Source organism: Nocardioides sp. TF02-7, assembly GCF_022437945.1.
Classification (GTDB): Bacteria; Actinomycetota; Actinomycetes; order Propionibacteriales; family Nocardioidaceae; genus Nocardioides.
The window spans coordinates 1,433,217-1,490,485 of record NZ_CP092535.1 but is presented as its reverse complement, the minus strand read 5'-3'; the positions used below and the strand labels follow the sequence as shown (position 1 = coordinate 1,490,485).

The 57,269-nt window shown below is 73.7% G+C and carries 45 protein-coding genes, 1 tRNA gene, 1 other RNA gene, 16 pseudogenes and 1 riboswitch (2 of these 64 cut by a window edge); of the genes and pseudogenes, 43 read left to right on the top strand and 20 right to left on the bottom strand.

Annotated elements, in window-relative coordinates; translation table 11 throughout:
* From ffs to MF408_RS07545, 7 genes and pseudogenes are all read left to right on the top strand, one after another.
* Positions 1-70, top strand: an RNA gene (ffs, locus tag MF408_RS07575) — signal recognition particle sRNA small type; it begins 22 nt to the left of the window's first position.
* A 445-nt stretch (positions 71-515) separates the two neighbouring features.
* Positions 516-2,283: pseudogene (locus MF408_RS07570) on the top strand (DNA polymerase III subunit gamma and tau); the annotation flags it as partial.
* A 355-nt stretch (positions 2,284-2,638) separates the two neighbouring features.
* The gene (locus MF408_RS07565; protein WP_240250874.1) at positions 2,639-3,043 is read left to right on the top strand and encodes a YbaB/EbfC family nucleoid-associated protein; all 405 of its coding nucleotides are present in this window, start codon (positions 2,639-2,641) and stop codon (positions 3,041-3,043) included.
* Positions 3,044-3,052: 9 nt separating this feature from the next.
* Positions 3,053-3,622 (top strand): annotated as a pseudogene (gene recR / locus MF408_RS07560) (recombination mediator RecR); the annotation flags it as partial.
* Positions 3,623-4,267 (top strand): DUF5063 domain-containing protein, encoded by a 645-nt coding sequence (locus tag MF408_RS07555; protein WP_240251730.1) that lies wholly within the window; start codon positions 3,623-3,625, stop codon positions 4,265-4,267. It abuts the pseudogene before it with no gap.
* Positions 4,268-4,332: 65 nt separating this feature from the next.
* Positions 4,333-5,617: pseudogene (locus tag MF408_RS07550) on the top strand (aspartate kinase).
* 48 nt (positions 5,618-5,665) lie between these two features.
* Positions 5,666-6,704, top strand: a pseudogene (locus MF408_RS07545) (aspartate-semialdehyde dehydrogenase).
* Positions 6,705-7,037: 333 nt separating this feature from the next.
* On the opposite strand, the gene MF408_RS07540 reads toward MF408_RS07545, so the two are convergent.
* From MF408_RS07540 to MF408_RS07530, 3 genes are all read right to left on the bottom strand, one after another.
* Positions 7,038-7,928, bottom strand: coding sequence for a hypothetical protein (locus tag MF408_RS07540; protein ID WP_240250873.1), 891 nt, complete (start codon positions 7,926-7,928; stop codon positions 7,038-7,040).
* 80 nt (positions 7,929-8,008) lie between these two features.
* Positions 8,009-8,082: transfer RNA gene (locus MF408_RS07535), tRNA-Pro, on the bottom strand.
* A gap of 109 nt (positions 8,083-8,191) precedes the next feature.
* Positions 8,192-9,154 carry a metallophosphoesterase gene (locus tag MF408_RS07530; RefSeq protein ID WP_240250872.1) on the bottom strand — a complete coding sequence of 321 codons (963 nt, stop codon included), beginning with the start codon at positions 9,152-9,154 and terminating at the stop codon, positions 8,192-8,194.
* 26 nt (positions 9,155-9,180) lie between these two features.
* Here MF408_RS07530 and MF408_RS07525 point away from each other — a divergent pair.
* Positions 9,181-9,525: pseudogene (locus MF408_RS07525) on the top strand (GatB/YqeY domain-containing protein); the annotation flags it as partial.
* Positions 9,526-9,702: 177 nt separating this feature from the next.
* Here MF408_RS07525 and MF408_RS07520 read toward each other — a convergent pair.
* From MF408_RS07520 to MF408_RS25130, 3 genes and pseudogenes are all read right to left on the bottom strand, one after another.
* Positions 9,703-9,924: a PASTA domain-containing protein gene (locus tag MF408_RS07520; protein ID WP_240251728.1), complete on the bottom strand. Its 222-nt coding sequence runs from the start codon at positions 9,922-9,924 to the stop codon at positions 9,703-9,705.
* Positions 9,925-10,219: 295 nt separating this feature from the next.
* Positions 10,220-11,695, bottom strand: a pseudogene (locus tag MF408_RS07515) (transglycosylase domain-containing protein); the annotation flags it as partial.
* Positions 11,649-11,981 (bottom strand): annotated as a pseudogene (locus MF408_RS25130) (transglycosylase domain-containing protein); the annotation flags it as partial. The pseudogenes MF408_RS25130 and MF408_RS07515, both read right to left, overlap by 47 nt.
* 284 nt (positions 11,982-12,265) lie before the next feature.
* On the opposite strand from MF408_RS25130, the gene MF408_RS07510 reads away from it, so the two are divergent.
* Positions 12,266-12,556 carry a WhiB family transcriptional regulator gene (locus MF408_RS07510; RefSeq protein WP_240250871.1) on the top strand — a complete coding sequence of 97 codons (291 nt, stop codon included), beginning with the start codon at positions 12,266-12,268 and terminating at the stop codon, positions 12,554-12,556.
* Positions 12,557-12,563: 7 nt separating this feature from the next.
* Here MF408_RS07510 and MF408_RS07505 read toward each other — a convergent pair.
* Positions 12,564-13,698, bottom strand: a pseudogene (locus MF408_RS07505) (ArsA-related P-loop ATPase).
* A 620-nt stretch (positions 13,699-14,318) separates the two neighbouring features.
* Positions 14,319-14,708: pseudogene (locus MF408_RS26720) on the bottom strand (ATPase); the annotation flags it as partial.
* A gap of 131 nt (positions 14,709-14,839) precedes the next feature.
* Here MF408_RS26720 and MF408_RS07495 point away from each other — a divergent pair.
* On the top strand, positions 14,840-15,217 hold the full coding sequence (locus MF408_RS07495; protein ID WP_240250870.1) for a hypothetical protein: 378 nt from the start codon (positions 14,840-14,842) through the stop codon (positions 15,215-15,217).
* Here MF408_RS07495 and MF408_RS07490 read toward each other — a convergent pair.
* From MF408_RS07490 to MF408_RS07470, 5 genes are all read right to left on the bottom strand, one after another.
* On the bottom strand, positions 15,214-17,655 hold the full coding sequence (locus MF408_RS07490; protein ID WP_240250869.1) for an ABC transporter permease: 2,442 nt from the start codon (positions 17,653-17,655) through the stop codon (positions 15,214-15,216). The two genes, MF408_RS07495 and MF408_RS07490, sit on opposite strands and share 4 nt — an antisense overlap.
* Positions 17,655-18,290: an ABC transporter ATP-binding protein gene (locus MF408_RS07485; RefSeq protein WP_345893869.1), complete on the bottom strand. Its 636-nt coding sequence runs from the start codon at positions 18,288-18,290 to the stop codon at positions 17,655-17,657. Before MF408_RS07485 ends, MF408_RS07490 begins: the two co-directional genes overlap by 1 nt.
* Before the next feature lie 392 nt (positions 18,291-18,682).
* Complete coding sequence (locus tag MF408_RS07480) at positions 18,683-19,351, bottom strand: response regulator transcription factor (RefSeq protein ID WP_240250868.1); 669 nt, start codon at positions 19,349-19,351, stop codon at positions 18,683-18,685.
* Positions 19,348-19,653 carry an ATP-binding protein gene (locus tag MF408_RS07475; protein WP_240250867.1) on the bottom strand — a complete coding sequence of 102 codons (306 nt, stop codon included), beginning with the start codon at positions 19,651-19,653 and terminating at the stop codon, positions 19,348-19,350. The genes MF408_RS07480 and MF408_RS07475 overlap by 4 nt, the downstream gene beginning before the upstream one ends.
* Complete coding sequence (locus MF408_RS07470; RefSeq protein WP_240250866.1) at positions 19,541-20,527, bottom strand: histidine kinase; 987 nt, start codon at positions 20,525-20,527, stop codon at positions 19,541-19,543. Before MF408_RS07470 ends, MF408_RS07475 begins: the two co-directional genes overlap by 113 nt.
* Positions 20,528-20,623: 96 nt before the next feature.
* Between MF408_RS07470 and MF408_RS07465 the strand changes: the two genes are divergently transcribed.
* The 4 genes and pseudogenes from MF408_RS07465 (at position 20,624) to MF408_RS07450 (ending at position 22,935) form a co-directional block, all read left to right on the top strand.
* Positions 20,624-20,779: a DUF4177 domain-containing protein gene (locus tag MF408_RS07465; RefSeq protein ID WP_240250865.1), complete on the top strand. Its 156-nt coding sequence runs from the start codon at positions 20,624-20,626 to the stop codon at positions 20,777-20,779.
* Between the two features lie 3 nt (positions 20,780-20,782).
* Positions 20,783-21,254 (top strand): annotated as a pseudogene (locus MF408_RS07460) (RidA family protein).
* Positions 21,251-22,117 (top strand): NUDIX hydrolase, encoded by an 867-nt coding sequence (locus tag MF408_RS07455; protein ID WP_240250864.1) that lies wholly within the window; start codon positions 21,251-21,253, stop codon positions 22,115-22,117. The pseudogene MF408_RS07460 and the gene MF408_RS07455 overlap by 4 nt, the downstream one beginning before the upstream one ends.
* Before the next feature lie 11 nt (positions 22,118-22,128).
* Entirely contained in the window at positions 22,129-22,935 is an 807-nt protein-coding gene (locus tag MF408_RS07450; protein WP_240250863.1) for an MBL fold metallo-hydrolase, read from the top strand.
* Between the two features lie 168 nt (positions 22,936-23,103).
* Here MF408_RS07450 and MF408_RS07445 read toward each other — a convergent pair whose 3' ends face one another.
* The gene (locus tag MF408_RS07445) at positions 23,104-23,445 is read right to left on the bottom strand and encodes a DUF1330 domain-containing protein (protein ID WP_240250862.1); all 342 of its coding nucleotides are present in this window, start codon (positions 23,443-23,445) and stop codon (positions 23,104-23,106) included.
* Between the two features lie 61 nt (positions 23,446-23,506).
* On the opposite strand from MF408_RS07445, the gene MF408_RS07440 reads away from it, so the two are divergent.
* Positions 23,507-24,244, top strand: coding sequence for a helix-turn-helix transcriptional regulator (locus MF408_RS07440; protein WP_240250861.1), 738 nt, complete (start codon positions 23,507-23,509; stop codon positions 24,242-24,244).
* 70 nt (positions 24,245-24,314) lie between these two features.
* Here MF408_RS07440 and MF408_RS07435 read toward each other — a convergent pair whose 3' ends face one another.
* The gene (locus MF408_RS07435; RefSeq protein WP_240250860.1) at positions 24,315-24,695 is read right to left on the bottom strand and encodes a hypothetical protein; all 381 of its coding nucleotides are present in this window, start codon (positions 24,693-24,695) and stop codon (positions 24,315-24,317) included.
* Positions 24,696-24,891: 196 nt separating this feature from the next.
* On the opposite strand from MF408_RS07435, the gene MF408_RS07430 reads away from it, so the two are divergent.
* Entirely contained in the window at positions 24,892-25,857 is a 966-nt protein-coding gene (locus MF408_RS07430; RefSeq protein WP_240250859.1) for a type IV toxin-antitoxin system AbiEi family antitoxin domain-containing protein, read from the top strand.
* Between the two features lie 148 nt (positions 25,858-26,005).
* Here MF408_RS07430 and MF408_RS07425 read toward each other — a convergent pair whose 3' ends face one another.
* From MF408_RS07425 to MF408_RS07415, 3 genes and pseudogenes are all read right to left on the bottom strand, one after another.
* Positions 26,006-26,830: a hypothetical protein gene (locus MF408_RS07425; protein ID WP_240250858.1), complete on the bottom strand. Its 825-nt coding sequence runs from the start codon at positions 26,828-26,830 to the stop codon at positions 26,006-26,008.
* Between the two features lie 420 nt (positions 26,831-27,250).
* The gene (locus MF408_RS07420) at positions 27,251-27,751 is read right to left on the bottom strand and encodes a SigE family RNA polymerase sigma factor (RefSeq protein WP_240250857.1); all 501 of its coding nucleotides are present in this window, start codon (positions 27,749-27,751) and stop codon (positions 27,251-27,253) included.
* A gap of 224 nt (positions 27,752-27,975) precedes the next feature.
* Positions 27,976-28,654: pseudogene (locus tag MF408_RS07415) on the bottom strand (Crp/Fnr family transcriptional regulator).
* Between the two features lie 162 nt (positions 28,655-28,816).
* Here MF408_RS07415 and nth point away from each other — a divergent pair.
* The 8 genes and pseudogenes from nth to MF408_RS07375 all read left to right on the top strand — a co-directional run bounded on the left by nth (position 28,817) and on the right by MF408_RS07375 (position 34,515).
* Positions 28,817-29,533 carry an endonuclease III gene (nth, locus tag MF408_RS07410; RefSeq protein WP_240250856.1) on the top strand — a complete coding sequence of 239 codons (717 nt, stop codon included), beginning with the start codon at positions 28,817-28,819 and terminating at the stop codon, positions 29,531-29,533.
* Positions 29,530-30,294, top strand: coding sequence for a TlpA disulfide reductase family protein (locus MF408_RS07405; RefSeq protein ID WP_240250855.1), 765 nt, complete (start codon positions 29,530-29,532; stop codon positions 30,292-30,294). Before nth ends, MF408_RS07405 begins: the two co-directional genes overlap by 4 nt.
* Positions 30,294-30,920 carry a CoA pyrophosphatase gene (locus tag MF408_RS07400; protein WP_240250854.1) on the top strand — a complete coding sequence of 209 codons (627 nt, stop codon included), beginning with the start codon at positions 30,294-30,296 and terminating at the stop codon, positions 30,918-30,920. Before MF408_RS07405 ends, MF408_RS07400 begins: the two co-directional genes overlap by 1 nt.
* Positions 30,920-31,294: pseudogene (locus tag MF408_RS07395) on the top strand (CvpA family protein); the annotation flags it as partial. The gene MF408_RS07400 and the pseudogene MF408_RS07395, both read left to right, overlap by 1 nt.
* 382 nt (positions 31,295-31,676) lie before the next feature.
* Entirely contained in the window at positions 31,677-31,964 is a 288-nt protein-coding gene (locus tag MF408_RS07390) for a trypsin-like peptidase domain-containing protein (RefSeq protein WP_345893923.1), read from the top strand.
* Between the two features lie 171 nt (positions 31,965-32,135).
* Positions 32,136-33,389 carry an acyl-CoA dehydrogenase family protein gene (locus tag MF408_RS07385; RefSeq protein WP_345893868.1) on the top strand — a complete coding sequence of 418 codons (1,254 nt, stop codon included), beginning with the start codon at positions 32,136-32,138 and terminating at the stop codon, positions 33,387-33,389.
* A gap of 16 nt (positions 33,390-33,405) precedes the next feature.
* The gene (locus MF408_RS07380; RefSeq protein WP_240250853.1) at positions 33,406-34,173 is read left to right on the top strand and encodes an enoyl-CoA hydratase-related protein; all 768 of its coding nucleotides are present in this window, start codon (positions 33,406-33,408) and stop codon (positions 34,171-34,173) included.
* Positions 34,174-34,347: 174 nt separating this feature from the next.
* A complete protein-coding gene (locus MF408_RS07375; protein ID WP_240250852.1) occupies positions 34,348-34,515 on the top strand; it encodes a hypothetical protein in 168 nt (55 codons plus the stop codon).
* A 324-nt stretch (positions 34,516-34,839) separates the two neighbouring features.
* On the opposite strand, the gene MF408_RS07370 is transcribed toward MF408_RS07375, so the two are convergent.
* Positions 34,840-36,045, bottom strand: coding sequence for an oxygenase MpaB family protein (locus tag MF408_RS07370; RefSeq protein ID WP_240250851.1), 1,206 nt, complete (start codon positions 36,043-36,045; stop codon positions 34,840-34,842).
* A gap of 59 nt (positions 36,046-36,104) precedes the next feature.
* On the opposite strand from MF408_RS07370, the gene MF408_RS07365 reads away from it, so the two are divergent.
* From MF408_RS07365 to MF408_RS07310, 13 genes and pseudogenes are all read left to right on the top strand, one after another.
* Positions 36,105-37,298 carry an NADH:flavin oxidoreductase gene (locus tag MF408_RS07365; protein ID WP_240250850.1) on the top strand — a complete coding sequence of 398 codons (1,194 nt, stop codon included), beginning with the start codon at positions 36,105-36,107 and terminating at the stop codon, positions 37,296-37,298.
* A 102-nt stretch (positions 37,299-37,400) separates the two neighbouring features.
* Positions 37,401-38,159: a hypothetical protein gene (locus tag MF408_RS07360; RefSeq protein WP_240250849.1), complete on the top strand. Its 759-nt coding sequence runs from the start codon at positions 37,401-37,403 to the stop codon at positions 38,157-38,159.
* A 26-nt stretch (positions 38,160-38,185) separates the two neighbouring features.
* Positions 38,186-38,500: a hypothetical protein gene (locus tag MF408_RS07355; protein ID WP_240250848.1), complete on the top strand. Its 315-nt coding sequence runs from the start codon at positions 38,186-38,188 to the stop codon at positions 38,498-38,500.
* A pseudogene (locus MF408_RS07350) lies at positions 38,497-39,231 on the top strand (SDR family oxidoreductase); the annotation flags it as partial. The gene MF408_RS07355 and the pseudogene MF408_RS07350, both read left to right, overlap by 4 nt.
* Before the next feature lie 238 nt (positions 39,232-39,469).
* A pseudogene (locus MF408_RS25125) lies at positions 39,470-39,658 on the top strand (MBL fold metallo-hydrolase); the annotation flags it as partial.
* 79 nt (positions 39,659-39,737) lie between these two features.
* Entirely contained in the window at positions 39,738-40,424 is a 687-nt protein-coding gene (locus MF408_RS07345; protein ID WP_275693372.1) for an MBL fold metallo-hydrolase, read from the top strand.
* 263 nt (positions 40,425-40,687) lie between these two features.
* Positions 40,688-40,800: riboswitch (TPP riboswitch) on the top strand.
* The gene (locus tag MF408_RS07340; RefSeq protein WP_240250847.1) at positions 40,791-41,849 is read left to right on the top strand and encodes a thiamine ABC transporter substrate-binding protein; all 1,059 of its coding nucleotides are present in this window, start codon (positions 40,791-40,793) and stop codon (positions 41,847-41,849) included. (Overlaps the previous riboswitch by 10 nt.)
* Positions 41,825-43,534 carry an ABC transporter permease subunit gene (locus MF408_RS07335; protein ID WP_240250846.1) on the top strand — a complete coding sequence of 570 codons (1,710 nt, stop codon included), beginning with the start codon at positions 41,825-41,827 and terminating at the stop codon, positions 43,532-43,534. Before MF408_RS07340 ends, MF408_RS07335 begins: the two co-directional genes overlap by 25 nt.
* Before the next feature lie 96 nt (positions 43,535-43,630).
* Positions 43,631-44,572, top strand: a complete 942-nt coding sequence (locus tag MF408_RS07330; RefSeq protein ID WP_240250845.1) for an ABC transporter ATP-binding protein — start codon at positions 43,631-43,633, stop codon at positions 44,570-44,572.
* 35 nt (positions 44,573-44,607) lie between these two features.
* Positions 44,608-44,994: a hypothetical protein gene (locus tag MF408_RS07325; protein WP_240250844.1), complete on the top strand. Its 387-nt coding sequence runs from the start codon at positions 44,608-44,610 to the stop codon at positions 44,992-44,994.
* On the top strand, positions 44,991-45,803 hold the full coding sequence (locus MF408_RS07320) for a phosphatase PAP2 family protein (RefSeq protein ID WP_240250843.1): 813 nt from the start codon (positions 44,991-44,993) through the stop codon (positions 45,801-45,803). Before MF408_RS07325 ends, MF408_RS07320 begins: the two co-directional genes overlap by 4 nt.
* A 1,414-nt stretch (positions 45,804-47,217) precedes the next feature.
* On the top strand, positions 47,218-47,448 hold the full coding sequence (locus MF408_RS07315) for an NlpC/P60 family protein (protein ID WP_275693449.1): 231 nt from the start codon (positions 47,218-47,220) through the stop codon (positions 47,446-47,448).
* 36 nt (positions 47,449-47,484) lie between these two features.
* A complete protein-coding gene (locus MF408_RS07310; RefSeq protein ID WP_240250842.1) occupies positions 47,485-49,527 on the top strand; it encodes an acyl-CoA dehydrogenase in 2,043 nt (680 codons plus the stop codon).
* A 337-nt stretch (positions 49,528-49,864) separates the two neighbouring features.
* On the opposite strand, the pseudogene MF408_RS07305 reads toward MF408_RS07310, so the two are convergent.
* Positions 49,865-50,354 (bottom strand): annotated as a pseudogene (locus MF408_RS07305) (inorganic diphosphatase).
* Between the two features lie 101 nt (positions 50,355-50,455).
* On the opposite strand from MF408_RS07305, the gene dacB reads away from it, so the two are divergent.
* From dacB to folE, 6 genes and pseudogenes are all read left to right on the top strand, one after another.
* Entirely contained in the window at positions 50,456-51,931 is a 1,476-nt protein-coding gene (dacB, locus tag MF408_RS07300) for a D-alanyl-D-alanine carboxypeptidase/D-alanyl-D-alanine-endopeptidase (protein WP_240250841.1), read from the top strand.
* Positions 51,932-52,149: 218 nt separating this feature from the next.
* Positions 52,150-53,199 carry a zinc-dependent metalloprotease gene (locus tag MF408_RS07295; protein WP_240250840.1) on the top strand — a complete coding sequence of 350 codons (1,050 nt, stop codon included), beginning with the start codon at positions 52,150-52,152 and terminating at the stop codon, positions 53,197-53,199.
* A gap of 5 nt (positions 53,200-53,204) precedes the next feature.
* Positions 53,205-54,182: a tRNA lysidine(34) synthetase TilS gene (gene tilS, locus MF408_RS07290; RefSeq protein WP_240250839.1), complete on the top strand. Its 978-nt coding sequence runs from the start codon at positions 53,205-53,207 to the stop codon at positions 54,180-54,182.
* Positions 54,183-54,193: 11 nt separating this feature from the next.
* Positions 54,194-54,746: pseudogene (gene hpt, locus MF408_RS07285) on the top strand (hypoxanthine phosphoribosyltransferase).
* Between the two features lie 145 nt (positions 54,747-54,891).
* Entirely contained in the window at positions 54,892-56,985 is a 2,094-nt protein-coding gene (ftsH, locus tag MF408_RS07280; protein ID WP_240250838.1) for an ATP-dependent zinc metalloprotease FtsH, read from the top strand.
* Positions 56,986-56,992: 7 nt separating this feature from the next.
* Positions 56,993-57,269, top strand: the start of a protein-coding gene (gene folE / locus MF408_RS07275; RefSeq protein ID WP_240250837.1) for a GTP cyclohydrolase I FolE. Its footprint extends 350 nt past the window's final position; only the first 277 of its 627 coding nucleotides appear in the window; it begins with the start codon at positions 56,993-56,995; its stop codon lies beyond the right edge, outside the window.

Here is a 57,269-nt window from a genome sequence, read left to right as displayed (position 1 = left end):
CGCCCAACTCCCCCCAGGGCCGGAAGGCAGCAAGGGTAAGTGAGCTCTGTCGGGTGCACGGGGGCCTGTGCTATTTGCGCTCGCTTCGCTCGCGCGTGCCGGCGCGCCTTCGACGCGCCGCCTTCCCTCCTTCCGCTCGGTCGCTCGTTCCTCGCTCCCTCGCTCCAGTCAGTCCAGGCGGCGCGGGCGCGCCGGCGGCGGTCGGGATGATGTCCTGCTCCGCTCCCGGGCGGCGCGACGCCCGGTGGTCGGGGACCGGCTTCGGCGATCGCTGCGGTTTGGGACCAAACCGTGTGCGGGAGACGCCGGGACCTGCGGATTGGTCACAAACCGCAGCTCCTGGGCGCGGGAAGGTGCGGTTTGGTCCCAAACCGCAGGTGTCGGGGGTCGGAATCTGCGGTTTGGTCCCAAACCGCAGCCCCCGGACCCCGGGGCCGGCGGCGGCGACCGCCGCCGGGTCCCGGCTCGGCTACCGGGCGTCGGAGCCGCTGGTTAGGGTTCACAGCGTGGACTCCCCGCTCGCCCTCTACCGCCGCTACCGGCCCGAGACCTTCGCCGAGGTGATCGGGCAGGAGCACGTCACGGAGCCCCTCCGTGCCGCCCTGGCGGGCAACCGGGTCAACCACGCCTACCTCTTCTCCGGCCCGCGCGGCTGCGGCAAGACGACCAGCGCCCGGATCCTCGCCCGGGCCCTCAACTGCGAGCGGGCACCGGTCGCCGACCCGTGCGGCGAGTGCGAGAGCTGCCGTGACCTGGCGCGCAACGGACCGGGCTCGATCGACGTCATCGAGATCGACGCCGCGTCCCATGGCGGTGTCGACGACGCCCGCGACCTGCGCGAGAAGGCGTTCTTCGCGCCGGTCAAGAGCCGCTACAAGGTCTACATCATCGACGAGGCCCACATGGTCACTACGCAGGGCTTCAACGCCCTGCTCAAGCTCGTCGAGGAGCCGCCCCCCGCACCTGCGGTTCATCTTCGCCACCACCGAGCCCGACAAGGTCATCCCGACCATCCGGTCGCGCACCCACCACTACCCGTTCCGGCTGATCCCGCCGCGGCTGCTCTCCTCCTACCTCTCCGACCTGTGCGAGCGCGAGGGCGTCACCATCGAGCCCGCCGCGCTGCCCCTCGTGGTCCGCGCCGGCGGGGGTCGGCCCGCGACACGCTGTCGGTCCTCGACCAGCTGCTCGGCGGCGCCGGCGCCGGCGGCGTCACCTACGAGCTCGCCGCCGGCCTGCTCGGCTACACCCCCGACACGCTCCTCGACGACGTCGTCGACGCGTTCGCCGCCGGCGACGGCGCGGCCGTCTTCCGGGTCGTCGACAAGGTGATCGAGACCGGCCAGGACCCCCGCCGGTTCACCGAGGACCTCCTCCGCCGGCTGCGCGACCTCGTGATCATCGCCGCCGTCCCCGACGCGCCCGCCACCGGGCTGATCGACGTCGCCGACGACCAGGGCGAGCGGCTGGTCGCCCAGGCCGCCCGGTTCGGCCGCGCCGAGCTCACCCGCGCCGCCGACCTGGTCGCCGCCGGGCTCACCGAGATGCGGGGCGCCACCGCCCCGCGGCTGCTGCTCGAGCTGATCTGCGCCCGGGTCCTCCTCCCGTCGGCCGACCACGGCACCGACGGCCTGCTCGCCCGCCTCGAGCGGCTCGAGCGCCGGATGTCCATCGCCGCCACGCCCGCCCCCCGCCCCGGCTGGCCCGGCCACACCTGCCCCCGCTGCCCCCGCACCCGCTGCACCGGCCGACCCGCCGCCAGCGGCCCCCGCACCCCCGGCCGCCCCCGCACCCCCGGTCGCGGAGCCGCCGGCCGAGCCGGCCCGGCCGGAGCGGATCTCCTCGACACCGCCCGGCCTCGACCGGCCCGAGCCGCAGCCCGCCCCGCCGACGCCCGAGCCGGCCGCCGAGCGACCCGAGCCCGAGCCGGCGCGACCGGAGCCGCCCGCGGCCCAACCCGCCGCTCCACCGCCGGCCCAGCCCGCGGCCCAGTCCGCGGCCCAGCCCGCGGAACAGCCGGCCCCCACCCCGACCCCGGCCCCGCCGGCGGTCAGCGGCGGCCTGACATTGGTCGACGTACGCCGCCTCTGGCCCGACGTGATCGCCGCCACCCAGCGCAAGCGGCGCGTGACCTGGATCCACCTCACCCAGAACTCCCAGGTCGTCGGGTTCGACGGCGCCACGCTGACGCTCGGGTTCAACAACGCCGGTGCCCGCGGCAGCTTCGACAGCGGCAGCGTCGACGTGGTCCGCGACGCGATCCGCGAGGTGGTCGGTGCCGACTGGCGGATCGAGACGATCCTCGACCCGGGGGCCGACGCCTCGGTGCCGCCGCCCGCGCGCCCCCAGGACGCCCCGCCCGCCGCACCGGCCTCCTCCGCGGCACCCGACTGGGCCGCGCGCGAGCCCACGACGCCCGACCCGCCCGAGCCGGAGCCGACGCCCCGCCGGCCCCGGGTGGCCGACGTCGCCCCGGATACCCGGCCCGCGCACGACCCGGACGCCGCGGTCGACCCCGACGACGCCGACGTCGACGCCGAGTCCGGCGCCGACCTCCTGGCGCGCGAGCTCGGCGCCCAGGTGATCGAGGAGATCCCGCACCAGTGACGCCCCACCCCGCCCGACGAAAGGCAACCCCATGAGCCAGAACCCGTTCGACGCCCTCGGCGGCGGTGGTCTCGACCTCAACGCGCTGATGGAGCAGGCCCAGCGCATGCAGGAGCAGCTCGCGGCCGCGCAGCAGCAGCTCGCCGACGCCACCGTCGAGGGATCGGTGGCCGGCGGCGCCGTGACGGTGACCGTCAACGGCACCGGCGAGCTCACCGGTGTGACCATCAAGCCGGAGGCCGTCGACACCGACGCCCTCGACGACACGCTCGCCGACCTCGGCGACCTGGTGGTCGCCGCCTATCGCGACGCCCGTGCCAAGGCCGACCAGATGGCGGGGGACGCGCTCGGTCCGCTCGCCGGCGGGATCCCCGGTCTGCCGGGCGCCGGCCCCGGCGCCGACCCGGGGTCCGCCCCGGGCAAGCTCGGCTTCTAGGCGCGCGCCGTGTACGAGGGCGTCGTCCAGGACCTCATCGACGAGCTCGGCCGGCTGCCGGGCGTCGGGCCGAAGAGCGCGCAGCGGATCGCCTTCCACCTGCTCCAGGCCGACCCGACCGACGTCAAGCGCCTCGCCGACGTGCTGGTCGAGGTCAAGGCCAAGGTGAAGTTCTGCAACACCTGCTTCAACGTCGCCGAGGACGACCAGTGCCGGATCTGCCGCGACCCGCGCCGCGACCCCACGGTGCTGTGCGTCGTCGAGGAGTACAAAGACGTCGTCGCGATCGAGCGCACCCGTGAGTTCCGCGGGCGCTACCACGTGCTCGGCGGCGCCATCTCGCCGATCGACGGCATCGGCCCCGAGCAGCTGCACATCAAGGAGCTGCTCACCCGGCTCGGCGACGGCGCGGTCACCGAGGTGATCCTGGCGACCGACCCCAACCTGGAGGGCGAGGCGACGGCGACGTACCTCACCCGGATGCTCGGGCCGCTGGGGTTGCGCGTGACGCGGTTGGCGAGTGGACTTCCGGTGGGCGGCGACCTCGAGTACGCCGACGAGGTCACTCTCGGGCGAGCTTTGCAGGAAGGCGGGCAGCGACATGAGCGATCCCCTCCCGGGCCAGGAGGCGCTGGGCTCCCTCCTCGCCGTCGAGAGCGAGACCGTGCGGTTCGCCGAGGAGGTCGCGACATCGGTGCGCAACTTCCTCGACTCGCTGCGGGTGATCGCCGAGCAGGCGACCCCGGCCAGGCGGTCACGCTGCTGCTGCTCCAGATCAGCGAGATCTCGCTCGTCGGCGCCCGGCTGGGCGTGCAGCGCGACTTCGCCCCCCGGGAGAAGTACCAGCCCGACGTCGGCCCCGACGCCGACCTCGACAGCCTGCGGCTGCGGCTGGCCGGCCTGCTCGGCAACGTCGACACGATGAGCTATGTCTTCGACCCGTACCAGCCGGAGGTGGTCGAGAGCCAGCTCTCCGACGACGTCGCCGGCATCGCCAGCGACCTCGAGCTCGGCCTGCGCCACTACCGCTCCGGCGACGTCGAGGAGGCGCTGTGGTGGTGGCAGTTCTCCTACGTCTCCTCCTGGGGGACGCTCGCGGGCGCCGCGATGAAGGCGCTGTTGTCCGTCGTGGCCCACGACCGGCTCGACGTCGAGATCGAGTCCGAGCACGACCAGATCGAGGCGGCGGCCGCGGCCTTGGACGGCGGCGGGGCGCCCGCCTGATCCTCGATAGAATCGACCGGAGTTCGTTCCTTCCCCCTCCCCGTCGATCCAGGAGTGAGTGCCCCGTGGGCATTGTCGTGCAGAAGTACGGCGGCTCGTCGTTGGCCGACGCCGACGCGATCAAGCGCGTCGCGCGCCGGATCGCCGAGGCCAAGAAGGCCGGCCACGACGTCGTCGTCGCCGTCTCCGCGATGGGGGACAGCACCGACGAGCTGCTCGACCTCGCCGCCGAGGTGAGCCCGCTGCCGCCGGCGCGCGAGCTCGACATGCTGCTGACGGCGGGCGAGCGGATCTCGATGGCGCTGGTCGCGATGGCGATCTCCGACCTCGGGCTCACCGCCCGGTCCTTCACCGGCTCCCAGGCCGGCGTGATCACCGACTCGGTGCACGGGAAGGCCAAGATCATCGACGTGACCCCGGGCCGGATCAGCGAGGCGATCGCCGACGGTCACATCGTGATCGTCGCCGGCTTCCAGGGCGTCAGCCAGGACACCAAGGAGATCACCACGCTCGGCCGCGGCGGCACCGACACGACCGCGGTGGCCCCTGGCGGCGGCGCTCGCCGCCGACGTGTGCGAGATCTACACCGACGTCGACGGCGTCTTCACCGCCGACCCGCGGATCGTGCCGAGCGCCCGCAAGCTCGACACGGTCACCTTCGAGGAGATGCTCGAGCTGGCCGCCTCGGGTGCGAAGGTGCTGCACCTCCGGTCGGTGGAGTACGCCCGCCGCCACAACATCCCGATCCACGTGCGGTCGTCCTTCAGCCAGCTGGAGGGCACGATCGTGACGGGGAGCATCAACGACGACGACAGGGACGACAGCAACATGGAAGCTCCGATCATCGCCGGCGTCGCCCACGACCGCAGCGAGGCCAAGATCACCGTGGTCGGCGTACCGGACAAGGTCGGCGAGGCCGCCCGGATCTTCGACGCGCTCGCGCAGACCCAGATCAACCTCGACATGATCGTCCAGAACGTCTCGGCCGCGGCCACCAACCTCACCGACATCTCGTTCACGCTGCCGCGCACCGACGGGCAGGCGGCCATGACGGCGCTCGACGACCTGCAGTCGGAGATCGGGTTCGAGTCGCTGCTCTACGACGACCAGGTCGGCAAGGTGTCGCTGATCGGCGCCGGGATGCGCTCCCACCCGGGCATCACCGCGAAGTTCTTCACCGCGCTCGCCCAGGCGGGCGTCAACATCGAGATGATCTCCACCTCCGAGATCCGGATCTCGGTGGTCGTCAGCGAGGACGACGTCGACGCCGCTGTCACCGCCGCCCACTCGGCGTTCGACCTCGACGCCGACGAGGTCGAGGCCGTCGTCTACGGCGGCTCCGGGCGCTAGACCGAAATCGTTCGCGCCCGCGAGGGGCGCTCCGGAAGGATCCACTTCATGAAGATCGGAATCGTCGGCGCGACCGGCCAGGTCGGCGTCGCCATGCGCCAGATCCTGCTCGAGCGGGCGTTCCCCGCCGAGGAGGTGCGGTTCTTCGCCTCCGCGCGCAGCGCCGGCACGGTGCTGCCGTTCGGCGACCGCGAGATCGTGGTCGAGGACGCCGCGACCGCCGACCCGTCGGGACTCGACGTCGCGCTGTTCTCCGCCGGTGCCACCACCTCCCGGGCGCTGGCGCCCGCGTTCGCCGACGCCGGCGTGATCGTGGTCGACAACTCCTCGGCGTTCCGCAAGGACCCCGCGATCCCGCTCGTCGTCTCCGAGGTCAACCCCGACGCGGCGCGGCCGGTCATCGAGGCGGGCCGGGGGATCATCGCCAATCCCAACTGCACCACGATGGCCGCGATGCCGGTGCTCAAGCCGCTGCACGACGAGGCCGGGCTGGTGCGCCTGATCGCGTCGACGTACCAGGCCGTCTCGGGCTCCGGTGTCGCCGGTGTGGAGGAGCTCGCCGGCCAGGTCGCGGCGGCCGGCGACAAGGCGCGTGAGCTTGCCTACGACGGTGAGGCGGTCAGCTTCCCGGAGCCGGTGAAGTACGCCCGCACCATCGCCTACAACGTGCTGCCGATGGCCGGCTCGATCGTCGACGACGGCCTCGAGGAGACCGACGAGGAGCAGAAGCTGCGCAACGAGTCGCGCAAGATCCTCGGCATCCCCGACCTGCGGGTGTCCGGGCTCTGCGTCCGGGTGCCGAGTTTTCACCGGTCACTCGCTGGCGATCAACGCCGAGTTCGAGCGGCCGATGCCGGTGCAGCGCGCTCGCGAGCTGCTCGGCGCGGCCCCCGGTGTCGAGCTCGCCGACATCCCGAACCCGCTGCAGGCGGCCGGCAAGGACCCGTCGTACGTCGGCCGGCTCCGCCAGGACCCCGGCGTCGACGACGACCGCGGCCTGGCACTGTTCGTGTCCAACGACAACCTCCGCAAGGGCGCCGCCCTCAACACCGTCCAGATCGCCGAGCTGGTCCTCGCCACCCGCTGACACCTACCCCTCTCCCCGCGGCCTCTGGTCGAATCGGGTGTCGTGGTGTGTTGAATCGGCCCTCGTGGTGCGTCGAATCGGCCCTCGTGGTGCGTCGAATCGTCCCTCGTGGTCGGTCGAGTCCGGCATCGTGGTGACGGGTGAAACCACGACGCCCGACTCGAGGCGCCACGACACCCGATTCGACCAGCCACGACACCCGATTCGACCAGCCACAAGGCCCGACTCGAGGCGCCACGAGGCCCGATTCGACCAGCCACGAGGCCCGATTCGGCCAACCACGAGGCCCGATTCGACGGACCACGAGGGCCGATTCGACCGGGTGGCGGAGGGTCAGGTGTCGGCGGGGTCGACGAAGGTCTTGGTGATCCAGACCGAGGCGAGGTAGGCCGCGACGGCGAGCAGGGGGACGACGAGCAGCATCGACCAGTGGTCGAGGACGTCGATCAGGAACAGCAGGGCCACGACCGCGACGAGGGCGACCGCCATGAAGCTGGTGCTGCCGGGGTCGGGGATCAGGAACGCCTTGAGGAGGCTGCTGCCCAGCAGCACGCAGACCACGAAGATCGCGATCAGCAGCGGGATGCCCGTCCCGCCACCACAGCTGGAGGTGTCGCGCACCGCCTCGCAGCCGCGCAGGGTCAACCAGGTGAGCACCACCGCGGCGATCCCGACGACGGCGCCGGTGACGGCCGCTGCCCGGTAGGTCGTCAGCAGCGGCTCCTCCGGCTCGGCGGCCGCAGCAGCGATCTCGGCGTCCTCGAGGTCTGCCGTCGTCACCGGCTCGGGCTCGATCTCCGGGACCGGCCGCACCGGCCGGGGCGCGCGGCCCGGCCTGGCCGGACCACGAACCGGCCGACGAACCGGCCGGCGCGGGCGGGAGGCCGCGGGAGCCGGCTCGTCCACCGGAGCCTCCGCCAAGGCTTCCTCCGCCACGGTGACCTCGGTCCCGCTGTCCGCCGCGTCCGTCCCCGGCGCCGCCTCGGCCTCGACGACCTCGGCGGCCTCGACCTCGACGGCCTCGACCTCCACGGCCTCGACCTCGGCCACCTCGACCTGATCGCCCTCGGCCTCCGCAGCGGCAGGAGCCGGCCGCGCCGCGGGGCGGCGCCGCGCCGGCGGCGTCGACTTCTTCGCCGCCGTGGGAGCGTCCGACTTCTTCTTCCGCCCGAACAGCTTGGGCGGCTCCAAGCTGACCTTCAGCTTGTCCTGCTCGTCAGACATGACGAGCAGTGTGTCACGGCAGGCGTCCACCAGCCCGAAAGCACGGCAGGCGGACCCTCTCGGATCCGCCTGCCGGTCGGTCGGGCTGACAGGATTTGAACCTGCGGCCTCCTCGTCCCGAACGAGGCGCGCTACCAAGCTGCGCCACAGCCCGCCGTGCTCGTCCTGCCCGGGAATTTCCTCGCCCCAGGCAGGGCCGCTCACCAGCAGGGGAGCATACCGGAGGCCACCGGACGGGCCCCAATCGGGCTCATCGGGAGGGCTCAGCGCGACGGGCCGGGCAGCAGCGTCAGCAGCGTCGCCTCGGGGCGGCAGGCGACGCGCACCCGCATGTAGGGACTCGTCCCGAGCCCGGCGGAGACCTCGAGCCACGCGGAGCCGGGGTCGCCGGGCCGGGAGCGCGCGGGGTGGCGGTGCAGTCCGCGCGCGCGGGCCGGGTCGAGGTCGCAGTTGGTGGTCAGCGCGAGGCTGGCGCGGCCCGGTCGGGGCACCCGCACCTGACCGCCGTGGGTGTGGCCGGCGATGATCGCGTCGTAGCCGTCGGCCGCGAACCGGTCGAGGACCCGCAGGTACGGCGCGTGGGTCACGGCGAGCCGCACGTCGGCGTCCGCGTCGGCGGGGCCGGCGACGGCGTCGAGGTCGTCGTAGCCGAGGTGCGGGTCGTCGACGCCGGCGAACGAGATCCGGGTCTCACCGACGACCAGCGAGTCGCGTCGGTTGGTGAGGTCGCGCCACCCGGCGCCGGTGAACGCGTCGGTGAGCTCGCCCCACGGCAGCTGCGGCACGTTGGTCCGTCGCTTGCCGCGGTCGGGGAGGAGGTAGGCGAACGGGTTGCGGAAGCCCGGCTCGTAGTAGTCGTTGGAGCCGTGGACGAACACCCCGGGCCGGTCGAGCAGCCCGCCGAGGCTGTCGACGACCACCGGCACCGCCTGCCGGTGGGCGAGGTTGTCGCCGGTGTCGATCACCAGGTCGGGCTCGAGCGCCGCGAGGTCGCGCAGCCAGTCCTGCTTGCGACCCTGGCCGGGCGTCATGTGGACGTCGGTGAGGTGCAGCACCCGCAGCGGCCGCATCCCGGCGGGCAGCAGCCGGAGGTCGTACTTCCGCAACGTGTACTGCCTCGCCTCCCAGACGCCGTACGCCGTCACCGCCGCGCCCGCTGCGGCCGCGCCGAGGGCGGGCCCGAGGAGGCGGCTCAGCAGACGTCGTGGAACGGGTGGGGGCGGCACGTGGCAAGGCTGCCACACTGGTCGGCATGAACTCGCTGAAGGACCGGCTGCGCACCGACCTCACCGCCGCCATGAAGGCCCGCGACGAGGTGCGGTCCTCGACCCTCCGGATGATCCTGACCGCGGTCACCAACGCCGAGGTGGCCGGCAAGGAGGCCAAGCAGCTCAGCGACGACGAGATGGTCGGCGTGCTCGCGACCGAGGCCAAGAAGCGCCGTGAGGCGGCGGTGGCGTTCGAGGAGGGCGGCCGTCCGCAGAGCGCGGCCAAGGAGCGGGCGGAGGCGGCGGTGATCGCGGAGTACCTGCCGCAGCAGCTCACCCCCGAGGAGATCGCCGCGGTCGTCTCGGAGGCCGTGGCCGAGGTCGGCGCGGCGGGTGCCGGGCCGAAGGCGATGGGCCGGGTGATGGGGGCTCGTGCAGCCGCGGGTCAAGGGACGGGCCGACGGCGCCGCCGTCGCCGCGGAGGTACGCCGCCAGCTGGGCTGACCGGTTCAGCCGACCGGCCGGACCCGCCCGCCCGGCCGACCTGCCCGGCCGGCCGCGCCGGGTCAGCCCCGGCCGCCGCGCCCGTTGTTGCCGTTGTTGCCCCGGTTGCCGCGACCGCCGCGGTTGCGGTCGGGGTCGCGGCCGGTGGAGACGTAGATGACGACCTCGTCGCCCGCGCCCCAGTTGGTGCCGCTGCCCGGCGAGCTGTAGGCGACCAGCCCGGAGTCGACCTCGGAGTCGACCGACCCGCCGTTGACCACCTCGAAGCCCTGGTCCTCGAGCATCCGGGTGGCGTTCTCGACGGAGTAGCCGGAGACGGACGGCACCGGGTTGAGCACTCCGGCGACGTCGGTCGTCGACGGCGGCACGAAGCTCTCGTCGGGCAGGGAGGGCGCGATCGCCTTGAATGCGTCGCCCCCAGATCGGCGCGGCGGTGCCGGAGCCGGACGTCGACTGGTAGTAGCCGCCGATCAGCTTGCCGTCGAGGGTGTCGGGCTGTCCGGCGTCGTTGACACCGGCGACGGTGGCGGCGCCGGCGAGGTTGGGCGTGTAGCCGGCGAACCACACCGCGGTGTTGTCGCTCGTCGTCCCGGTCTTGCCGGCGGCCTGCTGACCGGGGTACTGCGCGGAGGCGAAGCCGCCGTTGATGACGCCCTCGAGCACGTCGTTGACCGCGTCGGCGACCGCGCTCGGCAGCTCCTGGGTGCAGTCGGGCTCGTACTTCTTCAGGAGGTTGCCCTGGTTGTCCTCGATCTGCGTGACCGGCCGGGAGTCGCAGTGCTTGCCGCGGGCGGCGAAGCTGGCGTAGGCCTCCGCCATCTCCAGCGGGCTGGCGTCGGCGACACCGAGGGCGAAGGACGGCACCATGAACCGGTCGGGGTCGCCGATCCGCACGCCGAGCCGCTCCGCCAGCCGGTAGGGCTCGCAGAGACCGGTGCGCTTGGACAGCTCGATGAAGAAGGTGTTGATCGAGTTCTGGGTGCCGGAGTAGAGGTTCGCCGTGTGCGAGGTGTTGTCGAAGTTCTTGAAGTCCTCGATCTCCGCGCTCTGGTAGTTGCCGTCGCAGGTCCGGAACTCACCGAGGTCGAAGTTGCGGACCGCGGGCGCGTTGATCGTCGTCGTGAGCGGGATGCCCTGGTTGATCGCGGCGGCCAGCACGAAGGTCTTGAACGTCGACCCCGGCTGGAACCCGTTGGCGTTGCCGTACTCCTTGGGCACGGTGTAGTTGAGGAACGTCTGCCCGGGGCCCTTGCCCAGCGAGCGGGACTGCGCGAGCGCCTTGACCTCGCCGGTGCCCGGCTCGACCAGGGCAAGGGCGCCGATGACGCTCTCCTCGGGGAACACCCGGCTCTCGACGGCGTTCTCGGCCGCCTCCTGCATGTCCATGTCGATCGTGGTGGTGACCGTCAGGCCGCCGTTCTCGATCAGCTCCCACCGCTCGCGGGGGGTTGTTGCCGAGGGCGGGGTCCTGCTTGAGCCACCCACGACGTACTCGCAGAAGAACTGGGCGGTGGAGTTGACGCAGCCGCGCTTCTTCTGCTTGACGTCGAGGCCCAGCGGCTTCTTCTTGACCCGCTCGGCGCGCTGCTCGGGGATCACGCTCAGCTCGGCCATCCGGTCGAGCACGACGTTGCGCCGCTCCTTGGACCGCTCGGGGTTCTCGGTCGGGTCGAAGGCGCCCGGGCTCTGCACCATCCCGGCGAGCATCGCCGACTGCCGCAGGTCGAGGTCCTTGGCGTTGACGTCGAAGAAGTGCTGCGCCGCGGCCTGGATGCCGTAGGCGCCGTCGCCGAAGTAGGCGGTGTTGAGGTATCGCTCGAGGATCCAGTCCTTGGAGTGCTTCTTCTCCAGGGCGATCGCGTAGCGCAGCTCGCGCAGCTTGCGCGCATAGCTGTCGTCGGTCGCCTCCTTGATCAGCTCCTTGTCGCCCTTGGCCTGGGTGATCAGGGGTGAGCTTGACCAGCTGCTGGGTGATCGACGAGCCGCCCTGCACGACGTCGTCGGCGGCCTGGTTGGTGAACAGCGCCCGGAGCGTGCCCCGCACGTCGAGCGCACCGTGCTCGTAGAAGCGGTAGTCCTCGATCGCGACGATCGCCTTGACCATGATCCGCGAGATCTGGCGCAGCGGGACGATGACGCGGTTCTCGTCGTAGATCGTCGCGATCGTGTCGCCGTCGCGGTCCTTGATCTCGGTGCGCTGGGGAAGCAGCTCGGTCTCGAGCTCCTGCGGCAGGTCGTCGATCGACTCCGAGACGTTGCGCGCGGTGAGGCCGACGACGCCGGCGAACGGGATCGCCAGCCCGGAGACCACCACGCCGAGCACGACGGAGACGAGCAGCATCACGCCGAGGTGGGAGGCGACCTTCTTGGCGGGGAGGGCGTCGGTCCTGGAGCGGGCCATGGCGACCAGAGTACGGGAGCGCGCCGACGGCCTCCGATTCCACGGAGCGGGCGCGCGGCCGCCGTACGGCCGACCCGCGGCCCCCCGGTTAGTCAGAAGTGACTAGACAGGTTGCGCCCAAGGAGGGATGTACCGGACCAGACCAGTGCTTTACGTTTCTACTACGAGGTGGACGTGCAGCGCTGTGGGGGCGCTGCCCATCTCCGATCGATGGGGACAACGTCATGTGGGTTGAGGACTGGGCTCTTCGCGCGGCTTGCCGCGACGAGCAGCCGGACGAGCTGTTCGTCCGCGGCGCCGAGCAGAACAAGGCCAAGCTGGTGTGCTCGGGGTGCCCGGTGCGCACCGAGTGCCTGGCCGAGGCGCTCGACAACCAGATCGAGTGGGGCGTCTGGGGCGGGATGACCGAGCGCGAGCGCCGGGCGCTGCTGCGCCGGAAGCCGCACGCCTCGTGGCGCAAGGTGCTGGAGTCGGCGCGCGACCGCGAGCTGGCCAAGGTGGACGCCGAGGTCTGACCCGGCGTCAGCCGCCCGACCCGAGCAGGTCGCCGATCCGGCGCAGCCCGTCGAGGTCGTGCACGTCGCCGGCGAGCGCCGGCACCACGGCGGTCGGCACCTGGGGGTGCGCCGCCGCGAACCGCTCCCGGAGCGCGCGCTCGCGCTCCACCGTGCGGACCTGGTCGGCGTGCAGGCGCAGCAGCCCGGCCGTCACCGAGCCCGGGGACTCCCGGCGCAACCGGCCGGCACCGGCCAGGGCCTCCTCCGCCGGCAGCCCGCTCTCCGGCTCCGGGCTGGCGCGGTTGACGACCAGCCCCGCGAGCGGCATGTCGTCCTCGCTCAGCCGCTCGACGAAGTACGCCGCCTCCCCGCAGCGCGTCCGGCTCGGGCGCGGCCACCACGAGGAACGCGGTGCCGTCGGCCTGCAGCAGCGAGTAGGTCTGCTGGGCACGTTGGCGGAACCCGCCGAAGACGGTGTCGAGCGCGGCCACGAACGTCTGCAGGTCCGTGAGGAACTGCGCTCCCAGGATCTTGTTCAGCGCGCCGGTGATCAGCCCGAGCCCGGCGCTCATCAGCCGCGCCGGCCCGCGGGCCGGCGTCAGCAGCAGCCGCACGAACCGACCGTCGAGGAAGCTCGAGAGCCGCTCCGGCGCGTCGAGGAAGTCGAGCGCCGACCGGGACGGCGGGGTGTCGACGACGATCAGGTCGTAGTCGCCGGAGCGCCAGTCGCCGGTGGTCGATCGGTCGCGGTCGCCCACCACGTGCTCGCGGTGGAGCTGCCCCAGCTTCTCCATCGCCATGTACTCCTGCGTGCCGGCGAACGAGCTGGAGAGCGCGACGTAGAACGGGTTGGCCAGGATCTGCCGGGCCTTCTCCGGGCTGGCCTGCGACTCGACCACCTCGTCGAAGGTGCGCTTCATGTCGAGCATCATCGCCTCGAGCCGGCCCTCGCCGCGGACCCCGGCGACGGGCCGCGGGGTGTTGTCGAGCTCGGCGATCCCCATCGACTGCGCGAGGCGGCGCGCCGGGTCGATCGTGAGCACGACCACGCGTCGCCCCTGCTCGGCGGCCCGCAGGGCGAGCGCGGCCGCGGTGGTCGTCTTGCCGACACCGCCCGAGCCGCAGCACACGATGATCTCGGTGGCCCGGTCGGCCAGCAGCGCGTCGACGTCGAGCGGCCCGGCCCGCCGGGCGCTCGGGCTGGTCGGACCGACCCGCGTGGTGCTCCCCCGCCATCTACGCCATCCCCTGCTCCCGCAACAGCCCGGCGAGCTCGTAGAGCCCTCCGAGGTCGACGCCGCCGGCCAGCCGCGGCAGCTCGTACGTCGGCCGGCCGAGGTCGGCGACGACCCGGCGCTGCTCGTCCTCCAGCGCCCGTCGCTCGGCGTGGTCGCGCGCCTCCCGCAGCAGCGCGTCGACCAGCGCCGGCGACACCTCCAGCCCGGCCGTCCCGAGGTCGGCCTCGATCCGGCCCCGGTCGAGGGTTCCGGCCCGGGCGGCGGCGAGGTCGTCGGCCGACAGGTCGCGGGGCCGCACCTGGTTGACCACCACCCCGCCGACCGGGAGGCCCCTGCGCCTGCAGCTCAGCGATGCCGTCCTTGGTCTCCTGGACCGGCATCTCCTCCAGCAGCGTCACCAGGTGCACCGCGGTCCGCGGCGAGCGGAACAGCGTCATCATCGTGTCGGACTGGGTCTTGACCGGTCCGACCTTGGCCAGGCCACCGACCTCGCCGCCGACGTTGAGGAACTGCGCGATCCGGCCGGTCGGCGGCGCGTCGAGCACGACGGCGTCGTAGCGGATCGCGCCCTTGTTGCGGCTGTTGCGCTGCACGGCCTCGTAGACCTTGCCGCTGAGCAGCACGTCGCGGACACCGGGAGCGATCGTCGTCGCGAACTCGACCACCCCGAACCGGTCGAGCGCCTTGCCGGCGCGGCCGAGCCGGTAGTACATGGCGAGGTACTCCAGCAGCGCCGACTCCGCGTCGATGTGGAGGGCGTGCACCCGTCCGCGGCCGCCGTCGGCGTCGGGCAGGCCGGTGGTGAGCCGCCGCTCCTCGTAGGGCAGCGGGTCGACGTCGAACATCCGGGCGATGCCCTGGCGGCCCTCGACCTCGCACAGGAGGACGTCGCAGCCGCGGCGGGCGAGCGCCAGGGCGAGCGCCGAGGCCACGGTCGACTTGCCGGTGCCACCCTTGCCGGTGACCACGTGCAGCCGCACCTCGGACCAGTCCCTCACGCAGTGCAGCGTAGCGACGCGGAAGTCACGCGACGGGCGCCCGGGCGGGTGGCTACCCTGCCGCGATGACCTCGCCGCACCCGCAGCCCGACCCGCTCCGTGCCGCGCTGCGGGAGCGGCTGACCCGCGCCCGCCTCGACCGCGACCGCGCCGTCACGGCGGCGCTGCGGTCGGCGCTGGCCGCCCTCGAGAACGCCGAGGCGGTGCCGGTCGCCGACCGGCCGCTGGTCGCCGGCTCCGCTCACGTGGCGGGTGCGGTGGGCCCCGGCGCGGCGGAGGCCGACCGGCGGGAGCTCGACGCCGCCGAGGAGCAGGCCATCCTCCGTGACGAGGTCGTCGCCCTGCGGGCGGCGGCGGAGGAGTACGACGCGGTCGGGCGCGCCGACGACGCGGCGGAGGCCCGCCGCGCCGCCGACGCGCTGGAGAGCGCCGCGGGCCTCTAGTCGAGCGCCAGGCCCGCGGCCGGGGCGACCCGGGCGGCGCGGCGCGACGGCAGCACCGCCGCGAGCAGCCCGGCCACGGCCGAGGTGGCGACCACGAGCGCCAGCTGGCCCCACGGCAGCACCAGCCCGGCGCCAGCCACCGCGGGCTCGACGACCGCCTGCACGGCGGTCCACGCGAACGCGATGCCGAGGACGCTGCCGAGCACGGTCGCCACGACCGAGAGCAGCACCGCCTCGGCGGCCAGCATCCGCCGCAGCTGCCGCCGGGTCAGGCCGAGCGCCCGCAGCAGCGCGTGCTCGCGACCACGCTCGAGGACCGAGAGGCCGAGGGTGTTGGCGATCCCGACCAGGGCGATCAGGACGGCGATCCCGAGCAGGCCCACCACGCCGCCGGTGACGACGTCGAGCTGCAGGTCGACGTACGACCGCTGGGCGAGGCCGTTCTCCAGCTCCGCCTCCACCGGTCCGGCGATCGCCTCGAGGGAGCCGGCGAGGTCCTCGGGGTCCGCGCCGTCGGCGGCCCGCACCCACACCGCCTGCAGCCCGGCGTCGCGGTCGAGCCGGGCGAGGGTGGCGGGGCTGACCAGGGCGGCCGTGCCCCACCCCTCGCCGCCCGCCACCCGCAGCGTCAGCTCGCGGCCGCCGGCCGCGACCGTCACCCGGTCACCGACCGCGATCCGGTCGCCCAGCTCGTCCCAGGGCAGCAGCACCCGGCCGTCGCCGGGGGCGGGCAGCTCGTCGCCGTGGACCACCGCGCGCACGTCGGGGTCGGTCAGTGCCGGCGCCGCCAGGACCGGCGTCTCGCCAATCCCCGCCACCCGGGCGGTGGTGCCGCGCACCGGTGCCGTCGCGGCCACGCCGTCGACCGCGGCGACCCGCCGTACGAGGTCGGCCGGCACGGTGCCGGCGCCGGTGACCGCCATGTCCACCGGGTGCTGGCGGTCCATCGCCTCGGAGACCGCGGAGCGCGAGCTGGCCATGCCGGAGAGGACCGCGGTGGTGAGGGTGACGCCGATCAGCAGCGAGGCCGCAGTGGCGGCGGTACGCCGCGGGTTGCGCACCGCGTTGCCGCTCGCGAGGCGGCCTGCGGGCCCGAGCAGCCGACCCGTGACCGGCCCGGCCGCGCGCACCAGCGCCGGCACGAGCACCGGCCCGAGCACCAGGACGCCGAGGAACGTCGCGGCGCCACCCGCCATCAGCACCGGGTAGCCGCCCGTCGCGACCGCCGCGACGAGACCGGCGACCCCCGCGGCGACCGTGAGCAGCCCCAGCGCCACCCGCCGTCGGCCGGCCCCCGTGCGGGGGCTGGTGCTGTCGTCGGGGCGCAGAGCCGCGAGCGGGCTCACCCGGACGACGCGCCGGGTCGGCAGCCAGGCCGCGACCAGGGTGACGCCGATGCCGACGGCGGCGGCCGCGAGCAGCCAGCCGGCGCCCACGTCGGCGTGGCCCATCCGGGCCCCGGGCCACTGCGCGCGCACCAGGCCGACCAGGCCGTGCCCGAGACCGAGCCCGAGACCGGTGCCGAGCACCGCCGCGGTCGCGCCGAGGGCCAGCGACTCCCACCGCACCGAGCGGACGAGCTGACGGCGGCTGGCTCCGACGCAGCGGAGGAGCGCGAAGTCGCGGGTGCGCTGGGCGAAGAGGATCGCGAAGGTGTTGTTGATGACCAGGACGGCGACCAGCAGCGCGATGACGGTGAAGAGCAGCACGACGACGGCGATCACGTCGACCTCGTTGTTGACCTCCTTCTGGACGTGCTGCACGAACGCGTCGACCGTCATCAGCTCCGCGTCCGGGACGTGGTCGCGGACGGCGGCCGCCGCGGCGTCGTGGTCGCCGCCGCCCGCCCAGGCGACGCTGCTGACGTAGAGGCTGTCCCGCCAGCGGCTCAGGTCCTCCCACAGGACGTAGACCGAGGCGGACGAGAACGCCGACGGCGAGTCGGCCAGGCCGACCACCTCCACCTCGAGGGCGTCGGCGCCGCTGCCGATCCGCAGCTCGTCGCCGACGCGGATGCCCGCCGCCTTGGCGGCGTTGACGTCGGCCAGGGCCTCGCCGGGGGCGGACGGGAACCGGCCCTCCTCCAGGTCCTGCCACCGACGGTCGGCCGCGGCGGGCACCTGCCCGACGTCGGCGCTGGTGTCGACGACGTCGTCGCCGCGCACGACGGGCTGCATCGTCCAGCCGACCAGCCACGCGTCGGCGCCCTCCTCGCCGGCGGCGGCGAGCAGGGTGGCCGCCTCGTCGGCGGTCGGCTTCTCGACCACCGCGTCGGCCCCCGCGTAGGGCTCGTCGATGCCCGCCACCAGGCCGTCGCGCACCGCCGACGACAGTGCGGCGGTCACCACGATGAAGACCACGCCGACGACGACGGCGAGCAACGCGGCGCCGTACCTCCGGGTGTGCGTCCGCAGCGACGCCAGCAGCACCGTGCGCATCACGCGGCCCGGGCGCCGAGCGCGGTGACCAGCCGGTCGTGCGTCGGCTCGGTGAGGTGGTCGGTGACCCGGCCGTCGGCGAGGACGACGACGTCGTCGGCGTGGGCGGCCGCGTCGAGCTCGTGGGTCACCATCACCACGGTCTGGCCGAGCTCCCGCACCGAGCGGCGCAGGAAGGCCAGGACCTCGGCGGACGCGGCGCTGTCGAGGTTGCCGGTGGGCTCGTCGGCGAACACGATCGCCGGCCCGCCGACCAGCGCACGGGCGATCGCCACCCGCTGCTGCTGGCCGCCGGAGAGCTCGGCGGGCCGGTGCCGGAGCCGGTCGCGCAGGCCGAGGGTGTCGACGACCTGGTCGAACCGCGCCCGCAGGTCGGAGCGCTCGTCGGCCCGTCCGCCGCGGCGCCGGCCGGCCAGCTCGGTGGGCAGCCAGATGTTCTGCTCGGCGGTGAGCATCGGCAGCAGGTTGAACGCCTGGAACACGAAGCCGAGGTGGTCGCGGCGGAACCGGGTGAGCTCGTCGTCGGAGAGGCCCTCGAGCCGCCGGCCGGCGACCGTCACCGTGCCGCCGGTCGGCTGGTCGAGCCCGGCCAGGCAGTGCATCAGGGTCGACTTGCCCGACCCGGACGGCCCCATGATCGCGGTGAACCGGCCGGCCGGGAGGTCGAGATCGACGCCGCGGAGGGCGTGGACGAGGGTGTCGCCCCTTCCCGTAGGTGCGGGCCAGGCCGCGGGCGGAGGCCGCGGTCCGGGCGGTGGGGCCGGTCGGTCCGGTCGGTTCGGTGGGCCCGGTGGGTGGGTGCTGGTCGGTGATCGTCATGCCGACGAGCCTCGTCGCCGACGGCTCCCGGATCGTCGGGCCGCGGGCGGATCCCGGCGTACAACGGCGGGTGGAGGCGGTGGGGGTGGGGTGGGACCGGCGGTGGGGTGTAACTCAGTGTTCGGGTCGCTCCCCGGGTGGTGTGACCGGCCACAGCGCCCGGGTAGTGCACCGAACACTGAGTTACACCACCGGCCGGGCGCCCCCGCTAGCCCGCCCGGACGAGCCCGGCCTCGTACGCCAGCACCACCAGCTGCACCCGGTCGCGGGAGCCGGTCTTGGCGAGCAGCCGCCCGACGTGGGTCTTCACGGTCGCCTCCGACACGGTGAACGCCGCGGCGATCTCCTGGTTGGACAAGCCGCGGCCGACGAGCACCAGCGTCTCCCGCTCGCGCTCGGTGAGCTCGTCCAGCCGCCGGTCCGGCGTGCCGGCGGCGGGGTCGGGCAGGGCGGCGGCGAAGTGGTCGAGCAGCCGGCGGGTGGTGCTCGGCGCGACCACCGAGTCGCCCGCGTGCACGGTGCGGATCGCGCCGAGGAGCGAGTCCGGCGTCGCGTCCTTGAGCAGGAACGCCGCCGCACCGGCCTTGATCGCGGCGAACGCGTACTCGTCGAGGTCGAAGGTCGTCAGCACCACCACCCGCGGCGCGCCGGCGGCCGACGTCAGCCGGCGGGTCGCCTCCACGCCGTCCATCCGCGGCATCCGCACGTCCATCAGCACGACGTCGCAGCGGGTCACCGCCAGCTGCTCCAGCGCCGCGCCGCCGTCGCCGGCCTCCCCGACGACGGCGAGGTCGGGCTGGCTGTCGATGAGCATCCGGAAGCCGGCGCGCACCAGCTCCTGGTCGTCGACGAGGAAGACACGGACCGGGTCAGTCACAGCGGGATCCTCGCGCAGACCCCGAACCCGCCGCCCGGCCGGGGCCCGGCCTCGAGGGTGCCGTCGTGGGCGAGCACCCGCTCCCGCATGCCGGCCAGACCGAGGCCGCGGCCGTCGTACGACGCCGACGCGCCGCGGCCGTCGTCGGCGACCGTGACGACCAGCCCGCCGGACCCCTCGGCCATTCCATCAACCAGGTGCAGCCGCACCTCGGCGGTGGCGCCGGGGCCGGCGTGCTTGCGGACGTTGGTGAGCGCCTCCTGGACGACCCGGTACGCCGTCAGCCCTGGCCCGTCGGGCACCGCGGGCAGCGGGTCGGGCAGGTCGGCCACCACCCGGGTGCCGGCCCGGCGCGCCTCGGCCAGCAGGTCGGGGGAGGTCGGCGAGCCGTGGCTGCGGAGCGGTGACGGCGTCCTCGGCGCGCAGCAGGCCGAGCATCCGGCGCATCTCGGTCATCGCCTCCCGACCGGTGGCCGCGATCGTCTCGAACGCGGGCGCGGCCACCGCCGGGTCGTGCACGGCGGCGGCCCGGGCGCCGTCGGCCTGCACGACGATCGTGGTGAGCCCGTGGGCGACCACGTCGTGCATCTCCCGGGCGATCCGGTGACGCTCCTCGACCGCCGCGAGCGCGGCCTGCTGGGCGGCCTCCCGCTCGAGCCGCTGGCCGCGCTCGACGAGGGCGTCGACGTACGCCTGCCGGGTGCGGCCGAGCGTGCCCAGCGCCCACGCGGCGACGACCATCGCGGCGATGGGGAGGAAGTAGGCGGTGACGTTGCTCCAGGTCAGCGCGACCTCGTCGAAGCCCAGCAGCCAGTCGACCGCGGCGACCGCGGCGCCGGCCACCCCGGTGGCGAGCGCCCCGGCGGCCCAGGCGGGTCCGGCGAAGCGGGCGACGGAGTAGGTGGCGACGGGAAACGCGACCTGGCTCCACAGCGGCTCGTCGATGAGCAGCGCCTGGAGCGCGCTCGCGCCGGTGACCACGGCGAACACCGGGACCGGCCACCGGCGGCGGACCGCCAGCGGCGCGATCTGGGCGAGCATGAGCAGCCCCGCGCCCACGTCGACGAGCACGGCGAACGGCAGCACGGGCAGCAGCAGGAACGCGGTCAGTGCCAGGTCGAACCACCGCTCGCCGCGGGGGCCGAGCCGCCACGGCTGCCGGTCGTGTCGCGCCACGGCCTCACCGTAGACGGGCCCGCCGGGCGGTGCGTCCGACCGGAGGTGGATCACGGGGTGCGACCCGGGGCGGACGGGCTGAGTAGTCTGCGAACCATGACCAAGTGGGAGTACCAGGTCGCGCCCGTGCTGAACCACGCCGCGGCGCAGATCCTCAACAACTTCGGGCAGGACGGCTGGGAGCTGGTGACGCTGATCCCCAGCCCGCAGGGCAACGACATCGCGTACTTCAAGCGCCCGGTCGAGGGCTGAGGCATGACCACCACCCCCGACCAGCGGCTCGCCGACCTCGGGCTCGAGGTCCCGGAGGTCGTGCCGCCGGTGGCGGCGTACGTCCCGGCCGTGCGCACCGGTGACCTCGTCCACACCGCCGGTCAGCTGCCGATGAAGGACGGGGCGCTGCTGACCACCGGGAAGGTGGGCGACGCGGTCACCGCCGAGGAGGCAGCCGCCTGCGCCCAGCAGTGCGCGCTCAACGCGCTGGCCGCGGTGAAGGCGGGAGGTCGGCGACCTGGCGCAGGTGCGCCGGGTCGTGAAGGTCGTCGTGTTCGTCGCGTCGACGCCGGACTTCACCGGGCAGCCCGCCGTCGCCAACGGCGCGTCCGAGCTGCTCGGCACGGTGTTCGGCGACGCCGGCCTGCACGCCCGCTCCGCCGTCGGGGTGGCGGTGCTGCCGTTGGACGCGCCGGTCGAGGTCGAGCTCGTGGTGGAGGTCGCCTCCTCGTGAGGATCCCCCTGCCGCCGGTGCCGCTCTCCGAGGAGGTGGCGCGGGTGGCGCTGGAGTACGCCGACGGCAGCCGGGTCGCGGTCGACGCCTGGGACGCCGCGACCGTCGTGCTGCTGCGCGACGGCGCGGCCGGGCCCGAGGTCTACCTGCTGCAGCGCCAGGTCTCGATGGACTTCGCCGCCGGGATGTGCGTGTTCCCCGGCGGCGGGGTCGACCCGCGCGACTTCGACGCCTCGGTGGGCTGGGCGGGTGCCGCTCCGGCGGAGTGGGCCGCGCGGCTCGGCACCGACGAGGAGACCGCGCGAGCGTTGGTGTGCGCGGCGGTGCGGGAGACGTTCGAGGAGTCCGGCGTGCTGCTCGCCGGGGAGTCACCCGGCTCCGTCGTCGCCGACACGACCGGGGCGGACTGGGAGGCCGACCGGCACGCGCTGGAGTCGCGGGAGCTGGCGATGTCGGACTTCCTGGCCCGGCGCGGGCTGGTGCTCCGCACCGACCTGCTCGGCGCCTGGCACGGGTGGCTGACCCCGGCGTTCGAGCCGAAGCGCTACCGCACGTGGTTCTTCGTCGCCCGGCTCCCCGAGGGGCAGCGCACCCGCGACGTCTCCACCGAGTCGTCGTCGGTCGTCTGGCGGCCGGCCAGCGCTGCGGCCGACGACGCCGACGCCGGCCGGCTGGCCATGCTCCCGCCGACGTACCTCACCTGCCTCGAGATCGGTCAGTACCCCGCCGTCGCCGACGTCGTGGCGGACGCGGAGGGCCGCACCGTCGACATGTTCATGCCGGAGGTCGAGCCGCTCGACGACGGCTTCACCCTGACCATCCCCGACCAGGTGCGGCCGCTGGTCGCGGCCCGGCGCGGCTGAGGGGGGCGGACGTGGACGCGTGGCAGGGAGGGGCGTACGGCGACCGCGGCAGGTGCGTGCTCGCCCCCAACGCCGGCTTCATGACGCTCGACGGCACCAACACCTGGGTGCTGCGCGAGCCCGGTGCCCGCCGCTCGGTGGTGGTCGACCCGGGTCCGTCGCTGGTCGAGCACCTCGACGCGGTGGCGGAGGTGGCCGGTGAGGTCGGCGTCGTGCTGCTCACCCACCACCACCTCGACCACTCGGAGGCGGCCCGCGAGTTCGCCGAGCGGGTGGGCTGCGGCGTGCGGGCCCTCGACCCGGCCTACCGCCTCGGCGAGGAGGGTCTCGGCGACGGCGACGTCGTCGAGGTCGACGGCCTCGAGGTGCGGGTGGTCGGCACCCCCGGCCACACCGCCGACTCGCTCTCGTTCCTCCTGCCGGCCGACCGGGTCGTGCTGACCGGCGACACCGTGCTCGGCCGCGGCACGACGGTCGTCGCCCACCCCGACGGCCAGCTCGGCGCCTACCTCGACTCGCTCGACCGCCTCCACGCCCTCGCCGAGGTGCACGACGTCGCGGCGATCTGGCCCGGCCACGGCCCCGTGATCGACGACGCCCTCGCCGCCCTCGACCACTACCGCTCCCACCGCCGCGAGCGGCTCGCCCAGGTCGAGGCCGCCCTCGCCACGCTCGGCGTCACCGCCGCCGCGGCGTACGCCGGCCCCACCCTGCCCCGCCAGGTCGTCGAGGTGGTCTACGCCGACGTCGACCCCGTGCTCTGGGGTGCCGCCGAGCTCTCCGTCCGCGCCCAGCTCGCCTACCTCGCCGCCCGTTGAATCGGGCCTCGTGGTGGGTTGAATCGGGTGTCGTGGTTGGTCGAATCGGTTCTCGTGGTGGGTCGAATCGGGTGTCGTGGCGGGTTGAATCGGGCCTGGTGGTGGGTTGATTCGGCCCTCGTGGTTGGCCGAATCGCGTGTCGTGGCGCGTCGAGTCCGGCCTCGTGGTCAGCCGGCGCGGCCGAGGAGCTGGGCGAGCTTGTCCACGGCCCGGTAGCCCTCGGGCACGCCCTCGACCAGCGCGGTGACCGAACGTGAGTGCTCGGTGCGCAGCGGCAGGATGGCCTGGTAGCCGGGGGAGTCGTACCACGCCTGCGCGGTGGCGGTGTCGGGGAACTCGATGATCACGACGTCGCCGTCCCAGTCGCCCTCGATCGGGGTCAGCCGGCCGCCGTGGACGAGCCAGCGGGCGCCGTACGGCGCGAGCGTCTCGTCGATGCGGTCGATGTACTCGACGATCTCGTCGCCGAGGTCGACGTCGCGGAGGTAGCAGATCGCGTAGCAGGTCATGGGGTTGCTCCTTTGGTCGTTGTGGTGCACCCATCGGAACCCGCGCCGAGGTCGTCGGTCGATGACCTCCGAGGTCATGGGGGCGTGGGTCGGGCCGCCCGTAGGTTGGGCGCCATGGACGTCACCGTCGGCGAGCTGGTCAGGGGAGTGGCGGCAGCGTCGCCACCTGTCGCAGCTCGACCTCGCCAACCTCGCGGAGGTCTCGACCCGGCACCTGAGCTACGTCGAGAACGGCCGGTCCCGGCCGACCAGCGGCATGATCCTCCGGTTGTGCGAGCGGCTCGACGTACCGCTGCGCGACCAGAACCGGATGCTCCTCGCCGGCGGGTTCGCGCCCGCCCATCCGGAGCACCGGCTCACCGACCCGCCGATGGCGGAGGCGAACGCCGCGCTCGAGGCGATCCTGCAGGCGCACCTGCCCTACCCGGCGCTGGTCGTCGACCGCCACTGGGAGCTCGTGACAGCCAACGAGGCGGCGTTCTCGATCTTCGACGGCGTCGACGACGACCTGCTCGAGCCGCCGGTCAACGTCATCCGGCTGTCGGTGCATCCGCGCGGCCTGGCGCCGAGGATCGCCAACCTGGCGGAGTGGCGGGCGCACCTGGCCCACCGGCTCCGCCGCGAGCACGAGGCGACCGGCGACCCGAGCTGCGCGAGCTGCTCGAGGAGGTTGCCGATGGCGACGGCGGCGCACCCGGGGCGGCCGCGCTCGTCGTACCGCTGGAGCTGCGGGTCTCCGACGACACCGTGCTGTCGTTCATCTCGACCACCACGGTCTTCGGGACGCCCCGGGAGGTGACCTTGTCGGAGCTCGCGATCGAGGCGTTCTACCCCGCCGACGAGGCCACCCGGAAGATCCTCAACGGGGTCTAGGAGCCGCCCGCGGCCTGCCACCGGCCGTCGGCGCGGGCGGCCTCGACGGCCGCCCGGCCCGCGTCGGTCATGAGTCCCTCGGCCTCGAGGGTCGCGACGCGGGCGACGTTGGACGGCGACCACTTGCTCCGCGTTCCGCGCTGGGTGAACCGGAGGAAGGTGGTCTCGTCGTCACGGCCGCGCGCCTGGCCGTCGATCCAGCCGAAGCAGAGTGCCTCCAGCACCGCCTCCTCGTAGGTGAGCGTCGTGCGGGTGCCGCCCTTCTTCGTGAGCACCAGCCACGCGGCCGGCTCGGTCGCGTGGTGCTCCTCGAGCCACGCCCGCCACGCTGCCCGGTCGGGAAGGAGCAGCTCCTCGCCGCTGAGTCGGTGAGCCATGGGTCGACGATGCCACGGTCGGTGTCGAATCGGGCCTCGTGGTGGGTTGAATAGGGCGCCGTGGCGCGTCGAATCGGCCGCCGTGGCGGCGTACGACGGCCCATGAACCGTCCACAGCCCCCGCGCGCCGACAGGTCATCCACAGGCAGGCCGCTCTCGGGCTCGACGCACGGTCCGACCGGCGCAGGGTCGCGCCATGACGACCACACGCACACCGCCCACGGGCCCGTTCACCTACAGCTCGATCGCCGCGCTCGGCATCTCCCGTCACCAGCTCCGCCGCTGGGTGAAGGAAGGGAAGGTACGCCGCGTCCTCCGCAACGTCTACGTCGCCGCCGACGCCGACGTCGAGCACGACCTCGAGCTGCGATGCCGCGCCGTCGACCTCGTGACGCCGGCCGACCACGTCGTGCGCGACCGCACCGCGGCCTGGTTGCACGGCATCGACACCCTGACGTACGGCGAGCTCGAGGTCGCACCGGACGTCGAGACGTGCGCACTCCGCGGCCACGAGCCGAGTGCTCGCGAGGGTGTCGACGGCCGGACGCGCGACCTCGTCGCCTCCGACATCACGGTCCTCTTCGACGTCCGGGTGACGACGCCGCTGCGCACCGCCCTCGACCTGAGCTGCCTCCTGTTGCGTCGTGACGCGCTCGCCGCGCTCGACGCGTTCTGCCGGGTCCACGGCATCACCCGCCGCCAGCTCGAGGTCGGGCTGCGGCGCTACCGCCGCCGACGCGGCGTCGTCCAGGCCCGCGAGCTGGTCGCCCTCGTCGACCCGCGAGCCGAGTCGGCCCGGGAGTCCTGGACCCGCCTGCAGATCCACGACGCCGGACTGCCGCCGCCGGAATTGCAGTGGTGGACCCACATCGACGGTGTGCCGACCTACCGCCTCGACCTCGCCTACCCCAAGCACCGCATCGCCGTCGAGTACGACGGCTGGGACGCGCACGAGCGCAACCCCGAGCAGCGGGCGAACGACAAGTCGAGACGCGCCTGGCTGCGGGCCAACGGCTGGACGATCATCGTGATCCGCATGGGCGACTTCACCGGCGAGGCGCTCGACCGGTGGATCGGTGAGCTGCGGCGCGCGCTGCGGCCGTCGTACTCCAACGTGCGGAGGATGGAGCGCGGGTCGCGGGCTCTCGCCCTCACCCAGTGACGCCGCGCCACCCGACTCGACGCGCCACGAGGGCCGATTCGACCGACCACGACACCCGACTCGACGCGCCACGAGGGCGGATTCGACCGACCACGAGGCCGGACTCGACCGACCACGAGGCCGGACTCGACGCGCCACGAGGCCGGATTCAACCCGACCGGGGAAGACGCAGCGGCCGGCGGAGCCGGAGGAGGGCGAGAGCGGCGAACAGCGCGGCTGCGAGGGCGCCGGCCGCGAGGGCCAGGGTGCCGTGCTCCTGCCACCAGGTCGGCCACGGGTCGGGTCCGGTAGGGACGGTGGGCCGGTCGCCGGTCATCAGACCGGTGGCGACGCTGACCCGGGCGACCCAGGGGGAGTCGACCGCGGCGACCTCCCGGGATCCTGCCTCGTCGACCAGCTCGAGCAGGTAGCCGTCGAACGACTCCCGCTCGTCGTCGGCCCAGCGCGGCGCCAGCACCACCGCGGTCGGGCGGCGGCCCTCGTCCTGCACCCAGCCGAGCAGCGACTCGAACGAGTCCAACGCCTCGGGCAGCAACGACTGCGGCGCGCTGCACGCACCGTGCGCTGCGGTCACCTGCCGCCACGACCGGTACCGCACCTCCTCACCGTCGGAGACGAGGAACGTAGGCCACACGTAGCGGACCGCGCTGCCGTCGTCGCACGCACCGATCCCGTCCCAGCCGGCGGCCCGCCGACCCGTCACCGGCGTGCTCGACCCGCTGTCCACCCCGACCACGCCCGCGACGCTCCGCCCGAACGACGCGCCGTCGCGCGTCAACGACGTCACCACCTGCCCCGACCACGCGAGCGACCCGCCGTCGGGTGACCACTGGAGGGACCGGACGAGCGCGCCGGGCGCCGCGCGCAGCTCGACGTCGCGTATGTCCCCGGTGCCCAGGTCGACGACGGCGAGACCACGGGTGCCCGCGTCCTGCGTCGGGTACGCCAGCCTGGTCCCGTCGGGCGAGAGCACCGGCCCCAGCTCGTCGAGCAGCGGCGCGCGGCGGTCGGGGGAGCCGGAGCTGCCGGTAGCGCCCGTCGGGCAGCACCGCCACGACCGTCCCGTCCGGGTCGTCGAGGGTGTAGACGACGGCCGCACGGTCCACCTCGTCCAGTGCCACGACGGGCAGGTCGATGACCCCGTCCGGAGGCGTGTGCACGAGGTCGGGCACGCCGCCGCGTACCTCACCGCCGGCCACGGGCACGTCGTCCTCCGCCAGGAGCTGCCAGCCGAGCCCGACGACCAGCGCCAAGCACGCGGCAGCCGCGGCGGCCCCGAGCACCCGCACCCGGGCCGTCGCCCGGCGGCCGCGGTCGAACAGGTCGGGCGGTACGTCGACCGCGGGCGCGCGGTCGGCCAGTCGCGTCAGCTCGTCGCGGAGCTGCTCGCCGCTCACGACGCGTCCTCCAGCAGCTGCTCGAGGTCCGGCGCGAGGGTGCGCAACCGGGCGAGGGCCTGCCGCGCGATCGACTTGACCGTGCCCGCCCCGATGCCGAGCGCTGCGGCGGTCTGCACCTCGGTGAGGTCCTCGAAGAACCGCAGCACGAGGACGGTCCGCTGCCGCTCGGTCAGCCGCCGCAGCGCGTCCTCCAGGCTGAGCCGCAGGTCGGTGTCGGCGGCGACCGCCGTGTCGTCGTACGACGCCAGCGGCGTCTCCCTCCACCGTCGCCGGCGCCACCACGACACGTTCTGGGTGTAGAGGATGCGCCGCACGTACGGCTCGGGGTCGCCCTCGATCCTGTGCCAGGCGCGCGCTGCCTTGAAGAGTGCGGTCTGCACGAGGTCCTCCGCGAGGTGGGCATCCCCGGTGAGGAGGTACGCCGTCCGGGTCAGGGCCGTCGTACGAGCGCGCACGAACTCGTCGAACGCATCCCGGGATGAGCTGGTCGCCACGTCGGCCCCCTTTCACCCACTCCTACGCCGCGGTGGCGCGATCCGGGGGTCACCCGATCGGAGAAATCCGGGTCGCCGTGCCACGGGACCCGATTCGACGCGCCACGAGGCCCGATTCGACCGACCACGTGGCCCGATTCGACGCGCCACGACACCCGATTCGACGGGCCACGACACCCGATTCAACATCGGGGCGGAGGGGGGAGGGGGAGGGGCGCGGTGGGTCAGCGGGCGCGGCGGCCCATCCGCTCCATGTCCATGATCACGACCGAGCGGGGCTCGAGGCGCAGCCAGCCGCGGGAGGCGAAGTCGGCGAGGGCCTTGTTGACGGTCTCGCGGGAGGCGCCGACCAGCTGGGCGAGCTCCTCCTGGGTGAGGTCGTGGTGGACGTGGACGCCGTCGTCGGCGGTGCGGCCGAACCGGTCGGCGAGGTCGAGCAGCGCCTTGGCGACCCGGCCGGGGACGTCGGAGAACACCAGGTCGGCGACGACGTCGTTAGGCCTTGCGCAGGCGGGCGGCGAGCTGGGCGAGGAGGCCGCGGGCGACGCCGGGCCGGCCGTCGAGCCAGCGGAGCAGGTCCTCGTGGGACAGGGAGACGAAGGAGGCGTCGGTCACCGCCGTGACGGTCGCCGAGCGCGGTCCCGGGTCGAACAGCGAGAGCTCGCCGAACATCGAGCCGGGCCCGAGGATCGCCAGCAGGTTCTCGCGGCCGTCGGACGAGGTGCGCCCGAGCTTCACCTTCCCGTCGAGCACGATGTAGAGCTTGTCGCCCGAGTCGCCCTCGTGGAAGAGCACCTCGCCGCGCCGGATGCGGTTCTCCGACATCGACGAGCGCAGCGCGGACGCGGCCTCGTCGTCGAGCGCGCTGAACAGCGGGGCCTGACGGAGTACGTCGTTGTCCACGCTTCCTCCATTCGTCGGTCGGCCGGGCTCGCCCCCTGGCCGCCCTCCGCATCCTAGCCAGTGGTCGATCTCACAAGCACCAGCGAGGCCCTGCCGTCGCGGTCCGGGGCGCCCCGGCGGCCCGTCATGGGGTCTGTCGGCCGGAGCCTCTACTCTGGCCGGGTGCGGGCGAGCGGGACGAAGGACGAGACACCGACCCAGCTGGTCCGCCGGGCCCGCAAGATCAACCGGGTGCTCGCCGAGACCTATCCCGACGCCCGTTGCGAGCTCGACTTCGACAACCCCTTCGAGTTGCTCGTCGTCACGGTGCTCAGCGCCCAGACGACCGACAAGCGGGTCAACGCCGCCCGGCCGGCGATCTTCGCGGCCTACCCCGACGCCAAGGCGATGGCCGCCGCCGACCGCGCCCACCTCGAGCAGCTGGTGGGCCCGCTCGGGTTCTTCCGCGCCAAGACCGAGTCGCTGCTCAAGCTGAGCGCCGCCCTCGTCGAGCGGTACGACGGCCAGGTGCCGCCCCGGCTCGACGACCTGGTCACCCTCCCCGGCGTGGGCCGCAAGACCGCGAACGTCGTGCTCGGCAACGCGTTCGACGTGCCCGGCATCACCGTCGACACCCACTTCGGGCGGCTCGCCCGCCGGTTCGCGTGGACCGAGGAGACCGACCCGGTGAAGGTCGAGCACGCCGTCGGCGCGCTCTTCCCCAAGCGCGACTGGACCATGCTCAGCCACCACCTCATCTGGCACGGCCGCCGGGTCTGCCACGCCCGCAAGCCCGCGTGCGGGGCGTGCCCGGTCGCCCGCTGGTGCCCGGCCTTCGGCGAGGGGCCCACCGACCCCGCGGAGGCGGCCAAGCTGGTGCGCACCGAGGGCAGGGCATGAGCCGCTGGGCGGTGCCGGTGGTCGCGCTCGTCGGCCTCGCGGTGCTGCTCACGGCCTGCGACGAGGGCACCACGACCGCGGCGTGCAACGTCGACGTCGACACCGCCGAGCTCCGCGAGGAGAAGGCCGCCGCCGGCATCGAGGACTGCCCCGACCTCGCCGGCGAGGCCGACCTCCCCGACCTGGAGCTCAGCTGCCTGGCCGGAGGTACGCCGGGTTCGCTCGCCGACGTCGAGGGCCCGGCGATCGTCAACTTCTGGGCGTCCAACTGCGCGCCGTGCCGCACGGAGATGCCGGTGCTGCAGGAGTTCCACGAGCGTCACGGCGACCGCGTCGCCGTGATCGGAGTCGACTTCCTCGAGACCTATCCCGGGGCGGCGGTCGACCTGGCGCGGCGCACCGGCGCCACCTACCCGTCGTTCGCCGATGCCTGCGGCGACCTCCAGGAGGCCGGGTTGATCGTGCCCGGCCTGCCGTCGTTCGCGTTCGTCCGCGCCGACGGCTCGGTCGAGCGCGCCGACGGCGGCGTCGACTCGCTGGCGGAGATCGAGGAGCTCGCCGAGGACAAGCTGGGCATCGAGCTCGCCCGGGGGCCGCGTGAGCGACCGCCCCGCGGACGGCGTACCCGGAGAGGACCTGCCCGCCGACCTGCCGGACTGGCTCGCGCCGGTCGCGGCGGCGGCCCGGCGGATCCGGGGCAGCGAGCTGACCGCGTTCCTGCCGCCCGCGGACTCCCGGCGCCCGCCGGGGGGCGGTGCTGATGCTGTTCGGCGACGACGGCGCCGGGCCCGAGCTGCTGCTCACCGAGCGCGCCCACCACATGCGGTCCCACCCCGGCCAGGTGTCCTTCCCCGGCGGGTCGATCGACCCGGGCGAGACGCCGGTCGAGGCGGCGCTGCGCGAGGCGCAGGAGGAGATCGGGGTCGACCCGGCCGGCGTGGCCGTCTTCGGCACCCTCCCGGAGCTGTGGCTGCCGCCCTCCAACTTCGCCGTGACGCCGGTGCTCGGCTGGTGGCGCGAGCCGCACCCGGTCGAGGTGGCCTCGCCCGACGAGGTCCACGAGATCCACCGGGTGACCATCGCCGAGCTGCTCAGCCCGGAGCACCGGATCTCGGTCCGCCACCCCAGCGGCTGGGTCGGTCCCGGCTTCCTCATCGGCGACGCCAAGGACGTCATCGTCTGGGGGTTCACCGGCGGGATCATCACCCGGTTCTTCGACTTCCTCGGCTGGCTGCCGCCGGCCGCCGACCCGCCGGTGCACGACCTGCCCCGCCACATGCTCGCCGAGTACGAACGGCGGGTCGCCGACGCGTCGCCGGGACAAGAGCCCGACAGCCTCGACATCCTGGAGCCCGACGCGCCCGACGAGCCCGAGGGGACAGGCTGATGGACCTCAACCTGCTCGACTGGCTGCTGCTGCTCCTGCTGCTCGCCTACGCCCTCTCCGGCTACTGGCAGGGCTTCGTCACCGGTGCGTTCGCGACGCTCGGGCTGCTCCTGGGCGGCCTGTTCGGCATCTGGCTGGCGCCGGTGGTGCTCGGCGGGGCCGACCCGTCGCTCTGGGTGTCGCTGGGGGCGCTGTTCATCGTGATCCTTTCGGCGTCGCTGGGGCAGGCGCTCCTTCAGTACGCCGGCGCCAAGGTGCGTGAGCAGATCACCTGGCAGCCGGCGCGCGCGGTCGACGCCGTCGGCGGCGCGGTGCTCTCCGTGTGCGCGGTGCTGCTCGTGGCCTGGGCGCTGGGCGTCGCGATCTCCGGCACCCGGATCGGCCCGGTCACCGAGCAGGTCCGCAGCTCGTGGATGCTGGCGCGGGTCGACACCGTGCTGCCCGACTCCGCGCCCGGGGTGCTGCGGGCGTTCAACAACGTCGTCGGCACCGGCTTCTTCCCGCGCTACCTCGAGCCGTTCGCCCCCGAGCGGATCGTCGAGGTCGGGCCCGGACCCGAGCGGTTGCTCGACGACCCCGACGTGCTCGCCACGCAGAGCCGGGTGCTGAAGATCCGCGGCGCCAACGACTGCGGCCGCGGGGTGGAGGGCACCGGTTTCGTCTTCGCCCCCGACCGGGTGATGACCAACGCCCACGTCGTCGCCGGCGTCGACGACCCGGAGGTGGAGGTCGACGGGGGGCACCGAGCTGGCCCGGGTGGTCCACTACGACCCCGACCTCGACGTCGCGGTGCTGGCCGTCGACACCGCCGACCTCGAGCCGCTCGAGCTCGACGAGACCGTCGACGCCGAGGACCCGGTCGCGATCGTCGGCTACCCGCAGGACGGGCCGTTCGACGTCCGGACCGGCCGGGTCCGCGCCCGGCACGACCTCCGCTCGCCCGACATCTACGGCACCGGCACCGTCGTACGCGAGGTCTACTCCGTCCGCGGCCTGGTGCGCCCCGGCAACTCCGGCGGCCCCGATCGTCACCCCCCAGGGTGACGTGGCCGGCGTCGTGTTCGCCGCGTCCGTGACCGACACCGACACCGGCTACGCACTCACCGCCACCCAGGTGGCCGACAGCGCGGCCGCCGGCCGCGCCTCCGACGGCGAGGTCGACACCGGCGACTGCGCGGCCTGAGGACCGGCCGCCGAGCAACCACGAGGAGAACGATGACCATGTACCCGGCCTACCCGGCACCCAGCGACGAGGCGCGCCGCCTCCACGACGAGATGGTCTCCTTCCTGCAGGAGGAGGTCTTCCCGGCCGAGGCCGCCTACGAGCGCTACCGCGAGGAGGCCGGGGAGCACGACCACACGGTGCCGCCGGTCGTCGAGGAGCTGAAGGCGAAGGCACGCGAGCGAGGGCTGTGGAACCTCTTCCTCCCGTCCGAGTCCGGGCTGACCCAGCTCGAGTACGCCCCCATCGCGGAGCTGTCGGGCTGGAGCCCCGAGATCGCGCCGGAGGCCATCAACTGCGCCGCGCCCGACACGGGCAACATGGAGCTGCTGCACATGGTGGGCACGCCGGAGCAGCAGGAGCGGTGGCTGAAGCCGCTGCTCGCCGGCGAGATCCGGTCGGCGTTCGCGATGACCGAGCCGGACGTCGCGTCCTCCGACGCCACCAACATCGGCACCCGGATCGAGCGCGACGGCGACGAGTACGTCGTCAACGGCCGCAAGTGGTGGATCACCGGCGCCGCCGACCCGCGGTGCCGCGTGCTGATCGTGATGGGCAAGACCGACCCGGACGCGGAGGTCCACCGGCAGCAGTCGATGGTCATCGTCCCGGTCGACACCCCCGGCGTCGACATCCAGCGGTCGCTGCCGGTCTTCGGCAAGCAGGACCAGCACGGTCACTGCGTCGTCGAGCTCACCGACGTCCGGGTCCCGGTCGGCAACCTGCTCTTCGAGGAGGGCGGCGGGTTCGCCGCGGCGCAGATGCGGCTCGGGCCGGGCCGGATCCACCACGTCATGCGCGCCCTGGGGGCGGGGGAGCGGGCGCTGGCGATGATGGTCGAGCGGGCGCGCACCCGGGAGGCCTTCGGCGGGCCGCTCGCCCAGCAGTCCTCGGTGCGCGAGCGGATCGCGGAGTCCCGGATCGAGCTCGAGCAGGCCCGTGCCCTCTGCCACCACGCCGCGTTCGTGATCGACAGCGAGGGCAACAAGGCCGCCCGCCACCTGATCGCGGCCGCCAAGGTCGCCGTACCCCGGGCCGTGCTCAACGTGATCGACCGGGCGATCCAGCTCCACGGCGGCGCCGGCGTCACCGACGCCACCCCGCTCGCCATGCTCTGGGGTTGGCACCGCGCGATGCGGATCTTCGACGGCCCCGACGAGGCGCACCTGGTCACCCTGGGCCGCGCGGAGCTGAAGAAGGAACCGCTGTTCGACCTGCCGCGGTCGATCCACAGCCAGTTCGCCTGACCACGGGAGGATCCTGATGACCTACGTCGACTACGCCTACGCCGACGGCGCGGCCCGGATCACGCTCGTCGACGGCGACCGCGGCAACCCGCTGCAGCCGGAGTCCGCCGCCGAGCTCCTTGCAGCGGTGCTGCGGGCGCGGGCCGACGGCGCCCGGGTGGTCGTGCTGCGGGCCGAGGGCCGGTTCTTCTCCGTCGGCGGCGACCTGTCCGGCTTCGCCGCCGCGGACGACCCGCAGGCGCTGCTCCTCGACCTCGCCGAGGCCGCTCACCGGGTCATCACCGAGCTGGTCCGCGGCGACGCGGTGGTGGTGAGCGCGGTGCAGGGCACGGCCGCCGGCATCGGGTTCCCGATCGCGGCGGCCGCCGACGTCGTCCTCGCCGCGGACACGGCCCGGTTCAGCCTCGCCTACGCCAAGGTCGGCCTGAGCCCCGACGGCGGCGGCAGCCTCCTCGTGCACACCCTCGGCCTGCACCGGGTGCTCCGGCTGGCCCTGCTCGGCGACCTGATGACCGCCCAGGAGGCCCACGACGCCGGGCTGGTGGCGCGGCTGGTGCCCGCCGACCAGCTCGACCGCGCCACCGACGAGGTGGTCGCCGGGCTCCTCGCCGGCTCGCCGGAGGCGCTCGCGGCGACCAAGCACCTGGTGCGCCAGGCCGCCGAGCCGGCCCCGGAGACCGTGCTGCGGCGCGAGGCGGAGTCGATCAGCCGGCTCGCGGGCACGCCCAGCGGCCAGGAGGGCGTCGCCGCGTTCCTCGAGAAGCGGGCGCCCCGCTTCGGCTGACCGCCGACGTCCGGCCAGCCGGCCGGCCAGCTGGCCGCCGCACGGGCCGTCAGGCCGGCTCGGGGGCCGTGGTCACCGGGGGCTCCTCGCCGGCGACGACCGCCTCGAGGCGGTCGACCGCGATTTGGGTGTAGGCGGCGTGCAGGTCGGTGGCGCCGTCGTCGAAGGGACACGGTGCCGACCACGACGGCGTTCGGCCCGACCCGCAGGATCGAGGAGTGCAGGCTGAGGTCGAGCGACTCGCCCGTCGCGGAGGTGATCGTGCCCTCGGCGTGGAGGTTGATCTGGTCGTCGACGCTCTCGCCCGAGGCGTTCTCGTCGAAGGTGATCGTGAGCGAGTAGGCGTTGCCGTCGTCGTCGGTCGTCTCGACGCTGTCGCACCCGGCCAGCACCTCGACGTTGTCGGCGAAGTACTGGTCGAGCGCCGCCTGGTCCTCGACCGTCGCGGCGCCGGTCTCGACCGCGGGCACGCCGATGTCGCCGTACTCGTAGGCGACCTCGACCTTCGCGGATGGCCCGAGGTCGTCGATGTCCCCGACCTCGTCGAGGCAGCCGATCGACCCCTCGTCATCGTCGCTCACCTCGCCCTCCACCCAGCCGGTCCCCAGGTTCTCGAGCTGGAGCACGACGGTCTGCAGCTGGTCCTCGGTCAGGACGGGCGTGTCGTCACCGTCCTCGCCACCGTCGTCCCCGCCGATGACGTTGCCGTCGGCGTCGACCGTGACGGTCTCGGTCACCTCCTCGACGGCGTCCTCGTCGCCGTCGCCGCAGCCGGCGGCGAGCACCGAGGCGAGGGCGAGGACGGCGACCGACGCGAGCGGCCGGGCGATGCGGGAGCGGGTGGTCGTGGTGGTGCGCACGGGGGATACCTCCGGTTCGTGGGACCGCCAGATGCTTCCACGTCGCCGGGGCGGGCAACCCCGCTACGGCGGCAATTAGTCCGCAGGGATGGCTGCAGGCGGTCGACGTTCGTCCGCAGGGAGGACCGCCGCACCGGACGCGGGGGCAGCCGCCCGGCGGGACGGCGCCCGGCGGGAAGGTGCCCAGCGCGGCGAGGTCGTGGCCGTGCGGGTAGGTGCGCATCCGGCCGAGGTCGGCGAAGGTGCGCGGCCGGCGCCGCGACGGCGTGTGACGCAGCGCCCGCGCCCGCACCCGCAACGCCGCGCGCGCCACCCGGCGGGCTCGTGGGCCGGGGTCGTCGTAGCCGAACGCCGCGAGCAGCTCGGGCTCCATCAGGCAGCGGCTGAACAGCTCGACCGCACGCCGCGCCGGTCGCGGGTAGAACGTGGTGAGCAGCCGCAGCGTGGCGTCGGCGACCCGGCGACCGCCCTCGTCGTAGGCGAAGTGGCGGCGCTCGTAGTCGTCCATCAGCGCCATGAAGCCGTCGTACGTCGCCGGCACGTCCTTGATGCCCATCCGCCGCCCGAGCTCGCGGTAGTAGCGCACCGTCGCGCGCAGCTCGGTGTCGGTGAGCGGCCGCCAGCCGTAGGCGTCGAGCCAGCGCTTGGGCACGACGACGAACGTCGACAGCACGTAGCGCAGGTCGTCGTTGCCGATGTCGTACATCCGGTGCATCTGGTTGATGCGGCGGACGCCGGTGCGGCCGGCCGTGGAGTCGAAGCCGTGCAGCACCGGGGCCTCGAGCAACAGCGCGGTGTCGTCGTACCGCTTCTGGCACGCGCGCTCGAACTGCTGCGTCTCGTGCAGCAGCCGACCGATGCTCGGCACGGCGTAGGTGCGGAACAGCGCGAAGCTCAGCGCCTGCGTGATGTCCCAGGTGAACTCGTGGAGGGACAGGTTGCGCACGATCTCGACGTAGTCGGTCTCGGGGTCGAGCGCGTCGTTGCGCCGGCGCCACAGGTCCTTGGCCATCCGCGCTCCTCTCCGTCGGACCTACGGTAGCGTGCGCTAGAACACGTTACAGTTCGCGGGTGAGTGAGAAGGTGTTCAGCCCGGTCGACCTGGGGCCGGTGCGGCTGCGGAACCGCACGGTGAAGGCCGCGACCTTCGAGGGCCGCACGCCGCACGGCGAGGTCACCGACGCCCTCGTCGCCTACCACGTCGCCCCGGCCCGCGGCGGCGTCGGCGCGACCACGGTCGCCTACCTCGCCGTCGCCCCCGAGGGTCGCACGCACGCCGAGCAGCTCGTCGTCGGCGAGCGGACGCTGCCCGGCCTGGCCCGGCTGGCCGACGCCGTCCACGCCGAGGGCGCCGCGATCGTCGGCCAGGTGGGGCACGCCGGACCGGTCGCCAACGGCCGCTCCAACGGCGTCCACGCGATCGCCGCCAGCCCGATGCCGAGCCCGCTGTCGATGCAGATGGTGCGCGGCGCGACGGAGCGCGACCTCACCCGGGTGACCCGGGCGTACGTCGACACCGCCCGCACGCTGGTCCGCGCCGGGTTCGACGTGCTCGAGCTGCACATGGCCCACAGCTACCTGATCTCCTCGTTCCTCGCGCCCGCCCTCAACCGTCGCAGAGACCGCTGGGGCGGCCCCCTGGAGCGCCGTGCGCGGCTCGCCCGGCAGGTCGCCCGCGCCGTGCGCGAGGAGGTCGGCGACGCCGCCGCCGTGACCGCGAAGGTGAGTGTGTCCGACGGGTTCCCAGGCGGGCTGACGACCGACGACGGCCTCGAGCTGGCGCGGCTGCTGGAGGCCGACGGCCACCTCGACGCCCTCCAGCTCTCCGGCGGCAGCTCGCTGATGAACCCGATGTACCTCTTCCGCGGCGAGACCCCGGTCGCGGAGTTCGCCGCCGCGATGCCCGCGGTCGTCCGGTGGGGCATGCGGACGCCCTTGGGCCGTGGCTTCCTCAAGCGCTACGAGTTCAAGGAGGCGTACTTCCGCGAGAAGGCGCTGCGCTTCCGCGACGCCCTGTCGATGCCGCTGATGCTCCTCGGCGGGATCAACCGGCTCGACACGATGCGGCAGGCGATGGCCGACGGGTTCGACCTCGTCGCGATGGGCCGGGCCCTGCTCCGCGAGCCCGACCTCGTCGCCCGCCTCCAGCGCGGCGAGGCGACGTCCGGGATCTGCGTCCACTGCAACCGGTGCATGCCGACCATCTACTCCGGCACCCGGTGCGTCGAGTGGTCGGCCGGGGAGGGGATCGCGCTGGCGCGGTGAGGGGGTGAGGTCTTGCCCGTCAAGTTGAGGGATCCCCGGTCGACCGGGGAAACCTCACGCCGCTCCGTTCCCAAGAACTAGAACCTGTTCTACCCTCCCTCCATGTCCCAGGTGATCCCCGAGAAGCCCCTCCGCGTCGTCGTCTGGGCGACCGGCACGGTCGGCCGGCACGCGATCGCGGGCGTCGACGCCCACCCGGACCTCGAGCTGGTGGGCGTGTGGACCTCGACCGCCGACAAGCACGGGAAGGACGCGGGGGAGCTCGCCGGCCTCGGTCGCGAGCTCGGCGTGACGGCGACGACGGACCGGGACGAGCTGGTCGCGCTGCGGCCGGACTGCGTCGTGCACACCGCGATGACCGACGACCGGGTCTTCGAGGCGATCGACGACCTCACCGGCCTGGTGCGCGACGGGGTCAACGTGGTGTCGAGCGGGCCGGTCATCCTGCTCCACCCCGACGGCACGCTTCCGCCGGAGATGGTCGCCGACATCCACGCGGCGGGGCGGGGAGGGCGGTGCCAGCCTGCACGTCAACGGCATCGACCCCGGCTTCGCCAACGACGTGCTGCCGCTCGTCCTCACCAGCCTCAGCCAGCGCATCGACCACGTGCGGGTCAGCGAGATCGCCGACTACTCCACCTACGACCAGCGGGTCGTGATGCGCGAGCTGTTCGGCTTCGGGCAGCCGCTCGACGCCACGGCCGTGCTCTGGGAGCCCGGGATCCTGAGCACGGCGTGGGGGCCGGTGGTCCGGCTGATCGCCGCCGGGCTCGACGTCACCCTCGACGAGCCGCTCGTCGAGGAGGTCGAACGACGGCCGGCCGCGCGCGACACCAGCACCGTCTCGGTCGACATCCGTGAAGGCACGATGGGCTCGGTGCGGTTCCGTGTCGTCGGCACCGTCGACGGCGAGCCGCGGATCACCCTCGAGCACGTCACGCGCACCGATCCGTCCTCCGACCCCGACTGGCCCCCGACCGACCGAGGGCGACGGCTGCTACCGGGTCGAGGTCACCGGCGAGCCGCACCTCCGCCTCGAGCTCACCCACCACGGGGAGCGCGGCGACCACAACGTGTCCGGGATGATCGTCACCGCCCAACGGCTCGTCAACGCCGTGCCCGCGGTCGTCGCGGCCCGCCCCGGCCTGGTCACGCCGCTCGACCTGCCGTTGGTCACCGGCCGCGGGCTGGTGCGCCGATGAGCACGCCCACGATCCTCGACCGGTTCCGACTCGACGACCACGTCGCGGTCGTCACCGGCGCCGGCCGCGGCATCGGCGCCGCGACCGCGGTGGCGCTCGCGGAGGCGGGAGCCGACGTCGTCCTCTCCGCCCGCACCGAGGCGCAGCTCCACGACGTCGCCGGGCGGGTCCGCGACGCCGGGCGGCGGGCGCTCGTCGTGACGGCCGACCTGGCCCACACCGACGCGGTCGCCGGCCTGGCGCGGACGGCGTACGACGAGCTCGGGCGCCTCGACGTCGTCGTCAACAACGTCGGCGGCACCGTCCCCAACGCCTTCCTCGACACCGACGTCGCCTATCTCGAGGAGGCGTTCCACTTCAACGTCAGCACCGCTCACGCCCTCACGCGGGCTGCGGTGCCGCTGATGCTCGCCTCGCTCGGCGAGCCCGAGGAGCGGCGGCAGAAGTCGGTCGTCACCATCAGCTCGATGATGGGCCGCGCCGCCGGGCGTGGGTACCTCGCCTACGGCACCGCCAAGGCTGCCCTCGCGCACTGGACGCGGCTCGCCGCCACCGACCTGGCTCCGCGGGTCCGGGTCAACGGCGTCCACGTCGGGTCGGTGATGACCAGCGCTCTCGAGTTCGTCGCCTCGGTGCCCGAGACCCGGGCGGCGATGGAGCAGGCGACGCCGCTCGGCCGGATCGGGGAGGCGGAGGACGTCGCCGCGGCCGTGGTCTACCTGTCCTCGCGGGCGGGGCAGTACCTCACCGGCAAGCTGCTCGAGGTCGACGGTGGCCTCCAAGCCCCCCAACCTCGACCTCGGGTTACCCGACCTCGGGCCGGCTGCCGCCGGTTCGTAGGGTTGGCCGGATGGAACGGGGGAGTCAGCACCGGCGCGGCGGTCTCACCCGACTCCGGGGTGCACTGGGCCCAGGAGGGCGCCTGGGGAGGTCGCACCCGGCATCCACCGGATCCCGCTGCCGCTGCCGATGGACGGCCTGCGGGCGATCAACGTCTACGTCGTCGACGGGTCCGACGGGCTGACCCTGGTCGACGGCGGCTGGGCGATCCCGGTCGCGCGCGAGCTGCTCGACAAGTGCCTGCGCGACGTGGGACGCGGGTTCGGCGACATCCGGCGGTTCCTGGTCACCCACGTCCACCGCGACCACTACACGATGGCCCGGGTGCTGGGCACCGAGCTCGGCGTCGAGGTGACGCTCGGCGCGGACGAGCGGCCGGCGCTCGACCTCCTGCTGAGTGCGGACAAGCTCCCGGGCAACCCGTTCGTCGACGTGCTCGCGAGCGCGGGGGGCGCAGGAGATCGGCGAGAAGTGGGCGGCCGGCGACCCCGGGGAGCTGCCCGATCCCGCGATGTGGGCGCTGCCCGACACCTGGCTCGACGGCGACGTCGCGCTCGAGGTCGGGGGCCGCACCCTCGACGCCGTCCACACTCCGGGCCACACCCCCGGCCACTACGTCTTCGCCGACCCTGCCGACGAGCTGCTGTTCGCGGGCGACCACGTGCTGCCCACGATCACACCGTCGATCGGGTTCACGGTGCCGCCGGCCGAGCAGCCGCTCGGACAGTTCCTCGGCTCCCTGGCCAAGGTGCGTGCGTTGCCGGACCTGCGGATCCTCCCCGCCCACGGGCCGGTGGCCCCGTCGAGCCACGCCCGCGTCGACGAGCTGCTCACCCACCACGAGCACCGGCTCGACCTCGCGTTGGCGTCGCTGCGCAGCCGCGGCACGGCCACCGCGCACGACGTCGCCCATGACCTGGGCTGGACCCGCCACGAGACGCCGTACGACGACCTCGACGTGTTCGCGCAGGGCATGGCCTCGATGGAGACCAAGGCCCACCTCGACCTGCTGGTCGCGCGCGGCCTCGCCACGGCGGCGTACTCCCCCGACGGGGTCGGCTACGCTGCGGCGCCGGCCCGCTGACCGAATCGCCCGCCGATCCGGGTGCCGGCGGGGACGTGACGGGCAAAACCTCCACTTGTCCGGCATTGCTTTGCCCGACATGTTGAGGTTTCCCCCGGCCGGCCGGGGAAACCTCACGTGCCGGCGCCCACCACGACCCCCGACTCGACGCACCACGACCCCCGACTCGACGCACCACGACACCCGACTCGACCCACCACGACCCCCCGACTCAACGCGCGGACCCGCGGCGGGCGCCGGCCGGGCGTCGTACTACGCTGACGACGTCAGGACAGGGGAGCACGACACCGAGCGTGCTGAGAGTGCGGGACCGAGCCGCAGACCCTCCGAACCTGATCCGGTTAGCACCGGCGAAGGGAGTCAGCGTTGAAGCGCATCCTTGCCGCCACGGCGGCCGTGGCCCTGACGACGGGCTGCTCCGTCATGACCGGTGACGAGCAGTCCGCGTCCGACTCCGCACCCGGCGGCGGCAACGCCGAGTGCGGGGAGGTCGTGCTCGTCACCCACGACTCGTTCACCCTGCCGAAGAAGGTGGTCCGGGCCTTCGAGCGTGACTCGGGGTGCACGCTGGTGCACAGCCCGGCGGGCGACGGTGGCGAGCTCACGAGCAAGCTCACCGTCACCAAGGGCGACCCGATCGGCGACGTGGCGTTCGGTGTCGACAACACGTTCGCCGCGGCCGCGCTCGAGGCCGGCGTCTTCGCGCCGTACGAGGCCGACCTGCCCGAGGGCGCGGAGCGCTACCTGCTGCCCGGCGACGACGACCGGGTCCTCACGCCGGTCGACAACGCCGGCGTGTGCGTCAACGTCGACACCGCCTGGTTCGCCGGGCGCGACCTCGAGCCGCCGACGTCCCTCGACGACCTCACCGACCCCGCCTACGAGGGGCTGTTCGTCACGCCCGGCGCGACGACCAGCACCCCGGGGATGGCCTTCCTGCTCGCGACGATCGGCGAGCACGGCGAGGACTGGCCGGACTACTGGGAGGACCTGCTGGCCAACGACGCGAAGGTCGTGAAGGGCTGGGAGGACGCCTACTACGTCGACTTCACCTACTCCGGTGGCGACCGGCCGATCGTGCTGTCCTACGACACCTCGCCGGCCTACACCGTCGAGGGAGGCGAGTCGTCGACCGCCGCCCTCCTCGACACCTGCTTCCAGCAGGTCGAGTACGCCGGGGTGCTGGAGGGCGCCGCCAACCCGGCCGGCGCCGAGCGGGTCGTCGACTTCCTGCTGTCGCCGGAGGTGCAGGCCGCGCTGCCGACCAGCATGTACGTCTTCCCCGTCGACGACACGGTCGAGCTGCCCGCCGACTGGGCGCGGTTCGCCGCGCGGCCGGAGGACCCGATCGAGGTCGCGCCGGAGGAGATCGCCGACAACCGCCGCGACTGGCTGTCGCGGTGGACCGACCTCACCTCCGGGTGACCGGCGGCGGCAGCGCCGGGACGGGGCGCCTGCTCGGGCTGCTCGGGCTCGCGGCGGTGCCGACCGCGGTGCTCGGCCTGTTCTTCCTGCTGCCGGTCGCCGGCATGCTCGAGCGCGGGCTGTGGCCCGAGGGCTCGTTCGAGCCGGGCGCGGTGCTCGAGGTGCTGGGCACCGACCGGACGCGCCGCGTCGTCTGGTTCACGGTGTGGACCAGCTCGGTGGCGACCGCGGCGTCGGTGCTGCTGGGCCTGCCGGCGGCGTACGTCCTCCACCGGCTGCGGTTCCCGCTGCGGGGGGCGGTGCGGGCCGCGCTGCTGGTGCCGTTCGTGCTGCCGACGGTCGTCGTGGGCATCGCGGTGCGCGAGCTGGTGGCCGACTCCGGGCCGCTCGGGTTCCTCGGCCTCGACGGGACGCCGGTGGCGATCCTGATCGGGCTGGTGTTCTTCAACGTCGCGGTCGTGATCCGCACCGTCGGCGCGGCGTGGGAGGGCTTGGACCGCCGACCCGCGGAAGCCGCGGCCGCGCTCGGGGCGGCTCCGTGGCAGGTGCTGGTCACGGTGACGCTCCCCGCCCTGCGGCCGGCGATCGTGTCCGCGGCGTCGGTGGTGTTCCTCTTCTGTGCGACCGGGTTCGGCGTGGTGCTCACCCTGGGCGGTGTGCGCTACGCGTCGGTGGAGACCGAGATCTACCTGCTCACCACCGGCGCGATCACCGGCTCCGTCGAGCTCGGCGCGGCAGCGGCGCTGTCGATCGTCCAGCTGGTCGCGGTGGTCGCGCTGCTCGGCGTCGCGGCCCGGCTGCGCGCCGTCCCGGACCCGACGGTACGGCGCTCGGTGGCGGCCCCGACCCGGCCGCGGCGCCGCGACCTGCCGGCACTGTTCGTCACCGGCGGGGTGCTGGCGGCGGTCGCGCTGCCGATCGCGACCCTCGTCGTCGGCTCGTTGCGCCGCGACGGCGCGTGGACGCTGGTGCACTACCGCGCCCTGACCGGCGTCGGCGCGGACGCCGGCGGCAACGGGGGCGGGCTGCTGCGGGCCCCGGTCACCGAGGCGCTCGGCAACTCGCTGCGGATCGCCGTCGACGCGACCTGGATGTCGCTGTTGCTGGGGCTGCTCGTCGCGGTCGTCGTCACCTCCCGCTCCCGCAGCGCGGCCGAGCGGCGGGTGCGCAGTGCCTTCGACGGGCTCTTCATGCTGCCGCTCGGCGTGTCCGCGGTGACCCTCGGCTTCGGGTTCCTGATCACGCTCGACGAGCCGCCGCTCGACCTGCGGTCGAGCCCGTTGCTCGTGCCGGTCGCGCAGGCCCTGGTGGCCCTGCCGCTGGTGGTCCGGGTGCTCGTCCCGGTGCTGCAGGGCATCGACGACCGGCAGCGGCAGGCGGCCGCCTCGCTCGGCGCGGGGCCGCTGCGGTCGCTGCTCACCGTCGACGTGCCGGTGCTGTGGCGCCCGCTGCTGGTGGCGGCGGGGTTCGCGTTCGCGGTCTCGCTCGGCGAGTTCGGCGCCACGTCGTTCATCGTCCGCGCCGACGTGCCGACGCTGCCCGTCGTGATCTACCGGCTGATCGGGAGTCCCGGCCAGCTCAACTACGGCACGGCGCTGGCCGCGTCGGTCGTCCTCGCCGCGGTGACGGCGCTCGTGGTGCTGCTCGTCGAGCGGCTGCGGGTGCCGGGAGCAGGAACCTTCTGATGACCCTCGAGCTCGACCACGTCACCGTCACCTTCGGCCGCCACGTCGCGGTCGACGACGTCGACCTCACCCCTGGCCGACGGCCACGTGCTCGCCGTGCTGGGCCCTTCCGGCAGCGGGAAGTCCTCGCTGCTCCGGGCCGTCGCCGGCCTGGAACCGGTGCACGGCGGCACCGTCCGCTGGGACGGCGCCGACCTCACCGGCGTGCCGACGCACCGGCGCGGGTTCGCGCTGATGTTCCAGGACGGACAGCTCTTCGACCACCTCACGGTCGCGCGCAACGTGGGCTACCCGCTGCGGCTGCGCCGCCACGACCGGTCCGCGGTGCGCCGCGAGGTCGACGACCTGCTCGACCTGGTCGGCCTGGGCGGCTTCGCCGACCGCCTCCCCCGCACCCTCTCCGGCGGGGAGCGGCAGCGGGTCGCGCTGGCCCGGTCACTGGCGGCCAAGCCCCGCCTGCTGCTCCTCGACGAGCCGCTGTCGGCGCTCGACGCCGGGCTCCGGGTGCGGCTCGCCGCCGACCTGCGCCGGATCCTCCGCGAGTCCGGCACCACCGCGCTGCTCGTCACCCACGACCAGGAGGAGGCGTTCGCGGTCGCCGACCGGCTCGCGGTGATGAGGGACGGTCGGGTCGTCCAGGAGGGCACCACCGAGGAGGTGTGGGCCCGACCGGCCGACGCCGCCACCGCGCTGTTCCTCGGCTACGCGCGGGTCCTGGAGGGCGCGGCGGCGCGCGCGGTCCTCGCCGCCGCCGGCCGGCCGCCTGCGGAGGCGGTCGCCGTACGTCGCAGCGCGCTCGCCGCCCGCGAGGCGGGCCGGCCGGGCAGGACGGACCGGACGGGGCAGCCGGGCGAGGCCGGGGCGGCCGGGCTCGCCGGGACCGTCCGTTCCGTGCGCGCGACTCCCGACGAGGTGCGCCTCGTCGTCGACGTCGACGGTGTGGGCGAGGCCGACGCCGTCGGCGCTCCGGGATGGCTGCCGGCCGTCGGCGACCGGGTCGCCCTGCGCGTCGACCCGGCGCGGCTCGCCGTCCTGTGACGGGCGCTCCCGCCGCTGCCTCTAGGATTCCGCAGGTGTATCGCCGCGCCTACACCCTCCTCATCGGCACTGCCGTGGTCATGTGGGCGACGTCGTACGCCGTGGCGCTCGCCTACGACCGCCCGTTCGTCGAGCCGGAGGGCAAGCTGCTCGGGCCGTCCCTGAGCTGGCTGCTCGACCTGGTGGGCGCGCTGCCGTCGGACACCACGCTGCTGAGCCTGATCCTGCTCGTCGACCTGGGCTTCCGGGCGCTGTCGATCCTCGCGGCCGCGCTGCTGGTCGACCTGGTCGTGCGTGCGGGCTGGATCCTGCTGCGGGGCGCGTTCCTGCGCGCGCGGGGCCGGGCCGAGGAGAGCCCCGGGGCGTTCCCGCCCGCTGGTGAGGGGACCGGTGGGAGACGCACTGGACGCGGGAGCGGATGACCCTCGTCGTGCTCGGCACCGTGTGCTTCTACACGACCTACGTCTGCTACCGGAACCTGAAGTCCAACCTGCCGTTCGTCCGCCCCGACCCCGACCGGGCGGACGGCGAGGTCAAGGCGCTGTCCTACGACCGCGAGCTGCACGTCATGGACCGGATCCTGTTCTTCGGCAACGACCCGTCCGACGTGCTGCACGCCGTGTTCGGCACGACGCTCAGTGCCCACGTGCTGTCGCAGGTCTACCTGACCTACCTGCCGCTGGTGATCCTGCTGGTCACGGTCTGGCTGGTGTGGTCGCGAAACATCTCCTACGGCTACTGGTTCGTCAACTCCCAGGTCGTGGCCTGGTCGCTCGGCACGCTCTCCTACTACCTGCTGCCGACCCTCGGGCCGGGGATCGAGTACCCCTCGGAGTACGAGGACCTCACGCACACGCCGACGACGGACCTGATGGAGTCCATCACCCTGGGCCGGTCGGAGGTGCTCTACGACCCGTCGGTGCAGGACGCGCTCAACTCCGTCGCCGGCTTCGCCAGCCTGCACGTGACGATCACGCTGCTGTGGGCGCTGATGGTGCAGCACACCGTCCGCTCCCGGATCCTGCACTGGGTGTTCTGGGTCAACTTCGCGCTCACCGTGATCGCGACCCTCTACTTCGGCTGGCACTACGTCGCCGACGACATCGCCGGCATCACGATCGCCGTCGTGTCCTTCTACATCGGCGGGATCACGAGCGGCCAGAAGTTCGAGCGGGGCTTCCGGTCCCACCCCACGACCACCACGTCGAAGGTGCCCGTCGACGCTGAGTGAGGTTCGGGCGCTGGGGGCGCTGGGTTCTGGGCGCTGGGGGCGCTGGGGCGACGTGAGGTTTCCCCCGGTCGACCGGGGAAACCTCAACTTGTCGGGCAAAGCAATGCCGGACAAGTGGAGGTTTTGCCCGTCATGTCCCCGTCAGGGGCTCCGCGGCGCCTGTCTCCCTCCAACGCTGCCAAGAACTACACCGGTGTAGTTCGCAAGCCGACACGCCGACGACTCCTGAGATTCTTGAGATTTTTGTTTCCTTTGTGACGAATGAGCACTAGCGTGCTGCGAGTTGCCCACGGGAAGTCCGGGCAGCGCCCTGACGTCCGACCGGAGGAGACCCCGTGCGCCGCCCCCGTCATCGGGACCGCCCTGCTCGCCCTCGTGCTGGTGACCTCACCCGCGACCGCCGATCCGTCCGACCCGGTGCCGAGCCGTGACGACGTACGCCAGGCGCAGGAGCGCGCCGACCGGGCCGCCGACGACGTCGCGTCGTTGCAGGCCCTGATCGACGCGGCCAACGCCGACCTGGAGGCGGCGGCCGTGGCCGCGCAGCAGGCGGCGGAGGCCTACAACGGCGCCCGCTGGCGGTTGCAGGAGGCGCGGGCGGCGGAGCGGGAGGCCGAGCTGGCCGCCCGGCGGGCGGTGCGGGTGCTGGCAGAGGCCAAGCAGGACTTCCGCGACGCGGTGCTCACCTCGTTCGTCGCCCAGCCGGAGCTCGACGCCCTCGGGGCGATGCTGCAGGCCGACGGCCTGCCCGAGCTGCTCGACCGGTCGGTGACGGCGGAGGTCACGCAGGGCCGGTTCGAGCGGCGGCGGAGGGCCTACGAGGCCGCGGTCGCCGACGCCGAGGCGGCCGAGGAGCAGGCCGCGGAGGCGACCTCCGCTGCGGAGGACGCGGCCACCGAGGCGCGCGCCGCGCAGGCGGACGCCGAGTCCGCGGTGGCAGCAGCGGCAGCGGCCGCCGAGAGCGTGGCGGCCGAGAAGGCCCGGTTGCTACGGCGGCTGGCGCGGCTGGAGGGCGTCAGCGTCGACCTGGCGGAGCGCCGGCAGGCCGGGCTGGAGCAGCGCCGCCAGGAGCAGGCGGCGCTCGAGGCCCAGCTGGCCCAGGAGCAGGCCCAGGAAGAGGCGGAGCAGCGGGCGCAGGAAGAGGCCCAGGAAGAGGCCCAGGAAGAGGCGGAGCAGCGCAACCAGCAGGACCAGGACACCGCAGACGACCCGGCGCCCACCCAGCCCACCCAGCCGACCCAGCCCGCGCCCACCGCGCCGTCGGCGCCGCCCGCCGACGGCCGCGGCGCCGCAGCGGCGATCGCGTTCGCCCGGGCCCAGCTCGGCGAGCCCTACCGGTGGGCGGCGGCCGGCCCCGCCGCCTGGGACTGCTCCGGACTGACGATGGGGGGCGTGGGCGGCCGGCGGGAAGTCGCTGCCGCACTACTCGGTCGCGCAGTACGAGCAGTCGACGCCGATCTCCGCGGGCGACCTCCGCCCCGGCGACCTGGTGTTCTGGGGCTCCTCCAGCAGCCCCGGATCGATCTACCACGTCGCGCTCTACACCGGGGACGGCCGGATCATCCACGCCCCGCGCACCGGCCGGCCGGTGACGGAGGAGTCCATGTACTACTGGATCCCGCCGACCCACTACGCGCGCCCGTAGCCCGGCCCGCGCCGCCGGGCATGGGCGGGGCACGGAGTGGATACCTTGCACGCATGTCCGCCGACACCCACGAGACCCACGCCACCCCCCGACGCCAGCCCCGACGACCTCGCCGCGGCGCCCGGACCGACGGCCGCCGCGACCCCGGCCGTCGACGTACCGGCGCTCGCGGCGCTGCTCGACGGGAGGTACGCCGACGTCCGGCGGCTGGTGCGCGAGGGCCTCGTCGAGCACGCCGGTGTGCTCGAGGAGGCCGAGACGCTGCCTTACCCGGAGTATCGGGAGCGGGTGAAGGACATCGTCGTCGGGCTGGCCTCGACCGGCCAGACCGGCATGGGGTTCCCCGAGGAGTACGGCGGCGGCGCGGACCTCGGCGCGTCGATCGCGGCGTTCGAGACGCTCGGGTTCGGCGACCTGTCGGTGCTGGTGAAGGTCGGCGTCCAGTTCGGGCTGTTCGGCGGCGCGATCCTCCAGCTCGGCACGCGGCGGCACCACGATGCCTACCTGGAGCGGCTGGTGCGCGGCGAGCTGCTCGGCTGCTTCGCGATGACCGAGACCGGGCACGGCAGCAATGTGCAGGCGCTGGGCACGACCGCGACGTACGACCCGGAGACGCAGGAGTTCGTGGTCGACACCGGCAGCCCGGAGGCCACCAAGGACTACATCGGCAACGCCGCACGGCACGCCGAGCTCGCCGTCGTGTTCGCCCAGCTGGTGGTCTCCGGTGAGCAGCACGGCGTGCACGCGTTCGTCGTACCGCTCCGCGAGGGCGGCCGCGTGCTGCCCGGGATCACGATCGAGGACGACGGCCTCAAGATGGGTCTCAACGGCGTCGACAACGGGCGGATCCGCTTCGACGGCGTGCGGGTGCCGCGGACCGCGCTGCTCAACGAGTTCGCCGACGTCACCGAGGACGGCCGCTACGTCAGTGAGATCGAGAACCCCAACCGCCGGTTCTTCACGATGCTCGGGACGCTGGTGCAGGGCCGGGTCTGCGTGGGTGCCGCCGGACTCAGCGCGGCCAAGGTGGCGCTGACGATCGCGGTGGAGTACGGCCTGCGGCGGCGGCAGTTCGACGCCGGCCGCGGTGAGGAGGCCGGCACCGAGGAGCTGCTGCTCGACTACGGCCTGCACCAGCGGCGGCTGCTGCCGCTGCTCGCCGAGACCTACGCGCTGCACTTCGCGCAGGAGGTGCTGACCGAGCAGCTGCACGACGTGTTCTCCGGCGTCACCACCGACGAGGCGTCCCGCCGCCGGCTCGAGTCGCGGGCGGCCGGCACCAAGGCGCTGGCGACTTGGCACGCGACGCGGACCATCCAGGAGTGCCGTGAGGCCTGCGGGGGCGCGGGCTACCTGTCGGTCAACCGGTTCGCCGCCCTCAAGGCCGACACCGACGTCTTCACGACGTTTGAGGGCGACAACCACGTGCTGCTGCAGCTGGTCGCGAAGGGGCTGCTCACCGACTACGCCAGCGACTTCGAGGACCTCGACCAGCTGGGCATGGTGCGGTTCGTCGCCGGCATGGCGGTGGAGACGGTGCTGGAGCGGACCGCGGCCCACAAGCTGCTCGAGCGGATCCGCGACGTCCTCGGCGGCGACGACTGGGACCAGGACGCGGGCCTGTTCGACCCGGAGTACCACCTCGCGATGTTCCGGTTCCGCGAGGAGCACACGCTCGGCGGCGTGGCCCGACGGCTCAAGCGCGGCGTCGACGACGGGCTCGCCCCCGGCGAGGTGTTCTCACGGGTGCAGGACCACGTGATCTCCGCGGCGCGCGCCCACGTCGACCGGCTGGTGCTGGAGGCGTTCGTCGACAAGGTGGCGTCGCTGCCGGAGGGCGACCTGCGCGACGCGCTCAACGTCCTGTGCGACCTCTACGCGCTGTCGACCATCGAGGCCGACCGGGCGTGGTTCATGGAGCACGGTCGGCTCAGCAGCCAGCGGTCGAAGGCGATCTCCCGCGAGGTGGGCGAGCTCTGCCGCCGGGTCCGGCCGGTGGCCGGCGAGCTGGTGCGCGCCTTCGGCGTGCCGCGCGAGGTCCTCCGCGCCCCGGGGCTGCTGTCCTGGGGCGACGACTGAGGCAGCGGCCTGGGTGGTTCAGGCCGGCAGCGTGTCGTACGGCGGCGCAGCCGCCACGGCGCGAAGCCCCCGGGCGCTGCGGTTCAGCAGCTCCGGAGGAGCACCGGGCCCGGGCGGCGAGCGCCGTCTACGACACGCTCGGCCGAGGCGGCCGGGGTGCCGTGTGGCCGCCGGGTCGCCTGGCGCCGGGGGAGATCTCGACTGCGGGCCGGCAGCGTGTCGTACGGCGGCGCAGCCGCCACGGCGCGAAGCCCCCCGGGCGCTGCGGTTCAGCAGCTCCGGAGGAGCACCGGGCCCGGGCGGCGAGCGCCGTCTACGACACGCTCGGCCAGACCAACTAGTGCGTCTTGGCGCGCTCGAAGGAGGCGGCGATCTCCTCCTCCCGCCTCGGTGCGGCCGACCCAGTCGGCGCCCTCGACGGACTTGCCGGGCTCGAGGTCCTTGTAGACCTCGAAGAAGTGCTGGATCTCCAGGCGGTCGAAGTTCGCCAGGTGGTTGATGTCGCGCAGGTGCTCCATGCGCGGGTCGTTCGACGGGACGCAGAGGACCTTGTCGTCGCCGCCGGCCTCGTCGGTCATCCGGAACATGCCGATCGCGCGGCACTTGATGAGGCAGCCGGGGAACGTCGGCTCCTGGAGGAGCACGAGCGCGTCGAGCGGGTCGCCGTCGAGGCCGAGGGTGTTCTCGATGTAGCCGTAGTCGGCCGGGTACATCGTCGAGGTGAAGAGGAAGCGGTCGAGGCGCATCCGGCCCGTCTCGTGGTCGACCTCGTACTTGTTGCGGCTGCCCTTCGGGATCTCCACGAGGACGTCGAACTCGAGCACCATTTTTCCTCCGCTCCGCAGCCCCGAAGGACCGGCCGGTTGCCACTGCCTCGCACATACTCGCGCACAATGTGCCCGAACGCGCAGTCGAGACGGGGGTGGTCGTGGCTCAACGTGACGCAGAGCACGTTCGCCGCTCCGGCGTCCGCTGGCTCGCCGCGCTGCTGGCGTTGGTGGTGGTCGCAGGGGTGATGGGTTGGCGGCTCGGCTGGCTGGACCGGCTCCTCGAGGAGGACGACGACGCGCCGGTCGACCCCGCCGCCGTCGCACCGCCGCCGGAGGTCGACGTACCTCCGATCCGGCGGCCTCGGCCGGTCGCGCCGCCCGCCGACGAGGACGGGCCGCTCGACGCCGCGGCGGTGGAGGCGGCGCTCGCCGGTCACCTCGCCGACCGCGACCTCGGGCGGAACGTGCTCGCGGCGGTCGGCCCGCTCGACGGACGCGGGGTCGCCTACCAGTGGTCGAAGTCGGGGGCGCGGCTGGCGATCCCCGCCTCCACGACCAAGATCGTGACGTCCGCGGCCGCGCTCTTCCTGCTCGGCGCCGACCACGAGTTCGAGACGACGACCGTGCTCGAGCCGGGCGGCGCCACCCCGCGGCTGGTGCTGGTGGGTGGCGGCGACCCGTTCCTGCTGAGCAGCCAGGACGCCCAGTGGGGGACGTCGACGCCGGCGACCGTCTCCCCGGCCAAGGCGGACGTCGCCACGCTCGCCCGGCGGACCGCACGCGCGCTCCGCGCCGACGGCGTACGCCGGGTGCGGATCGGCTTCGACGACAGCCTGTTCTCCGGGCCGGCCGAGAACCCGATGTGGCGCGCCGACTACGTGCCCGACGGGGTGGTGTCGCCGATCAGCGCCCTGTGGGTCGACGAGGGCCGGTCGCCGACCGGCTGGGGCCGGGTCTCCGATCCGGCGCTGACCGCGGCGCAGGCGTTCGCCCGCGCGCTCGCCGCGGCCGGCGTCCGCGTCGTCGGCGAGCCGCGCCGCACCGTCGCCGACCCGGGCGCGAGCGACCTGGCCGCCGTCAGCTCCGCACCGCTCGCGCAGGTGGTCCAGCGGCTGCTCGAGGTGAGCGACAACGAGGCGACGGAGGTGCTGCTGCGGCACGCCGGCCTCGCCGACCAGGGCGACGGCTCGTTCGTCGGGGGCCAGCGCGCCGTACGCCGGGTGCTCGCGGCGCAGGGCATCCAGATGCGGGGCAGCGTGCTCCACGACGGCAGCGGCCTCTCCCGGCACAACCGGATGACGCCGCAGCTGCTCCTCGACGTGATCCGCTGGGCGGCCGACGACGCGCACCCCGACCTGCGGCCCGTGCTCACCGGCCTCCCCGTCGCCGGCTACACCGGCTCCCTGGCCGGCCGGATGGACCGGGGGCCCGCCGCGGGCCCCGGCCGGGTGCGAGCCAAGACCGGCACCCTCACCGGCGTCACGTCCCTCGCCGGCATCGCCGTCGACCTCGACGGCGACCTGATGGTCTTCGCGCTGCTCGCCGACAAGGTCCGCAAGGACAAGGACGCCCTCGCCCGCATCGCCATGGACAACGCCGCCTCCGCGCTCGGGGCGTGCCGCTGCGGGCGGTGACGGCGGGGACGGCGGGGGTCGGTGCCGGATCCCACCCGTCCCGGTGGGCGCAGATTCATCAAGGTATGCAGCCGGACCTGCGCTCCCCCACGGTGGGTACGCCGTGGGAGGCGCCAGCTCGCCGACATACCGTGATGAATCTGCGGCGACTGCGGCACCGGCGACGACGCCGGCCGCGCCACCCACCCAGCGCCCACCCACCGCCTAGGCTGCACCGCATGACCGGCACCGCTCCGCCCAGCGAACCGCAGATGGTCGACTGGCAGTTCGCCGTGTCGGTCGGGGCGCGGCTGGCGGGCGAGGGGCCGGTCGTGACCCGGGCCGAGGCCGACGACGCGGTCGCCGAGCTGCGGGCCGGTGCGGCGCGGAGCACGGGCCTGGTCCGGGACTACACCGGGCTCGACGCGGTCGACGGCACCGCGCCGGTGCTCGTGGTCGACCGGCCGGGCTGGATCCAGGCCAACGCGGAGGGGTTCGCGGTCGCGACCCGGCCGATGATGAGCAAGCTGACCGAGAAGCGGCACCCGAGCGGCGTCGCCCAGCGGATCGGCTCGAAGGTGACGGGTGCGGAGGTCGGCGGGCTGCTGGGGTTCCTGGCCGGGAAGGTGCTCGGCCAGTTCGACCCGTTCTTCGAGCCGTCGGGGCGGCTGCTCCTCGTCGCGCCCAACATCGTCCACGTCGAGCGCGAGCTCTCCGTCGACCGCGCCGACTTCCGGCTCTGGGTCTGCCTGCACGAGGAGACCCACCGCGTGCAGTTCACGGCCGTGCCGTGGATGCGCGACCACCTGTTCTCCGAGATCGAGGCGATCAGCGCCACCCTCGAGCCGGCGTCGCTGCTCGACGGCGGGCTCGACCGCATCGTCGACGCGCTGAAGGCCGGCCGCAGCGGCGGCAGCGTGATCGACATGTTCAGCACGCCCGAGCAGCGCGAGATCCTCGACCGGGTGACCGGCATGATGTCGCTGCTCGAGGGACACGCCGACGTCGTCATGGACGGCGTCGGGCCGCAGGTCATCCCGTCGGTGCGCGAGATCCGCGCCAAGTTCACCAAGCGCCGGCAGGGCGTCGGGACCCTCGACCGGGTCCTGCGCCGGCTGCTCGGCCTCGAGGCCAAGATGGCGCAGTACCGCGACGGCGCCCGGTTCGTCCGTGACGTCGTCGACCGGGTCGGCATGGCCGAGTTCAACGCGGTCTGGGCCGAGCCGGCGCACCTGCCGTCCAAGGACGAGCTCACCGATCCCGACGGCTGGATCCGCCGGGTGCTCTGAGGCCCGTGACGCTGCCGCCCGCCGTCGCCGCGGTCCGGCTCGGCGTACGCCGCACGCTCGCGGCGGTCGAGCCGGGCAGCACGGTCGTCGTGGCCTGCTCCGGCGGCGCCGACTCGCTGGCCCTGGCGTCGGCCACCGTCGTCGAGGGGCGCCGGCTCGGGCTGCGGGTGGTCGGCGCGACCGTCGACCACGGGCTGCAGGCCGGGTCGGCGGAGCAGGCCGCCCGGGTCGTCGAGCAGCTCCGCGCCATGGGTGTCGACGAGACGGTGACCGCGCGGGTCCGGGTCGAGGGCGCGGGGCTCGGCCCGGAGGCCGCCGCCCGGCGGGCGAGGTACGACGTGCTCGAGCAGGTGCGCGAGCACTTCGGGGCGGCGCTGGTGCTGCTCGGCCACACCCGCGACGACCAGGCCGAGACGGTGCTGCTCGGGCTGACCCGCGGCTCCGGCGGCCGGGCCCTAGCGGGCATGCGCCGGTCGTTCGACCACTACGCCCGGCCGCTGCTCGACGTCTCCCGGACCGAGACCGCCGCCGCCTGCGCGGCCGAGGGCCTCGAGCCGTGGGACGACCCCCACAACAGCGACCCCGGCTACACCCGGGTGCGGGTGCGCACCGCCGTGCTGCCGGTGCTCGAGGAGCAGCTCGGGCCCGGCGTCGCGGAGGCGCTCGCCCGCACCGCCGACCAGCTGCGGGCCGACGTCGAGCACCTCGACGACGAGGCCGAGGTGGCCTACCGCCGGCTGAGGACCGGCGACGCCCGCCTCCCGGTGGCCGGCCTCGCGGAGCTGCCGGCCGCCGTCCGCACCCGGGTCCTGCGGCTCGCCGCGCTCGCCGCCGGGGCGCCCGACGGCGAGCTGTTCCACCAGCACGTCACCGCCGTCGACGCGCTGGTGACCGGCTGGCGCGGACAGCGGTGGATCGACCTCCCCGGCCACCTCCGCGCCCGCCGCGAGGACGGCGTCCTCCTGTTCGAGAGCGTCGAGTAGTGTGCGTCGCCATGGACGCGTCCCACGTCGAGGCCGACCTGGTCGAGGTGCTCTTCACCGAGAAGCAGATCCAGGACCGGCTGGGTGAGCTCGCCCGCGAGATCGGGCGCGACTACGACGGCAAGGACCTCGTGATCGTCGGCGTCCTGCGCGGCGCGGTGATGGTGATGGCCGACCTCGCCCGCGCCCTCGACCGGCACGTCGAGATGGACTGGATGGCGGTCTCGTCCTACGGCTCGGGCACCAAGTCGTCCGGCGTGGTGCGGATCCTCAAGGACCTCGACAGCGACATCTCGGGGGCGGCACGTGCTGATCGTCGACGAGATCATCGACACCGGGCTGACCCTGTCGTGGCTGACCTCCAACCTCGGCTCCCGGGGTCCGGCCAGCGTCGAGATCTGCACCCTGCTGCGCAAGCCGGAGGCGCTGCAGATGCCGGTGGAGGTCAAGTACGTCGGCTGGGACATCCCCAACGAGTTCGTGGTCGGCTACGGGCTCGACTACCGCGAGCGCTACCGCAACCTGCGCGACATCGGCACCCTCGCCCCGCACGTCTACTCCTGACCGCGTCCCGGGCGGCGTCGATCGGACGCGGCCCTACCAGCGGCCTGCGACAATGGCGCGTGTGGCGGCGTGTAGCGTCGTCGGATCACTGCCGGGGGCGTGTCCGCTGCGGAGGCGGTCGCGTCCTGCGGCCCGGTAGGAACGGATGAAGTCTGTGAAGCGCGTGTTCAGGGGTCCCTGGCTGTGGATCGTGGTGGCCGTCGTGGCCGTCCTGCTCGCTCTGGAGTTCCTCGCGCCCGGAGGCGGGCACGACGAGGTCTCGACCTCCCAGATGCGGGAGTACATCGAGCGGGGCGAGGTCGAGGAGATCACCTTCATCGACGGTGACCAGACCATCGAGGCCACCCTCGACGAGGGCACCCGCGACGCCGGCGACGAGGTGATGTCGCACTACATCCAGGGCCAGCAGGAGCCGCTGCTCCAGGCGGTCGACGAGCAGGTCGACGCCGGCGAGATCGAGAAGTCGAACTCCGAGAACCCGCAGCCGAGCCTGCTGGGATCGATCCTCGCCACGCTGCTGCCGTTCGCGCTGATCATCCTGCTGTTCATCTTCCTCATGAACAACGTGCAGGGCGGCGGCCGCGGCGTCATGCAGTTCGGCAAGTCCAAGGCGAAGATGATCACCAAGGACATGCCGAAGACCACCTTCTCCGACGTCGCCGGCTGCGACGAGGCGATCGAGGAGCTCGGCGAGATCAAGGAGTTCCTCTCCGAGCCGGCGAAGTTCCAGGCCGTCGGCGCCAAGATCCCCAAGGGCGTGCTGCTCTACGGCCCCCCGGGCACCGGCAAGACGCTGCTCGCGCGCGCCGTCGCCGGCGAGGCCGGCGTGCCGTTCTACTCCATCTCCGGCTCCGACTTCGTCGAGATGTTCGTCGGCGTCGGCGCCTCCCGGGTGCGCGACCTCTTCGAGCAGGCCAAGGAGAACGCGCCCGCGATCGTGTTCATCGACGAGATCGACGCCGTCGGTCGCCACCGCGGCGCCGGGATGGGCGGCGGTCACGACGAGCGCGAGCAGACCCTCAACCAGCTGCTGGTCGAGATGGACGGCTTCGACGTGCGCGGCGGCGTGATCCTGATCGCCGCGACCAACCGGCCCGACGTGCTCGACCCGGCGCTGCTCCGGCCCGGCCGCTTCGACCGGCAGATCCAGGTCGACGCCCCCGACCTCGCCGGCCGCAAGCGGATCCTCGAGGTCCACGCCCGGGGCAAGCCGCTGGCCGAGGACGTCGACCTGATGAACGTCGCCCGGCGGACGCCGGGCTTCAGCGGCGCCGACCTCGCCAACGTGCTCAACGAGGCGGCGCTGCTCACCGCCCGCAACAACGCGAAGGTGATCGTGGCGACCGCCCTCGACGAGGCGATCGACCGCGTGATCGCCGGTCCGCAGCGCCGGACCCGGTTGATGACGGAGAAGGAGAAGCTGATCACCGCCTACCACGAGGGCGGCCACGCCCTCGTCGCGGCGGCGCTCCCCGGCACCGACCCGGTGCACAAGATCACGATCCTGCCCCGCGGGCGCGCCCTCGGCTACACGATGGTGCTGCCCGACGAGGACAAGTACAGCCAGACCCGCAGCGAGATGCTCGACAAGCTGGCCTACATGCTCGGTGGCCGGGCGGCGGAGGAGATGGTCTTCCACGACCCCACCACCGGCGCCGGCAACGACATCGAGAAGGCCACGAACCTCGCCCGCGCGATGGTCACCCAGTACGGCATGACCGAGCGGCTCGGCGCGATCAAGCTGGGCGAGTCGAACTCCGAGCCGTTCCTCGGCCGCGACCTCGGGCACTCCCGCAACTACTCCGAGGACGTCGCCGCGGCGGTCGACGAGGAGACCAAGAAGCTGCTGGCCCAGGCCCACCAGGAGGCGTTCGACATCCTCGAGGAGAACCGGGACGTCCTCGACGCGCTGGTGCTCGCGCTCCTCGACCGGGAGACGCTCGACAAGGCCGAGGTGGCGGAGATCTTCGAGGCCCTGCGCAAGCAGCCGGAGCGGCCGGCGTGGACCGGGTCGCCCACGCGGGTGCCGTCGACGATCCCGCCGGTGGAGGTGCCCGAGGAGATCCGCCAGCGTGCGGCGGCCAACGGCAACGCCAACGGCACCGGCGTGGCCGTGCCCGACGACGACGAGGGCGGCGCGGTGCTGACGCCGCCGGGCCCCGGCGGCGACGTGCACGGCGGTCCGCAGGTCTCGCCGCCGTCCGACCCCAACCCGCCGGCTCCGCCGAGCGGCCCCTGAGGCCCGCGTGTCCGACCCGATCCACCTCGAGGACCGCGACCCCGCGGAGGTCCCGCCGTTCGACCAGGCGCGCGCGGAGGCGGCCGTGCGCGAGCTGCTCGCCGCCATCGGCGAGGACCCCGACCGCGAGGGCCTGCGCGACACCCCCGCCCGGGTCGCCCGGGCGTACGCCGAGCTGACGGCCGGGCTGCGGATGCGGCCCGAGGACGTGCTCACCACCACCTTCGACCTCGGGCACGACGAGATGGTGCTGGTGCGCGACATCGAGCTGTGGTCGATGTGCG

Coding starts and splice junctions, on each gene's coding strand:
- MF408_RS07565 (WP_240250874.1), top strand. CDS start 2,639: ATGAGCCAGAACCCGTTCGACGCCCTCGGCGGCGGTGGTCTCGACCTC.
- MF408_RS07540 (WP_240250873.1), bottom strand. CDS start 7,928: ATGTCTGACGAGCAGGACAAGCTGAAGGTCAGCTTGGAGCCGCCCAAG.
- MF408_RS07520 (WP_240251728.1), bottom strand. CDS start 9,924: ATGCTCGAGGACCAGGGCTTCGAGGTGGTCAACGGCGGGTCGGTCGAC.
- MF408_RS07510 (WP_240250871.1), top strand. CDS start 12,266: ATGTGGGTTGAGGACTGGGCTCTTCGCGCGGCTTGCCGCGACGAGCAG.
- MF408_RS07495 (WP_240250870.1), top strand. CDS start 14,840: ATGACCTCGCCGCACCCGCAGCCCGACCCGCTCCGTGCCGCGCTGCGG.
- MF408_RS07490 (WP_240250869.1), bottom strand. CDS start 17,655: ATGCGCACGGTGCTGCTGGCGTCGCTGCGGACGCACACCCGGAGGTAC.
- MF408_RS07485 (WP_345893869.1), bottom strand. CDS start 18,290: ATGGGGCCGTCCGGGTCGGGCAAGTCGACCCTGATGCACTGCCTGGCC.
- MF408_RS07465 (WP_240250865.1), top strand. CDS start 20,624: ATGACCAAGTGGGAGTACCAGGTCGCGCCCGTGCTGAACCACGCCGCG.
- MF408_RS07445 (WP_240250862.1), bottom strand. CDS start 23,445: ATGACCTGCTACGCGATCTGCTACCTCCGCGACGTCGACCTCGGCGAC.
- MF408_RS07440 (WP_240250861.1), top strand. CDS start 23,507: ATGACCTCCGAGGTCATGGGGGCGTGGGTCGGGCCGCCCGTAGGTTGG.
- MF408_RS07435 (WP_240250860.1), bottom strand. CDS start 24,695: ATGGCTCACCGACTCAGCGGCGAGGAGCTGCTCCTTCCCGACCGGGCA.
- MF408_RS07430 (WP_240250859.1), top strand. CDS start 24,892: ATGACGACCACACGCACACCGCCCACGGGCCCGTTCACCTACAGCTCG.
- MF408_RS07405 (WP_240250855.1), top strand. CDS start 29,530: ATGAGCCGCTGGGCGGTGCCGGTGGTCGCGCTCGTCGGCCTCGCGGTG.
- MF408_RS07400 (WP_240250854.1), top strand. CDS start 30,294: ATGCTGTTCGGCGACGACGGCGCCGGGCCCGAGCTGCTGCTCACCGAG.
- MF408_RS07385 (WP_345893868.1), top strand. CDS start 32,136: ATGACCATGTACCCGGCCTACCCGGCACCCAGCGACGAGGCGCGCCGC.
- MF408_RS07380 (WP_240250853.1), top strand. CDS start 33,406: ATGACCTACGTCGACTACGCCTACGCCGACGGCGCGGCCCGGATCACG.
- MF408_RS07370 (WP_240250851.1), bottom strand. CDS start 36,045: ATGGCCAAGGACCTGTGGCGCCGGCGCAACGACGCGCTCGACCCCGAG.
- MF408_RS07360 (WP_240250849.1), top strand. CDS start 37,401: ATGTCCCAGGTGATCCCCGAGAAGCCCCTCCGCGTCGTCGTCTGGGCG.
- MF408_RS07320 (WP_240250843.1), top strand. CDS start 44,991: ATGACCCTCGTCGTGCTCGGCACCGTGTGCTTCTACACGACCTACGTC.
- MF408_RS07295 (WP_240250840.1), top strand. CDS start 52,150: ATGACCGGCACCGCTCCGCCCAGCGAACCGCAGATGGTCGACTGGCAG.
- ftsH (WP_240250838.1), top strand. CDS start 54,892: ATGAAGTCTGTGAAGCGCGTGTTCAGGGGTCCCTGGCTGTGGATCGTG.